Raw genomic sequence first — 57,671 nt, 5'->3', positions numbered from 1 at the left:
GTGGCAGCTGCCGCTGTTGCTGGCCGTGTAGCCGTAGACGAACCCGTTGTGGACGCGGGCCTCGAGGCTGGGCGAGCCGGGGTTCTCGCAGGGCTGGCTGACGCGGACGGCCTGGTAGGCGGCCTCGGCGAGCACTTCTTCCTGGCCCTCGAAGTCGCGCAGGGAGTGGACGCGGTCCGCGGTGAAGGTGCCAATCGCGGTGGCCTGATCGCTGGCGCTCTGCGTGAGGAAGGCCTGCAGGTGGGCGAGGGTAGCGGCCTCGGAGGTGAGCGAGCCGGTGAGGCGGTGAACGGCGCCGTCATTGTCGGAGAGCGCGGCGCGGATGGCGGTGATGCCGGACGCGCCCTGGTAGACGGAGCTGTCACCCCAGGTGAAGCTGAAGGCGCTGCCGGCGGTGTAGGCGCTCAGCGCGCAGGAGCCTCCGACGCCAGCGGGCTCGACGAGGATGATCTTCCGGAGGCGGTGCTCGGGGTTCAGCAGGGCGATGCACTCGTTGCCAGCGACGCCGTCATGGTTGGCGGCCGGGAGCACGGCCTCGACGACGTTGTAGACGCGGAACGTGGGATCCGTGGCCGACTGCTCGGTGGCCTGGAGGGTGTCCATGTCCGCCTCCGCGCCGAGACAGCCGGCGGCGAGGGAGGCAGCGAAGAGGAGGGAAGACAGTCGGAGGGAGGTGCGCATGGCCGTGAAGGGTATCACGCCTGCTTTGCCAGGTTTCCGATCATTTCCATGTGACACCGGCTGTGACTTCGCGCCGCCTGTGGGCGCTGTCCGCTCCCTGCGTCGGCTCGGCGAAGGAGGCATGGAGCGCGTCCATGCCACCTATGATTCGGAACCGAGAACGAAACCTCGAATGACCCCTGGCCCTGGACCCACGCCTTCGCGGTCAAGAACGGCGTCCTCTACACGCAGGATCTGACCTGGGGCGGGCCCATTGTCGCCTGGTGCAAGGTGGAGTCGCTGTGTGAGGAGAGTGCCTCGCTCAAGTGCATGGTGAGCAATTGCGCCTGCGAGTTCACGAAGAACAAGCCTCTCATGGGACCGAAAAGCTGCTTCTGGGCCAGGACGCCGCAGGCCTTGGATGAAGGTGGCGCCGCTGGAGGAGGGCTGGGCGATTGTCCAGTTCGCACAGCCCGTCAATGCATGCGCCCATCGCCACGCCTTGCTTTCGAGATGTTGCGGATGACCGTGGGCTCCACCGTCAACCTATCCTCCGGACCGGGCAGGGACTGGAGGTGAATTTCACTCAGAGTGGACTGGCGGCTGTCCATCTGCGAGAGTTCAGTGACCGGACACCGGGCGCTGTTGGCGACGCATCTTGGGAGCCGCTCAATGCTTCTCGTGATTCAGGCGCTTGGGATGGCAAGCCCTCTCGGAACGTTGATCCAAGGCTGCGCCGCGCTTCGGGCAGGCATCTCCCAAACCCGCCCTTCGCCCTATCTGACCCATGCCTGCGAAGGTCAGAGCCTCGGGCAACCCGTCATGACCTGCGAAGTGCCTGTCATCACACTGGGGTTCTCGAATGTCGGGAGGTTGGCAGCCCTGGCCGCCGTAGCTCTCGAGGACCTCGGCACCCGGGCCCCCCTGTCCCGCCTGCCTCGGGACACCCTCATCGTCCTGGCATTGCCAGATCCCTTGGAGCGCGGGTTTCCCCTCACCCCCGAGATCAAAGAGGATGAACCCCGGCGACATGAGGCCCTCGGCCGACGTGTGTTGGAGTGTGCGTTCGAGGCGGCAGGAATCTCCTGGAACGCCAAGACCTGGCACATTGCAAGTGGGGGCCACGCGGCTTTTTCCAAGGCATTGAAAGCTGCAATGGAAGCACTCGTCGAACGTCGACATGCGCACTGCCTCGTCATCGCGGTCGACAGCCTCTGTGGCCCCGATGTGCTCCCAAGGCTCCTCGAACAGCGCAGGCTCAAAATGGACGACACGCCCACAGGCTTCATTCCGGGTGAAGGCAGTGTCGCTCTCTGGCTGTCGTTAGCGCAGGAGGCGCCCCTGGTCCCGCGGGGAAAAGAGCCTCGTGTCGCCCTCCGGGCCGTCGTTCTGGGCGACGATGAGAGATTCCGGGGAGGTGATCTGCCTCCAGACGGGCGAGTGCTTGCGAAATGCGTGACCTCCGCACTCCACGCAGCCGAAGCGGATGGCGCGCGTCTCGTGCTCATCGGAGACCACAACGGTGAAGAACTTCGAGCCCGTGAGTGGGGCATGCTGATGCTCCACCTTCGAGCAGCAGGGCTGGGCCACGAACAACTCGTATCCTGGCTCCCAGCGCTCAGCTTCGGAGACACGGGCGCGGCCTCGGGCGCGCTCGGATTGTGCGCGGCTGTCAGAAGTCTGCAGCGCGGCTACAGCCCGGCCCCAACGCCAGTTGTTCTCTCCTGCTCCGACGAGGGGGCGCGCGCAGCCATTGTGGTCTCCCCGCTCCCATAAAACCCAGGAGGAACGCCCATGCCGACCAGCAACAAGAGTGCAATCAAGCAAGAGCGAAAGGCAAGAGTCGGGGCAAGCAACCCACCCAAGGACAGCAAGTTCCCGGAGCTGAAGAAAGGCTATCCCGAATCCTACATCCAGGAGTTGGCTGACTCCGATTCGTTCCACACGGATCCGAGTCAGCCGGAGACCTCGCTGCTCACGAGCGGCGACTACTATTCATATCGAGGACCCCGATTCATCTTCCAGGACGGGCCACGGATGAAGGTCTACAACGACTTCAGTCGCTCGATTTTCAGCACGGCGAGTGTCCTCTTCTATTACAAGAAAGGCCATCGCGTCGCGAATGAACCGCCCCTCTATGTCACCGCCAGCCGGGAGAGATGGCTGCGTGTGGCTGCATTTCCCGAGAAAGATGGGGCATTTCCGGGAGGACTCGGAAACTTCTACTATCTCTCTCCCAATGGCCAGAGGCATCCCTATCCATGGCAGGCGCACCACCTCATCCCTCAGTCGGTGTTTTTCGAGAAGAACTCGCCATTCGACGCCGACATGATGATGGTGTTGAAGCGCTCCTTCTACAACATCAACAATGGGCATAACATCATCATGCTGCCCGCTGATCCGAAGTACAGCCCTGTCCATCGGCTCATTGCCCATATTTCCGATCACCCCGCCTATACCCTCCAGCTCAAAGCCCGAATGCAGGAGGTCGCCACGGAGCTCAAGAAGATCTTCAACGAGGCCAAACGTACCAAGAAACATCTTGCGCTTTTCAAGGCCATCCTGAAGGCGCTCCACACGCTCGAAGATGAGTTCTGGTCCCTCGTCATCCTTCTGAGCAATGCTGCTGCGGCCACGGCTCTTGGCGTGATCAAGGAAGAAGACATTCATGCCTACGATGGAATGATCAAGTTCTGGACGACCGACGCCAAGAGCACGAAAACCCGGCACCTCTTCGGTGTCATTGGCTGAAAGCCATCTTACATGAGCTACTGGGTCTTGACTCCTGCCAGCGTGAACGACGGGGCCGTGCTCGAAAAGCTGCCCATCGACAGTCCTGACAGCCCCGACTTCTTCGAAGCCATTCCGCTGGGAGACCGCTTCCCCCGGAATGGCGCCATGCGCTTTTCCAGCGACTACCCTGACTTCATCCAAGTCTTCGACTTCGTCACCAACACCCTGGGGCTGCCCATCGTCTCGGGCAGGATGGTGGATGTGCTCATCCAGTTCGGAGCGAAGCGCTTTGAGTCCCTCCCTGTCACGCTGCTGGACCACAAGGGGCGCGTCGCCTCCAAGGAGCACTCCATCCTCAACGTCCTGGACATCCAGGACATCATCGACATGGAGCGGACGGACTACGTCCCCAGTCCATTCGACCCGAGTCAGATTTTCCGTATCAACCGGCTGTCGGTGAAGACGGAGGGAGTCGAGCCGGGGGCACTTCTCTTCCGTGCCCGGACTCGCATGCGCGAAATCTTCCTCCACGCATCGCTCCATGAGGCACTCCTCTCTGCCGGAGTGACGGGGCTCAAAGCCGTCCCAGCAGAGGGCTGGAATGGGTTCGCCTTGTGATGCGAATCGACCTGCTCTCTCTTTGTCAGCGCTCGGAGGAAGCCGTCCCCTGGCTGCTCTCCCGCCTGGACCTGACGGGCAGCAGGGAGGAGACCCTCCGGGGTTTCGAAGAGGTGTCTCTGCATTTCCATACCCTGGCTGCGGGGGCCTTGTTGGTCGAGGGAAGTCCAATAAGGTTCCGTGAGGAACTCCACAGCGCCGCCAGTCACTGGCTCCGGTTCCTGAAGCATCAGAGAGCTCAAGAGTGGGCCCCTCCTGCTGCTTGTCGAAACAAGCCACTGCTCGGAGCCATCCTCGCTGGCCATTGGGAGCTCGCGCACCACCTGGCAGAGGCTTCACCGGACCACTGGCAAGAGAAAGAGGAGTATGAGGACGATGCGTGCTGGGCCTTGCTCCTCCAGCAACTCGTCCTCTCCCGCGACGGTAGGGGCCCTCGACTTGACACCCTGCTTGAGCGACTCGGGGCTCTGGGGGGCGAGCTGAACGAGCATCGACAAGCATGGGTTCGCGGCCTCCTTTCGCGAGGGAGTCTCGCAGTAAGCGTTCAGGTGGGATGGGCGGTTGAAGAAGGAGCAGGCCAGCAGCCGACGGTAGGCCTGGCGCTCGCTGACGCGGCGTGGGGCATGGGACACGGCGTGTCGTGGCCGAGGTCGACCCCAAGGATGCGGTGAGCGTCAAGGTAGATGTCGCGTGAGAGGGTTCCCCCATGCGTCAGGGAAGACGTCGTCTCGGCAGACGGGCCGAGCTGACGATGTCCTCCGCGCGCCTCGCTCGCTCGCATTGACGCAATGCCCATGGTGGCCTTGAAGCACCCATGACGCAGCGACCGAATTCTGGGTACGCACACGGGGCAGGCGCCTGCGCGTCTTTCGGTGCGCCGCGCTCGAAGCACGCGGCGCACCGATTCTCCTACCGAGACCGCGCTGAAATCAGGGCACACCGTCCCAGCGCGGTATCGCGGACAGCGACTTAGAGTCCGTTGGGGACCACGGTCACGGTGCCGGAGCCCCTGTTGGTCAGGATGAGATCGGCGTACCCATCCGCGTCCATGTCCGCGGTGGCGATGGCGTTGAGGCCAGGCGAGGCGCCGGTCGTGACGACGGTGCCCGCGGTGAAGCCTCCGTTGCCGTTGCCGGTCATCGGGCGGACGCCGCCCGAGGCCGCTGTCACGAGGATGTAGGCGTCGAGCTTGCCATCGCCGTTGAAGTCACCGGCCACGACGCCCAGCGCCGAGTTGGCGGCCGTATTGGTCGCGGCGGTTGACTGAGCGCCGCTCGCGAAGGTGCCGTTGCCGTTCCCTCTGAAGTAGAAGAGGAACCGGCCGGCCGCGCCGTTCGAGAGGATGTCGAGCGTGCCGTCGCCGTTGGCGTCGCCGAAGGCGATGCCCGCCGTCTGGCCGCTGGCGGAATTGCTGTAGGCGACGGGTGCGGCGAACGTGCCGTCTCCCTGGTTGATGAGGACCGACAGGCGTGCGCTGGCGGGGCTCGTCACCACGATATCGGAGAAGCCATCGCTGTTCAGGTCACGGCACGCGATGCTCGACTGAGCGCCGCCGGTGCTTTGGATGCCGATGAACGTGGGTGCGCCGAAGCTGCCCGCGCCGTTGCCGAGCAGCACGCTCACCAGGTTCTGGGTCACGCTGGTCGTGGCGATGTCAGCCGCCCCGTCGTTGTCGAAGTCCCCGGTGCAGAGGTGGACGGAGCCTGGGGTGCCCGTGGTGAAGCTCGTCGGCGCGCCGAAGGTCCCGGGCGCGCTCGAGCCCAGGTTCTTGTAGACGCTGATGTCTCCGTTGATGAGGGGCAGGTTGGTCTGGCCGTCGACGGTGACGGCGTCGAGCCACCCGTCGCCGTCCACGTCCACGGCCACGACCGCGTTGCTGGAGAGCGAGGCGCTCCCATAGTTGACCTCCGACTGGACGCTGGCGTCGCCATTCCCCAGGAAGACGGAGAGCGAGCCAGAGGGAGTCTGGGTCGACCCGGATTCGGCATTGGCCACCAGGATGTCGAGCTTGCCGTCGCCATTCACATCGGCGACCGCCGGGGCCAGCGGGCTGTGGTTGGCGGGGGAGCTGACCGGCGTGCCGGGGACCTGGCCGGTGGGGGCGGTCTGGCAGGTGGCGTTCGAGCATATCTGTCCCGTCGAGCACACGATGCCGCAGGCGCCGCAACTGGCGGCGTCGCTCTGAAGGTTCACCTCGCAGCCGTCGGACGAGTTCGCGTTGCAGTCCGCGAGGGTGCCGGAGCAAGACTGGCAGATGTTCCCCTCGTAGGTGGGCGCGCACTTGCAGGTGTAGCTACCCACGCCGTCGATGCAGGTGCCACCGTTCAGGCAGGGGTTTGCGGCGCACTCGTCGATGTTGGTGCAGGTCACGCCGTCGCCCTCGTACCCCGCATCGCAGGCGCAGGTGAAGGAGCCCCCGGTGTTGGTGCAGGAGGCGTTTTCGTTGCAGTTGTCGGTACCGGCGGCGCACTCGTCGATGTCGGTGCAGGTCACGCCGTCGCCCTCGTACCCCGCCGTGCAGGCGCAGGTGAATGAGCCCGCGATGTTGGTGCAGGAGGCGTTTTCGTTGCAGTTGTCGGTACCGGCGGCGCACTCGTCGATGTCGGTGCAGGTCACGCCGTCGCCCTCGTACCCGGCATTGCAGGCGCAGGTGAAGGAGCCCGCGATGTTGGTGCAGGAGGCGTTTTCGTTGCAGTTGTCGGTACCGGCGGCGCACTCGTCGATGTCGGTACACACTGTCGGCTGTCCCGTGCAGGTGTAGCCCGGCTCCACCTGGCAGACACTGTTACAGCCGTCTCCGGAGAGCTGGTTGTCGTCGTCACAGGTTTCGGCTCCACCAATCACCCCGTCACCACAGAAGGCTCGGATGGACGTCTCCACCGCGTCCACCTGGTAGGCCCCGAACAACGCGCCCCGCAGGCGCACGTAGCGATAGGGGTAGTTCCCGGGGTAGCTCGCCACCGCGACATGGGTCCCCAGGCCCATGTGCAGCAGGCTGGAGCCGACCTGGGTCCCATCCGCCTTCAGGAAGTCCACCTGGGCCACCAGGAACACCGACAGGCCATGGTAATAGACGCGCAGGTCGCCGGTGCCCTCCTCGCCCTGCCCCAGGTCCAGCACCAGCGCCGAGAGCAGGGTCGGTATCGTCGCCCGCTGCCCGTCCGGTGCGCCCAGCGCCCTGTTCGGGTGGAGAACCGCCGGCGTGGTGCCCGGCGCCACCGCGTCCGCATACAAGTCCCACGGCGGCGCGAGCTCCTGGCTCACCTGCGTCAACGCCTCATCACTTCCAGGCTCTGCCCCTTCGTCGAGGGGCTCCACACCACAAGCGCCCAGTGACAAGGCCAGTGTCACGCCCAGCCCCCACGACCACAGCACACCTTGACGGCTTCGCATCTTGTTTCTCCCCCAAGGAGCAGGATGGAACCCGGAATGGACCAGCCCCCCTATGGAACGAAAGACACTATTCCTCTCACCCTCCCGTTCGGCCAGCAACATGCAAATGGCCAGCGTCCTCTGGCGACCAGCCAGAAAGCACTTGAGAACCATGGACGCAGAGTCCATGACATGCATTTGAGCGCCTCCGCGAATCAGGGGGACGATGGGGGGGCACAGCGCACCTCCGACTGCGCCGGTGAGCCCCAGGAGCGTGGGTGCTTGGAGCCCCAAAGGCGCTGAAATGCCTTCCACGCCTTCTGCTGGAGTCCTTGCGCCGGGGCATGTCACGAATTGATGAGGGTTCTCCATTTCAAACGACAAATGTCAGAGTGGTATGGTTGTCTCCTGCTCCCCGGAATGCCTTCCGGAAAGGAGGCACCATGCTTCGACGCACATGGAAGTCCGCGCTGGTTGCTCTGTTCATCCCCAGTCTGCTGCTCACCGCCTGTGGTGAGGGACTGGAGTCGCGTCCCGCCCTGGACCCGGAGATGGCCCGAGTGCCGGCTGGCGCCCCGGTTCGCGAGGGCTACGCCTGGAACGCCGCGAGAGGGAAGCTGGTGCCAGTGAAGTACGCCGAGGTGGATGGACTGGCCATCCTCGATGGAGACATGGTTCTCGGCACGGTGGAGGAGATGGAGGCGCGCGTGCGCGAGGTGAAGGCCCGGGGAGGTCTCGACGCCCCGGGAGTCCACGCCCAGGGCGTGGCCATCACCGGAGCAAACTATCGCTGGCCCAACTTCGAGGTGCCCTACAGCATCGACGCGGCCACACCAAACCAGGGGAGGATCACGGACGCCATCAATCACTGGCAACAGCGTACACACCTCCGCTTCGTACAACGCACCGTGCTCAACGCGGTGCTGTACCCGGACTACGTCCACTTCCAGTCTGGCACCGGGTGCAGTGCCAACACGGGGCGAATTGGTGGCAAGCAAGGGGTGTGGATGGATGGCACCTGCAGCACGGGCAACATCATCCATGAAATCGGACATGCGCTGGGCCTCTGGCATGAGCAGGCGCGCGAGGACCGCAATACCTACGTGCGGATACGGTACGAGAACATCCTCGCGGGCCAGGAGCACAACTTCGACCAGCAGATCGCCGACGGCGACGACCTCTTCGCCTATGACTACGGCTCCATCATGCACTACCCCCGGACGGCGTTCACGAGGAACGGGCAGACCACCGTCGAGACCCTGGGAGGGCAGGCCATCGGGCAGCGCGACGCGCTGAGCATCAGGGACGCGGCAACCGTGGCGCGTCTCTACTCGAAAACGATCTCCCTGCGCACCTCGGGCGGCTACTACCTGTGGGCCGAGGACGGCGGCGGCGGCGATTTGTATTCCACCTTCACCGAAGACCATTATTCCTGGGCGAAGTTCCGACTGGTGGACCGCAACGGCTTCGGGCTGCAATCTGGCGACCTCGTCCACCTGCAGACGCACGAAGGCAACTATGTCATGGCCGTGAACGGTTACCCTGCGAGGCCCATCCCTACTGTCCGCCCATGGCATGGCTTCCCCTGGAGGAACGATAGCCAGTGACTGCTGAATGCCCAGGCATGTCAAGAGTCGGGTGAACGGACCACATCCGGGTCAGCCAAACGGATCGCGACTTCTGAACGCTCAGGACTGGCCGCTTGCCGTCTGCCTCAGGGGAGGTGACACCGCAGTCGCCGACCGGTGTTCCTTGCGCATGAACCTTCACTCCCGGCGTTTTGAAGTCAGCCACGGTGATCCACCCGGGCAGGGGGCCTCACGAGCGTCGCCGATGCGTTCGCCCGTGGAGGACCACGGCGGAATGTCCCGTGCACGGTCGAGGCTTGCCTCGCTCTCCTTCGCCCTGTGCCTCGGTCTGGCGGCCGGAGTTGTCACGGGGGGCGACGACGATGATGCGTCTTCGACGCTGCATGTGGATCTCCAGGCCATCATTGAGGACGCCGTCTCCAAGGGTGTGACTCCGGGCGTCTCGCTGGCCGTTGCCTCCGACGAAGGCCCGACGTGGCTGGGCGCAGCCGGTGTCGGGGACGTGGAGCGGAACCGTGCGCCGGAGGGGGGCCGGCCCGCTCCTCATCAATCTCCCGGCGACGTGAATGAAACTCCCGGGTCCCCGTCATGAAGGACACAGTGCAAGGGGGCGGTGAGAACTGCCCCTCCGCTGGAGACCTCAAAGAAAAGGGGAAGTCCCATGTTCGCGGTTCGCAGTGGCTCCGAGGCTGGTCGTGCGCGTGAAAACCGTTCGTCCGCGAAGGGCAGGGGATGGGCGGCGCTCGCGCTACTGCTCCTGCCGCTGACGGCGGTGGCGGGACCGGGCCCGAACTACCGCTGGGACGAGTCGCGCAACCGCCCCGGGCCCAACCGCTGCCACGATGCCTCGCAGTGCGATGGTGCGCGCACATGCAGCCCCGCAGGCTGGTGTCAGGGCGAGGCGCGTCCCACGCTGCCCGCTCCGCCTCCTGGGTGGTCGGAGCCGAACCCTGGCCGGGGAGAGACGCGTCCCCAGCGCAGCACCTTCATCCGCAGCAAGCTCGCGGGGCTCGTCATCGACATCGAGGGGGCCAACCGCTCGCCCGGCGCGGGGCTCGTGGCCTTCCGGGCCAAGTCCAACCGCGAGGGCAATGCCAACCAGATGTGGGAGCTGGTGCCCACGAAAGGCGGCTACCTCATCCGCAGCCGGCTCAACGGGCTCGTGCTCGACGTGGAGGGGGCCAACGAGGCCGCGGGGACCCGCGTGATCACCTGGGAGGCCCACGGCGGAGCCAATCAGGTGTGGCAGCTCGTGCCCGGGCGCGTTCACGGCACCTACTTCATCCAGAGTCGGCTCAACGGCCTGGTGCTGGACATCGAGGGCGGCAGGACGGATGGCTCGGGGCGGCTCATCACCTTCCCCATGCATCGCAAGGGGAAGGCGGACAACCAGCTCTGGCGGCTGGACGTCTGAGCCCATCACCCCGGGGCGCAGGAAGGGCCGCGAGCCCGCGGCTGCGTGCCCATGGGGCGTTACGATGATTGGGGACTTGTAGCCTGGGTAGACAAAGGGGGCCGACGAACAGTTACGCTCATGGCTGTCTGTCGAAGGCGCAAGCCTCGGTTTTTCTATCATTCGGACGAGGTCACCCATGCATCGGGGTTCCTGCTTGTGCGGCGCGGTCCGCTTCACCGTGGAGGGCGAGTTGCCTGTCCCTGACGCCTGCCACTGCAGTCAGTGTCGCAAGCACTCGGGCCATTATTTCGTCTCGGCCGACGTGCCGCGCTCGGCGGTCACGATCAATGGCGAGGACAAGATCGGCTGGTTCCAGTCATCCGAGAAGGCGCGTCGCGGCTTCTGCTCTGTCTGCGGTTCGTCGCTGTTCTGGGATCCGCTCCAACGCGATTGGATTGGAATCGCGATGGGTGCCTTCGACACGCCGACCCACACCCGTATCGCGGTCCACGTCTACATGGCCGACAAGGGCGACTATTACGACGTCGCGGACGGGATGCCTCAGTTCGCGACGATCCCGCCCAAACAGCATTGAGGAGAATGAAGTCCTGCGCGGACTTCACTCCTCGTGGGCCCAGATATCCTGCTTATGACGCAGCGGCCGGATTCTGGGGAGGCACAGGCCCGAACCATCGGGTCAGGGCCTCACGCAGACCCTGGTTCGTGCCCTCCCCGATCCACGCGACGTGTCCGTCCGGTCGAATCAGCACCGCGACGGGCGCGCTGACGGCGCCGAGCACCGGCAACTCCCACGCCCCCGTGTAGCGAGCAGCGATCCTCCGAACCCGGTCCGCCCAGGGCGTGATGTCGAGCGTGCCGGGCCCGCCCAGGTCGAGCAGCACTGGCCGCGCGTCGTGCAACAGGTGGAACACGCGCCGGGGGCCGTCGGCTGTGACCAGGTCGAGGTCCGGCATTCGGCGCCCGAGCAGCGGGTGTCCGTTGCCCAGGTCGTAGTGGACGTCCAGCCCCGACATCATCGCCGCGTACTGCTTGCGTGGCCCGTCCATCCGCAGCAGCTCCGCCAGCGTCTCGCGCACGGCGTCCATCCGCGCGTCACCGCGGCTCAGCGCGGTCTGCGCCAGGGTCTTCCGCAGCGCACGGGCCGCGACGGGGTGTCGCTCGGCCTGGTACGTGTCGAGCAGGTCCTCCGGCGAGACGCCGCGCACGACCTGGGCCAGCTTCCACCCCAGGTTCACGGCATCCTGCACGCCGAGGTTGAGCCCCTGTCCTCCCATTGGCGAGTGCACGTGGGCCGCGTCCCCGGCCAGGAGCACCCGCCGGTCGCGGTAGGACGCCGCCTGCCGCGTCATGTCGGTGAACCTTGAGAGGTACGTGGCGCTGCGCAGGCCGTGGTCCGTCCCGTAGAGCGCGACGAGCCCCTCGCGCAGAGCCTCCAGGGTCGGCGCGTCGCCCGTGCCGACCTGCTCCTCTCTCAGCACGACGCCCACGCGTCCGTCCTCCAGCGGGCCCATGGCGTAGGTGCCCTTCTCGTCCCGGCGGATGCCGAACGTCGGCGCTCCGGTCATCTCGACCTCGGCGATGAGGTAGCTGATCGACGCGTCCCACCCCGGGAACTCGATGCCCGCCGCCTTGCGGATGAGGCTGCGCCCCCCGTCGCACCCGACGAGGTACTTCGCCCGCAGCGCACGGCCGTCGGACAGCGCGACGTCGACGCCGGTGTCGTCCTGCGCGAAGCCCGTCACCTCACATCCACGGTAGATGGGCACCGCCAGCTCGCCCACCCACTGCGCCAGGATGCGCTCGAAGCGCTCCTGCAAGAGCGCGAGCCCATGGTTGTGACGCGTCGGGAAGTCGCTGAGGTCCAGAGGCGCCTGACCGAACGCGACGTTCTGGACCGCCTTCCCTTGCGAGACGAAGCGCTCGACGACCCCGCGTTGATCGAGCACCTCCAGGCTGCGCGCGTGCAGGCCGCGCGAGCGTGAGCCGGCGACCTCCTGACTGGCGCGCCGTTCGACGATGGCCACGTCCACCCGCGCCAACGCCAGCTCCGCCGCCAGCATCAGCCCGGTCGGGCCCCCTCCCGCAATCACCACCGCGTGCTGTGTCACCTCGTCCGTGTGCATCTCTCAGCCCTCCCGCTCCTGTGGGCGAAACGGACGATGGTGGAGCACGACCGGGGGGGCTTGCGGCAACACCCGGGGTCTGGCATCTGCTGACTGTGGAGAGAGCGGGGAGGGCTGCCATGGCTCCTCCAGCGACCCGTCGCGGACCCGGAAGGCGCACTCGCCTGCCCCCGCGCGTGGCGAGCCCAGGCGCTCGCCTCCGTGACCTCCCCGAAGCCCCTCCCTGGCCGTTCGCCCCATGATGCGGGTCAGGCCAAGGTGGAGCGTGAGGTGGAGCGGGACCTCGTCTATACACTCCGCTGGCTCTACGACCCTTCTCGGGTCGGAAAGGACGAAGTGAGGACGATGAAGAACAAGCTTCTCGGCTGTATGGCCTCCGCGCTCATGACCCTGACGGCGATGCCCGCGATGGCTCAGCTCCAACTGCCGGCGCCGAGCCCCGCGGCGAAGGTGTCGCAGGGGGTGGGTGTCTCCGAAATCTCCGTCGAATATTCCAGCCCCGCCGTGAAGGGCCGGAAGGTCTGGGGCGAGCTGGTCCCCAACGACAAGGCGTGGCGCAGCGGCGCCAACTCGGCGACGAAGATCACCTTCAGCCATCCCGTCACCTTCGGTGACAAGGCCGTCCCGGCCGGCTCCTACGCCATCGTCAGCCTGCCCTCGCAGAAGGGCTGGAAGGTGATGCTGAACACGGACCTGGGCCTGTGGCGGGGCGGCGCGCCCTATGACGCCTCCAAGGACGTGGCCTCGGTGAGCGCCACCACCACGGCGATCCCGGCGCGCGAGCGCCTGACGTACCTCTTCACCGACACCACGGACACCGGCACGCGGCTGGACCTGGAGTGGGAGAAGCTGCGCGTCTCCGTGCCCATCACGGTGGACACCGCCGCCCTCGCGAAGGTCAACATCGAGCAGGCGGAGAAGGACGCGGCCAACATGCACACGAGCGCGGCCGCCTACCTGGCGGGCACCTCCAAGGACCATGCCGCCGCGCTGAAGCACGCCGACGCGGCCGTGGCCGCCAACCCCACCTGGTACACCCACTGGATTCGCGCGAGCGTCCTGTCGCAGGCGGGCAAGTACGCCGAGGCCCGCAAGGCCGCGCAGACCTCGTGGGACCTGGGGCAGAAGGACAAGAACTTCTTCTACCGTGACCAGATCGCCAAGGCGCTGGCGGAGTGGAAGAACAAGAAGTAGCCCGCTGCGCTCCCGGGGCTCCTCAACGACGGAGGGGCCCCGTCAGGAGCCGGCGGTAGAGCGCCTCGTAGCGGTCGATGGCGGGTTCCTTCTGGAAGCGCTCCAGGACCCGCGCCCGCGCGCGGCGTGAGAAGCCCTGCCAGCGCCCCGCGTCCTCGACCAGCGTGAGCACGTGCCGGGCCATGGCGGGGACATCCCCCAGCGGCGCCAGGAAGCCCGTCTCTCCGTGCGTGACCAGCTCCGGGATTCCGCCCAGGTCGCTGGCCACCACGGGAATGCCGCAGCTCAGCGCCTCCAGCGCGGCGAGCCCGAAGCTCTCCTGCTCGCTGGGCAGCAGGAAGACGTCGGAGGCGGCGACCAGCTCCTCGAAGCGGTCCTGCTTGCCGAGGAACGCGACGCGGTCCTCCAGGCCCTTCTCCCGCAGCATCCGCTCCGCGTGCGAGCGCTCCGGGCCGTCTCCCACCATCACCAACCGGCAGGGACGGTGGCGGTGGACCTCGGTGAAGATGGCGACCACGTCGACGATGCGCTTCACCGGCCGGAAGTTGGAGACGTGGATGAGCACCGGCTCGTCGTCCTGCAGGGCCGGGAAGAGCGCGCGCAGGCAGGCGCGGTCGCGCACCGGGGCGTAGCGTTCGGTGTCCGCGAAGTTGGTGATGACGTCGATGGGGACGCTCTCCGGGATGTCGAAGCCCTGCCACGTCGCGCGGCGCAGGTAGGCCGACGGCACCGTCACCGCGTCGCTGCGCAGGATGGAGAAGCGCGTGATGGGCAGGTAGCTGGGGTCGATTCCCACCAGCGTCGTGTCCGTCCCGTGCAGCGTGGTGACGACGCGCGGCGCCCGGGGGCCCAGCACCTCGCGCGCCATCCACGCGGCGGTGGCGTGCGGCACCGCGTAGTGGACGTGCAGGATGTCCAGGCGCTCGTAGCTGGCGACCTCGATCATCTTGGAGGCCAGCGCGATGGGGTAGGTGCTGGACTGCTGGAGCGCCGGGTAGTCGCTCTCCGTCACCTCGTGGAAGACGACCTTCCGGTTCGCGCCGTGGAGGCGGACCGGCAGGTCCCGGGCGATGAAGTGGACGCGGTGGCCCCGGTCCGCCATCGCGAGGCCAATCTCCGTGGCGACCATGCCGCTGCCACCGAAGGTCGGAAAGCAGGTGATGGCCACGTTGAGCGGGGCGTTCATGTGCGTGCCGGGAAGAACAGGGGTCGGGCGAAGCTATTCCTGCGGAAGTGGTCGAGCGGGTCGGCCAGTCCCAGCGCCTCGCGCAGGACGTAGGGCTCGCCGTGGGTGACGCCAATCTGCGCGCCATAGAAGCGGTCCCGGGCCTCCAGCGAGGACAGCGACAGCGGTGAGCCCACCAGCGTGGGCGGGGCGTCCGGGCGGGGAATCACCTGGCTGGCGTAGCAGTGCACCGCGGCCAGCTTGCGCTCGTAGACGGCGGAGACGTCCACGACGACGCCAGGCTCGGCCAGGTGCCGCAGCGGGTAGTAGAGGACCTGCCGCGGCGTGAAGGGCTCCGCGGCGGGCTCCGCGTCGAACCTGCGCACGCCCGCGAAGAAGAGGGCGCGCGTCACCAGCGCGCTGGCCGCCTCGTGGTCCGGGTGTCGCTCCTGCTCCCAGGGCACGACGACCAGCTCCGGGCGCAGGCGGCGCAGCGCCTCCACCACGCGGGCCACGGCGGCGGTGCGGGTGCGCTCGGGTTCGGGTGTGTCGAAGCCCGCCCACGGATTGAGCCAGCCGTCGGGCAGCTCCAGGTTCTCCCGGTGGGCCAGCCCCAGCGCGCGGGTGGCGGCCTGCGTCTCCTCCGCGCGGGATTGCAGCGTGCCGCGCGAGCTCTTCTCGCCGCGCGTCAGGTCCACGATGCCGGTGCCGTAGCCGAGGGCGGCCATGCTCGCCAGGAGCCCGCCGCAGAACAGCTCCACGTCATCCGGGTGGGGCCCAAAGGCGAGGACGTCGATGCCGTAGGCGGTGCCGGTCGCGCTCATGGCGTCAGGTCCTTCGAGTCACCGGAGAAGGGGACACACGCGTCCAGCACCGTCTTCGTGAAGGCGCGCGTCCCGATGCGGCAGGCGAAGTAGGGCAGCCCCAGGACACGCTCCTGGGGCGCGTCCTCCGGGAAGAGGAACGTGCGCAGGCGGTCCACCTGTTCGGCCGCCGTGGCGTCGCGCCGGGCGAGCGCGCGGCGGTAGCGGCCCGTCAGCCGGGACACCGCGACCCGCACCGTGCCCTGGGTGCGGCGCAGCGCGTCCTGGAGGTTCGCGTCCACCGCCGACACCTGTCCGGTGACGCGCTCCAGCTCGGAGGAGAAGGCGCCGAAGAGGCGGGCCTCCAGGGCCTCGGGCGTCTCCAGCGACTCCGGGGCATCCCGCGTGGCCAGCCGCGTGAGCAGCGCGTCGCGCGGCACGCTCACCTCGTCCGGCTGGAGCCCCACCTTGCCCAGCCACCGGCGCGCGCGGTCATCGAGCACGCGGAAGCGGGCCCGGGGGATGGCGAGCGGCATCGGCTGGCCCGCGTGGGCGTAGAGCGGCGCCAGTTGCGCGAAGTACGCCAGTTCGCCCGGGCCGCCGACATACGCCGCCGTGGGGAGCAGGGTGTCCTGGAGGAGGGGGCGCAGCAGCGCGGACGTGGTGAAGCGCAGCGGTTCGCGCTCCAGGGCGGCGTGCAGCGCGTCCCGGGTGATGACGCCGCTGTCCGGGTGGCCCACCAGCCCCCAGGCGCCCGCCTCCGTCGGATCCAGCCGGTAGCGCGGGCCATTGAGCGCATCCGGTGAGAAGAAGCTGAGCGGCGAGCCTGGGCGGACATGGACCTGCACCGTGTAGCCCGCGCGGGTGAGCGCCTCCGCGCGGGCCGCGAGCACCGCGGAGAGTGTCCCCGCTTCCTGGAGGGCGAAGCGATGCACGGGCGCGGCCAGCGGCGCCAGCCGTGCGTCTCTCGGGTCGAGGAAGACAAGGCCCTCGTCGGCGAAGAGGGACGACAGCACGTCGGTGAAGGCTTGCGCGAGCGTGGCCTCGGGACGGTAGGCCTGCTCCAGCAGACAGAGGAACTCCTCCGCGTGGGGCTCTGCCTTCAGCTCGGCGCGGAGGGTGGCCAGGGCGGGGAGGACGCTCGGGCCCAGGTGGCGGTGGGCGATGGGCGCTCTGGACGTTGCCGCATCCGGAAGCTCGAGCGCCAGGCGACAGGGCCCTCCGCCCGGACGTGGGATGACACAGTGGTCGATCTCCGGAAGGTCGTGGTCCTCCGTCTGGAGCCAGAAGACGGGGACGCAGGGCCGGCCGGTCTCTTCCTGAAGCGCGCGCGCCGTGACGATGGCGGACGCGGCTTTGTAGAGCGTGTACAGCGGGCCCAGGAAGAGGCCCATCTGCTGCCCCGTCACCACCGCCACGGTGCCGGGCCGCGCGAGCAGCGCGAGGTTTCGCTCCCGGGCGGGACTGGGCGCGAGGCGCGCGTTCTGCGCGGCAAGCACGTCCAGCAGCGCGGGCGACACCGTGCGAGACGCGGCGGCGGCCACGGCCCGGGCACGCGCTTCACGGTGCCGATAGTCGTCGGAGAGGAAGGAGAGCGCGGACGCATCTCCGCGAAGCCACGCGGCCGAGAACGAGGACGTCACGGCATGCCGTACTAACAGGTCGCGGCGGGCGTGCCACCGGAAGTGCATGCGCGCACGTCGCGCGCGGCCATGGCGGAGGGCGTCATCCCGGAAGGAATGCGGGCCGCGCGCAGGGAAGGGGCATGTTGTAGGGTCCGCCCGAATGCGGAACCTGCTCCTCGGAATGACGCTGGCCATGAGCCTTGGAATCGGGTCGACGGCGGTGGCGCGGCCTGCCCGGCAGCCCCACGCGGGTGAAATCGCGGCGGGCCTGAAGCGGCTCGGTGTGACGGGCAGTGTGCTCTATGTCGCGGCCCACCCGGACGACGAGAACACGCGCTTGCTCGCCTGGCTGGTGGGAGAGCGCGGCCTGCGCGCGGGCTACCTGTCCGTGACGCGCGGTGATGGCGGGCAGAACCTCATCGGCACCGAACAGGACGCCCTGCTCGGGCTCATCCGCACGCATGAATTGCTCGCCGCGCGGAGCGTGGACGGCGCGGAGCAGTTCTTCACGCGGGCGCGGGACTTCGGTTATTCGAAGAGCGCGGAAGAGGCGCTGCGCATCTGGGGACATGACGCGGTGCTGGCGGACGTGGTGCTCGCCATCCGGCGCTTCCAGCCGGACGTCATCATCACCCGCTTCACCACGACGCCGCCCAACCACGGCCACCACACGGCCTCCGCGCTGCTGGCGGCGGAGGCCTTCATCGCCGCCGCCGACCCGCGGCGCTTCCCCGAGCAGTTGTCGGAGGTGAAGCCGTGGAAGGCGGACCGCCTGCTGCAGAACGCCTCCTCGTGGTGGTTCAAGCCCGATGAGGACCTGTCCCGCTACGTGAAGCTGGAGGTGGGCGGCTACGACGCGCTGCTGGGGCGTTCGTGGGGCGAGGTGGCCGCGGAGAGCCGCAGCCAGCACAAGAGCCAGGGCTTCGGCCAGGCCGCGGACCGGGGCCCCAGCGCCGAGTACTTCACGCCGCTGGCGGGGACGCTCCCGAAGCGCGACGTGTTCGAGGGGCTCGACCTCTCCTGGAAGCGTTGGAAGGGCTCGGAGGCCGTGTCCCGCGCGGTGGCCGCCGCGACGAAGGCGTTCGATGCGCGCGCCCCCCACCGCTCCCTGCCCGCGCTCGTCCGCGTCCACGAGGCGCTGAGCGCGCTGCCGGACAGCCACCCGTGGAAGGCGCCCAAGCTGCGGGAGACGGAGGCGCTCATCGCCGCCTGCGCGGGGCTGTTCCTGGAGGTGCGTGCCGCCGCGCCCGCGGGCATCCCGGGGCTGCCCGTGGCGTTGGACGTGGTGGCGCTGAACCGCTCGCCCGCTGCCGTCGAGTGGGTGGGGCTGACGCTGCCAGGCGAGAAGCCCGAGGCCGTGGGGAAGGCGCTGGGCGCGAACGTGCCCCTGAAGCTGTCGCGCACGGTGACGCTGCCGGCGACGGCGCCCATCTCCACGCCCTACTGGCTCCGGGAGCCTGTCACCGGAGGGCTCTACACGCTCAAGGGCGAGGACCGCGTGCTCACCGGCCAGCCGGAGGGCCCTGCCGCGCTGTCGGTGGCGTTCGAGTACGCGGTCGCGGGCCGGCGCTTCCGCGCGGTGCGTCCGGTGCTCTACGCCTGGACGGACCCGGTGCGCGGCGAGCTCTACCGTGACTTCGAGGTCGTCCCGCCCGTCACCGCCACGCTGGCGCAGGACGTGCTCATGTTCCCCAACGGCGAGCCCCGTGCCGTGCCGGTGGTGCTGGCCGCGGAGATGGACCAGGTGCCGGGCACGGTGCGGATGGTGGCGCCGCCCGGCTGGCGCGTGGAGCCCGCGTCGGTCGAGTTCAAGCTCGCGGCGCGCGGGGACGAGCGCACCGTCACCTTCCAGGTCACGCCGCCCCAGGGCTCGACGCAGGAGGGCGTCCTCTCCGTGGACGTCGACGTGGGGGACCGCGCCTGGTCGTGGCGTGCACGTTCCGTGTCCCATCCCCACATCCCGCCGTTGACGGTGCGCCAGCCCTCCACGGCCACGGTGGTGCCGTTCTCCCTGGCCACGAAGGGCAAGCGCATCGGCTACATCCCCGGTCCGGGCGACCGCGTGGCGGAGAGCCTGAGCGCGGTGGGCTACGACGTGACGCTGCTCCCCGAGGAGCGGCTGGCCCGGGAGAAGCTGGAGCGCTTCGACGCCATCCTCGTGGGCGTGCGCGCCTTCAACGCCAACACGCACCTGACCGTCCACCGGGAGCGGCTGCTCCAGTACGTGGAGGGCGGCGGGCGGCTGGTGGTGCAGTACAACACCAACAGCCGCGTGGGGCCGCTCACGTCCTTCGTCGGGCCCTATCCGATGGAGATTGGCCGCGACCGGGTGACGGATGAGACGGCGGTGATGACGCCGCTGCGCGCCAATGAACCGCTGCTGCGCGCGCCCAACGCGCTGACGGCCGCGGACTTCGAGGGCTGGGTGCAGGAGCGTGGCCTCTACTTCGCGTCGTCGTGGGACGCTCACTATCAGCCCGTGTTCGCCATGCACGATGCCGGCGAGGCGCCGCTCCAGGGCGCGCTGCTGGTCGCCCGTCATGGCAAGGGCACCTTCGTCTACACGGGCCTCTCTTTCTTCCGTCAGCTCCCCGCCGGGGTTCCCGGCGCCTACCGCCTTTTGGCCAACATCCTCTCTCCATGAGCACCGCTCCCAACCTGACCCCCCGTGAGCCCGCCGCCGGCGCCCCCGCGCACCGGCCCGAGATGGATGACGCGCCGCCGCTGCTGGGCTCCTGGCGCAACATCTACCTCCTGGTGCTGGGCATCTTCGTGCTGTTCGTCGCCCTGTTCTGGGCGCTCACCGAGGCGTACGCGTGACGGGGCTCGACTGGCTGGTCCTGGGAGCGACGATTGCGTCCATCGTGGTGTGGGGCCTCTGGAAGTCCCGAGGAACGGCCACCAGCGACGAGTACCTGCGGGGAGGCCGTGAGCTGAAGTGGCCCACCATTGGCCTGGGCGTCATGGCCACGCAGGCCAGCGCCGTCACCTTCCTCTCCGTCCCCGGGCAGGCCTACGAGGACGGGATGCGCTTCGTGCAGTTCTACTTCGGACTGCCGATAGCGATGGTCATCATCAGCGCTGTCTTCGTGCCCATCTACTACCGGCTGAACGTCATCACCGCGTACGAATACCTGGAGTCGCGATTCGACCTGAAGACGCGGCTGCTGGGCGCCTTCCTCTTCCTCATCCAGCGCGGCCTGGCCGCGGGCATCACCATCTACGCGCCGGCCATCATCCTCTCCACCATCCTCGGTTGGCCGCTGGAGCCCACGGTCATCGTCATGGGCGCGCTCGTCATCCTCTACACGGTGACGGGAGGCTCCAGGGCGGTGAGCCAGACGCAGAAGCAGCAGATGGTGGTGATGATGGGCGGCATGGTGGTGGCCGCCGTGGTCATCCTCTGGCGCCTGCCCGCGAACGTGTCGTTCGGCAAGGCAGTGGACGTCGCTGGCGTGTTCGGCCGGATGAACGTGGTGAGCTTCGACTTCAACATGCAGGACCGCTACAACTTCTGGTCTGGCATCACAGGCGGGCTGTTCCTGTCCCTGTCGTACTTCGGCACGGACCAGTCCCAGGTGGGCCGCTACCTGACGGGCCGCTCCATCTCCGAGAGCCGGCTGGGGCTGCTCTTCAACGGCGTGCTGAAGATCCCGATGCAGTTCTTCATCCTCTTCGTCGGCATCCTGGTCTTCGTCTTCTACCAGTTCAGCACGCCGCCGCTGCTCTTCAACGAGGCGCTGCGCACCCGCGTGCAGGGCACGCCGCAGGCGACCGAATACGCAGGGCTGGAAGCGAAGTGGGAGCAGGTCCAGTCCGGCAAGCGCGCGGAGGTGGAGCGCTACCTGTCGGCCGTCGAGTCGGGCGACGTGGCGGCCGGCGAGGCGTCACGGGCGCTGCTCCAGGGTGCGCAGCAGCAGGCGAGCGCTGTCCGCAAGGAGGCCAAGGAGATGGTGGCGCGCGCGCTTCCGGGCGCGGAGACGAAGGACTCGGACTACATCTTCATCGCCTTCGTGAAGCGCTGGTTGCCAAGCGGGCTGTTCGGGTTGCTCATCGCCGTCATCCTGTCCGCGGCCATGAGCTCCATCTCCAGCGAGCTGGCGGCGTTGGGGACCACCACGACGGTGGACTTCTACCGGCGGGTGTTCAAGCCCGGCGCCTCGGACCGGCATGTGCTGGTGGCGTCCAAGCTGTTCACCGTGTTCTGGGGGTTGGTCGCGGTGGCCTTCGCGACCTTCGCTTCGCTGTTGGACAACCTCATCCAGGCCATCAACATCCTGGGCTCCATCTTCTACGGCACGGTGCTGGGCATCTTCCTGGTGGCCTTCTTCGTGAAACGCGTGCGAGGCCATGCCGTGTTCGCGGCGGCCGTCATCTCCCAGGCGACGGTGATTGCCCTCTTCTTCCTCTCCGACGTGGGCTACCTCTGGTTCAACGTCATCGGCTGTGCGCTGGTGATGGTGCTGAGCCTGGTGATGCAGGGCGTCCTGCCGCGCGGTGAGACGCCGGCCCCGGCGACGGGGGCCTGAGCTGCCCGGCTGAACAACCGCTGCACGTATCAGCCGCCCTCCGGGTTCTGCTTCAGCTTCGACACATGCCTCAGGACCCATCGACCTTGCCATCCCCCCCGCTGTCCGTGCCAATCTGGCTGGATGAACCGCGTCCTCCTGCTGGCCGGACTGTTGAGCCTCGTTGCGTGCAAGGGCATCATCGAGCCAAACACCAACGACGGAGGCCCCAACAACCCCGCTGACGCCGGTCACCCCGGTGACGCCGGTGACCCCGGCGGGAACCTGGGCGCCGCGTGCGTGGTGCAGTCGGTGCTCACCCATCGCTGCGCCAGCTGTCACGGCGCGCTGCCGACCCAGGGGGCGACGCTGCCGCTGCGCACCCTGCACGACATGCGGGTGAGCTCGGCGATGGATGGGAGGCTCAGCAACGCCCAGCGCGCGCTCATCCGCATGCGAGACGATGCGTCTCCGATGCCGCCGGCCCCGCATGAGCGCGCGAGCGCAGCCGAGCTCGCCGCGCTCGATGCCTGGATCGGGCAGGGGATGCCCCTCTGCAGCGGCACGGACGGCCCGCCCGTGACCGTGGTGTCCGAGCCCAACCTGCTCGATCAGTCCGCGCTCTTCAGCTGCACCGAAGGCGTGCGCTCGGATGCGCCGACGCGCATCCGCCGCATGAACCGGCGCGAGTTCACCCGCAACGTCGGTGGCTCGGTCGAGCGCAGCTGGACCGGGTTCAGCTTCTACGACAACCCGCTCGATCCCAGCGCCATCGAGCAGTACAGCTCCTGGGCCACGGACGAGACGCTGGACGAGGCCACGGTGGAGCTCTTCCTGCCGGTGGTCGGCGCGGCCGCCGCGCCGTGGACGATGAACTACCCGGACGGCAACCGGATGGAGCGCGTCTACACCAACAGCCGCTTCAGCTGCATGTTCAACGACGCGAACCCGAGCGACGCCTGCAAGCGCTTCCACCTCGGCCAGATGCTCGAGTTCGGCGTCTTCTTCCGCCCGCCCACCGAGGATGAGCTCACCCGCATCACCGCCTTCGCGACTGCGGTCATCGCGCAGGAGCCGAGCAACTCCCCGCGAAACCGCGCGGACTCCATCACGCGGATCTCCAACGCCGCGTGGATGATGACCGGCGCCATGTTCCGCCGCGAGATGGGCGGTGAGCCGGCCGGCGGTCGCGTGGAACTGACCAGCCTGGAACTGGGCTCGCAGCTGGCCTACGCGCTCGGGGGGCGCGCGCCCTCGGCCACGCCGAGCTTCGTGTGGCCCTACTACTCCGCGCCCCTCGAGGGGCATCTGGCGGACGTGGCCATCGCCGCGAAGGATGGCTCGCTCACGCAGGATGCGACGACCACCGCCCTGATCAAGAAGCACCTGGGCGGCGTCGACGCCAACCAGAACGGGACACCGCGCTTCGATCTGGTGCAGGACTACAACGAGGACCAGCGCTCCAAGCGCGGGCAATACTGGCTGGGTGACGGCGTCGCGGGCTTCTTCCGCGAGTGGCTCGGCTACGGGCACGTGTCCGCGGTGTTCAAGGAGTCCCCGGCGGCGACCTCGCGCTTCGAACTCGAGGGGCTGGGCTACATCAGCTCGGCCTCGTATGACAACCTGCTCACCAACTACCATCCGCTGGAGCCGACCTTCATCCAGCAGTTCGACGATCTGATCGCGCGGGTGGTCGTCGAGGATCGGGACGTGCTGGCGAACCTGCTCACCACGCGCACCTTCTACGTGCCCTCCATGCAGCACGCGGCGTACGACTCGCAGAAGGGCCTCTCGTTCCCCTACAACGTCAGCGAGATCCTCCCGGCGACCGTCGCGGGCCGCTGGAAGAAGCTGCCTGACGCTGAGCGCGCGGGCGTGCTGACCCACCCGGTGTGGCTGGCCGCGCACGGCGGCAACTTCGAGGACGATCCGTCCATCGTCCACCGCGGCAAGTGGGTGCGCGAGAACCTCCTGTGCGGCTTCGTCCCGCCGCTCAGCAGCGTGCAGGTGGCAGCCCAGGTCGGCGATCACGCCGCCGACAAGAACGCGCGCCGCCGCCTGCAGGAGGCGACCGCCGGAGCGCAGTGCCAGGGCTGTCACCGCCTGATGGAGCCGCTCGGCCTGCCCTTTGAAATCTACAACCACGCGGGCTTCCTGCGCGCGCGGGATCACTCGACCAGCGGAGGCTGGACCACGCCGGACGGAAGCTCGACGCTCACGTCGATGCCGGACCCCGCGCTGGACGGCCCGGTGCGCGACGCGGTGGAGTTGAGCGAGCGCCTGGCGACGTCGCGGCACGTGAAACGCTGCTTCGTGCGACAGACCTTCCGCTACTTCATGGGCCGCCCGGAGAACCCGAGCGACGCCTGCGCGCTGACGCAGATGGAGCAGGCCTATGACCAGAACAACGGCTCGTTCTCCAAGATGCTGACCACGCTGATGACCAGCGACACCTGGAAGACGCGGCGTCTGCCGCAGGCTGGAGAGTGACTGTCATGTTCTCGCGACGAACCGTCCTGAAGGGCATGGCCGCCGGCCTCTTCGCGCCCTACTTCCACGACGTCTACGCCCAGTCGTCAGCGTTGCCGGCGCGCCTGGTGCTGGTCCTCGAGTGCAATGGCGTCTACCCCCGCGCGCTCCTGAGCACGGGCACCCGCGCGGCGCTGGGTGGACGCGCCAACACCTCCGACCGCCTCTTCTGGGACGCGTACAAGGCCACGCCGCTGGTGCGTGAGGGCGACGATCTCGCCAGCGCGATCAGCCTCGGGCCGCTGGCGGCGTCTTCCGGCAAGCTCGACCTGGTGAACCGCTCCGCCGTGCTGCTGGGGCTCTCGAGCCTCATCGCGGGCGGCGGGCACTCCAGCGGGACGGGCGCGCTGAGCTGCGCGGTGAACGGCGCGGGCGCGACCTTCGACGCGGTGATCGCACCTCGCCTGCGTCGGGGTGCACCGTTCGACGTGCTGCGCCTGGGCACCAGCTCCGCGCGTGTGTCGATCGTGTACGAGACCTGCGCGCTCGGACCCCGCAAGCCCGCGGGCATCATCGTCAACCCGTCGCTCGCGTTCGACAGCACCTTCGGCTCGCTGCTCGGCGGCTCGACGAACGGGCGCGATCGCAAGATGCTCTTCGACTTCGCGCTGGCCGACTCGCGCAAGGCGCTGGCGGAGTTCAGCGGCAACTCCAACGAGCGGCTGAAACTGGAGCGCTACCTCTCCTCGCTCGAGTCGCTGCGCACGCGGGAGGATCAGCTCGCGGGCATGGCGAACCGCGTGCGGCCCTACCTGCCGCTGGCGCCGAAGGACAACCCGCTCATCACCGGCGCGGGCTCACCGCCCGACTCGCTGAAGTGGTTCGAGGCGCAGTTCCAGATCGCCACGGCGTCCCTCCTGGGCGGGCTGACGAACACGGTGGTGCTGGCGACAGGCACCTCGGGCTTCGACGTGGCCTACGGCCCGGACGTGGCCGACGTCCCGCGACACAGCCTGCAGCACGGCCTGGATGCGGGGCAGAACTGGGACCGGGTCGCCGAGGTCACCCGCCGCCACGTGCAGCTGGTGGCGAACCTGGCGAGGACGCTGGCCGCCACGCCCGAGGTCGGCGCGAGCGGCTCGATGTTGGATCACACCGCGATCGTCTTCATGTCCGACAACGGTGAGCAGCACCACTCGACCGCGCGCGAGTGGCCGAAGCTCGTGGTGGGCGGCAACGCGCTGGGCCTGAAGACCGACGGGCGCACGGTCGTGTACCCGAAGTACGACGCGGCCCGGAACCGGCAGGTCTCCAATCTCTTCAACACGCTCGGCCACGCGTTCGGAGATGCGGACTTCAACACCTTCGGACAGGAGGGCAGCACGCGCATCGCGCCGGGACCGCTGAGCGAGCTGTATGGCTGAGCCGCGAGAGCGGGCTGGGCGGCTGTGACGCCGCCGCAGGCGCCCAACAGGAAGCGGCGCGGGGCCCTCCCCCCGTGTGTCAGGGAAGCTGTCGCCTCGGCGGACTCGCCGAGCTGAAGCTCTGGGGCGGCGCAGCCTCGGCATGCGTAGCGCGGCGCCGTCCCACGCGCGCTCCGGCGACGCCGCGAGACGTTGGGCGACCGGCACCCCACGCGCCGCGCGGGCCACCGCATCCTCCTTGGGGTAGCCCCTCTCTCGGAGGAACGTCCATGCGTGCCGTGCTCCTGCCCTGCCTCATCCTTCCGCTGTCCCTCGCACAGGCCCAGAGCCTCCAGGTGCAGCCCCACATCTTCCAGGCGCGCGACGGTCGCGGCGTTCAGGCCGAGCCAGGCACCCTCACCGTGCCCGCCGCTGCGCTACCGCCGTTCGCCCAGGTCATCGAGCGCGAAGTGCCGGCCCTCATGAAAGAAGCCCGTATCCAAGGCGCGGCCGTGGGGCTGATTGTCGGAGGCAAGCTGGTCTACGCCAAGGGCTTCGGCTTCGCGGACCACGCGGGCAAGGTGCCAGTGACGCCCGACACGGTGTTCGTCGCTGCCTCGCTGGCCAAGCCGATCGCCAGCTGGGTGACGATGCGTTTGGCCGAGCAGGGGCGCGTGCAGTTGGATAAGCCGGTGGCCGATGTGCTGTCGCCGTGGCCGCTGGCGCAGAGCCCGTTCGACCCTCGCCTGATCACAATCCGCCGCCTGCTGTCGCACACCGCAGGCACGACCTTGGGCGGGTATCAGGGCTGGCTCGACTTCAAGGAGCTGCCGAGCGCAACTGGCCCAGATGTACACACCTGCGGAACTGAGCACGCCGCGCGCGCCCGATGAGGGGGGCTACGGCCTGGGCCACTACATCGAACGCCTCGGCGATGGCAGCACCGCCGTCGGTCACGACGGACGCAATCGGGCCGGCTTCCGCGCCCATTTCTTGATGCGTCCGCTATCCGGCGACGGCATCGTCTTCTTCAGCAACTCCCGCAGCGGCCTGGCTTTGGACCGCGTCGTCTGCCTGTGGGGCGCCGACGTGGCCAAGGTCGATCCGGTGACGACCTGCAAGAAATAGCGTTGCGTTCTACCTGTGCCCGAATGCGCGGCGCTCACCGCGCCCGGACCCACCATCCGCTTCACCCTCTGGGACTTGAATCCATCCGTGTACGGCACTGCCTCCTGCCTGCTCTCGCCCCCGGGGCGTGGTCATCCCGGCCGCTCAGCAGAGGCGACAACTTCCCTGACACAGGGGGCTAGCGACCCTGCATGGATTCGACCCTGTCAAAGAGGGGCGCCAGCGCGCGTTCCATGGCGTTGGCGGTCGCATCGCCGCTCTGGTTGGTGATGATGAACACCCCCAACTGATACTTCGGCACGAGGTAGAGATAGCATTGCGCGCGAGGCACGCCGCCGTGATGCACGTAGTGGGTGCCCAACTGGCTGCTCTGGCCGATGTTCCAGAAATAGCCAATGCTGAAGTCCTCCGCGAAGCGCACCAGCGGCTTGTGTGACTCTGTCACCGCGGGATGGTTGCTCAACTGCAAGCGCAAGTACTTCACCATCTCCGGCATCGTCGCCTTCAATGCTCCCGCCGCGCCCCAGGGCAGGAGTGGCATCGGCGTGGTGCCGACCGGGTTGTCGCTGTGGTAGCCAGGAGCCAAGCGGTTGGCGTCCTGGGCACGCAGGCGCAGCCACGTGTCGTGCATACCGGCTTCCCGCGCCAGGAACTCCGCGAGCAACGACTCGTAGGGAGCCCCGTGGATCTTCTCGAGGGTGTGCGCGACCAACTCGGTGCCGGCGCTCGAGTAAGCATAGTCCTTGCCAAGCGGGCCCTTGATGCTGACGGTGTGCAGGTCCTGCCAGAACTGCGGCTGCCCGTAGTCCGCATAGGCGGCATTGAGCTTTGCCGGGGTGGCATGCGCGGTGAAGTCCCTCAACACCTCATTCACTTGCAGTGGCAACATCCCCGGCATGCCGCTGGTGTGTGTGACCAGGTGGCGCAGACGGACCGGCCCGCCGTCTGACTGAAGGTTCGGATAGGCGGACGGCAGATACTTTTGTATCGGGTCGTCGAGGGTCGCCTTGCCTTCGAGGACAGCGTTTGCCAACAGCAGGCCGACGAAGGTCTTGCTGACCGACCCTATCTCATAGAGGGTCGAATCATCGGGCGGATTGGACCTGCCGGTCTCCAGCTCACCCCGGTGCAGGATGAACTCCTCGCCGCGATAGACCACTGCGATCGACGTTGCGTGCAGCAGTCGTGATTGCAGCAGGGTCGTCGCGGCTTGGTTCATGGCCGTGGGGATATCGCGGGCGGGTGCAGGGCCCGTCGTCTTGCAAGCGGCGAGCACCAGCATCATTCCAGCAATGGTTACGGAGCGTTTTTTCATCAGGCGCATAAAGGGGATGGGCACTCTCGCAGGCCCCCCAGGCCGGAGCCAGGCCGAAACGGCCGTAACGGAGGATGGCACGAAACGGTTCGATTGCATTCGCGTGGCACCCGTTCGGATGCAGGCGGAGTGAGACGGACGGTCCAGGAGGGGGGATGTCCGCGGATTTGGCCACGAGCTTCTGCGGTCCATCTTGCAGGGGTCGTGGTGCGTGCCGACGCCTCCTACGACGCGCCCACCATCGCGCGACGGATGCCCTTCAGCTTGTCGGGGTTGCGCGTGACGTAAATGGCGACGATTCGGCCGTCCTCGATGGCGAAAGCCGTGGTCTGCAGCATTCCATCCGGATCCATCGTGACGTACGCGGGCAGGCCGTCGATGGTGCCTTTGTGCACGAGCTGCGCCGAGCCGACGGCTGGAATGCGCCACACCCGCTCGAAGAAGCGCACCAGCTTCTCTCGCCCGTAGATGGGATTGGGGACCGCCTTCGCCTTGCCTCCGCCATCGGCGTACAGAATGGCGTCCTGGGCCAGGAGTGCCTGGAGCGCCTGCGTGTCACCGCTTCGCGACGCGGCATGGAACGCCGACGCCAGCTCGTGGCCCTTCTCTTCCGTCACGGGGAAGCGGGGCCGGGCCTCCTGCACGTGGGCTCGCGCCCGGCTGGCGAGTTGGCGGCAGGCCGCAGGGGCCCGGTCGATGGTCTTCGCCACGGCCTCGAAGTCCTTGCCGAACACGTCGTGCAGGAGGAACGCGGCCCGCTCCAGCGGAGACAGGCGCTCGAGGGCCATCATCAGGGTCAGCGTCAAGTCGTCGCCCTCCACTGTCTCGATGATGGGCTCCGGGAGCCAGGTGCCCACGTACTCCTCGCGGCGGACGCGCGCGGACTTGAGGACGTCCAGGCACAGGCGCGTCACTGTGCGGACGAGTACGGCCTCGGCGTCCCGCACGGCGTCGCGGTCCGTTTGGTGCCAACGGAGGTACGCCTCCTGCACCACGTCCTCCGCCTCCGCGACGATGCCCAGCATCCGGTACGCGATGCGGAGCAGGCGGGGGCGGAGCGGGTCGAAGACGTCCGCGGGATTTGAACTAGGCGGCTTCACTGCGAGGGTTCACCGGGTGCACGGCTCGGAAGCCGAGGACGAGCCGATTCGCGGTGTTGATGACACCAATCATGAGGGACAGCTTCACGATCTCCTCTTCGGTGAAGTGCGGTTTGAGCGCAGCATAATCCTCATCCGGGGCATGGGTTGTGGCGATGAGCGTCAGGGCCTCGGTCCAGCCCAGGGCAGCGCGCTCGCGCTCGGTGTACAGCGGGGACTCACGCCACCCGTCCAGAAGGTAGATGCGCTCCTCGGTTTCTCCATGGGCGCGGGCGTCGCGGGTGTGCAGGTGGATGCAGAAGGCGCAGCCGTTGATTTGGGATGAACGGATTTTGACGAGTTCGCAGAGGCTCGGCTCCAGTCCGAGCGCCTCCACCTTCTTGCTGAAATCCAGCATGAGGTTGAGGGCGTCAGGCGCGACCGCGAAGGCATTCATCCTGGGCTTCATTTGTAGGTCCTCGTTTTGGGGGGCAAAGCGCCCTTCCATCCCCAGGACGACGCAGCCGATGCCGCGTGTGACATGGCCATTTAAAATGCCAAAAAGAACCCGGGATGCGCCCCGGACAAGGACCGTGAACGACGTACGGAATTGCCTGCCTTCGACTTCTCCACCTCAAGGAGGTCGAGCGGTTTGTCGCGGATGCCGAGCCCGGCCGACAACAAGTGCTGTGCCAGTCGAGAGGCGTAGCTGAGACAGTGGAGTTGCCCCCGTCAAATCGGACAGCTCAAGGTTGAGAGTTGGCAGTACGGAACTCGCGGGGTGACTTCATCTTGAGGCCCCGGTGAGGGTGGCAGCGGTTGTAGTCGTCGAACCAGGCGGGCAACTGCGCCAGGACATGGGCTGCCGAGCGCGAGCTCCCAGCTCGGAACAGCAAGGCCGGCCATGGGGACGTGCCCCACGACCGGCCTTGCTCCTCGGCGTGCCGACGCGGTCCTACCGCAGGGGCACGCGCTTGAGCCTGAAGGGCGAGGGGCTCTCGCTCATCGTGAAGTAGCTCGCGCCGTTGGCCTCGTACTCGATCGCCTCACCCTGGCCCTCGGTGGTGTCGGTCAGCGTGACGGGCGTCGCGAAGACGGCCGACTCGAAGCCAAGTCCCGGCGTCGCACGGAACTCGTAGACAGTGCGGTAGGTGCGAAGGAGGAAGCGATCCGCGCATGGGTGGATCGCCGCCGCGGTCGCGGCCGAGAAGTTGGCGTCTCCGTTCAGCGGCAGCTGGATCGTGTGGAGGTGGATCAGCGTGGCCTGCACGCCCGGCGTCAGCGGCTGGGGGAACTTGTACACGCCGCTCTGCCCCGTGCCCCCGTTCTTGGTGACGACGTAGATGTCCCCGGTGGTGGGGTGCACCATCAGCGACTCCGCGTCCTTCGCGCCGTCCGGATAGACGAACGGGAAGGCCTCGGCGACGAGCCCCCCCGAGGTCTGGCCGTTGGCGAGATCCGGCTCGGGCACGCGGTAGATCGTGAACGACGTGGGGCTGCCACCCGGAGGGAAGTTGGCGCTCCACTTCCCGATGTCACCGATGAAGATGCACGAGCCGCTCGGGCAGGGCCCGGTTGCGAGGTCCTCCCAGTCGGCCGGCGTCACGTTGGTCACGTTGAACGTGCCGATCGTGCTCGCGTTGAGGGTGTTGATCGCGACGATCGCGGTGGTGTCCTCGTTGTGCACGTAGAGCGCGTTGCCGACCACGCGGCTCGCGGCCAGGCCCGACGGCTCCACGATTTCCGGCGCGGTCACGGTGCCCTGGAGCGTGAAGGTGCTCGCGTACGTGTCGCCGACCATGCAACTGGGGGCGTTGGCGGCGCGCAGGACGATCACGTGCGCGGTGTTGGTCTGCACGAACGCGGAGCTGCCGGAGAGGCCCGTCTGGAGGCCCGGCGCGGTGAGCGACCGGTAGGCCGCATTGAAGAGCAGTCCATTGGTGTGACCCAGGCACGCGTCGAAGGCCTCGGTGAAGCCGAGCGGCGGCTCGATGCCGGTGGCAGGGCAGGTGGCGTCCGGCCAGACCTGTGAGCCGTACCAGACGGCGAGGCCACCCGCGCTGCCGGTCACCACGTCGGGCACGGTGAACGACGCGGAGTCGCCGTTCTTCTGGCCTGCGTGCACGTCGATTGGCTGGATCGGATCGACGCCGCTGAAGGCCTCCACGCTCCCCGCCATGTGGGTGGTCGCGTCCAGTCCGAACGCGTAGCTCGCGGGCTCGGAGGCGCCCGCGACGCGGTAGAAGATCCAGGTGCGGATGGCCCAGGCGCTCTGCTCCGAGCGCAGGAACGTCCAGCCGGCGGGCGGCGTGACGGTCGCGGAGATGTTGTTGCGCACGGTCACCCGCGCGATGAGCGCGTCGTTGGCCTCGGTCCCCGACGGCTTGGGGATCGACAGCGAAGCGATCGACAGGCCGCTGTGGCGCGAGCTCCCACGCAACGCGACCCCCGAGGACGGTGCGACCTCGGCGCGGCGAAGGGCGACGACCTGCGCGACGTTGGTCTCGGCGAACGTCGAGCTCCCGTTGAACGGTCCCTGGAGGCCGGCACCGGCGAGGGGCATGAAGGCGGCGTTGAAGACGAGGCCCTGGGACGAGGACACCAAGCAGGTGTCGTAGGTCTCGGCGAAGCCCACGGGGGGCTCGATCGCCGGGGTCGGACACGCGGCGCCGGTCCACGCCTGCGCGCCGAACCAGACGGCAGCCCCGCCCGCGGTCGAGGTGCTCAGTTGCGGCGTCGTGAAGGCCGTCGAGCCGCTGTTGCTCTTGCCGGCGTGCGTGTCGATCGGGTTGGCCGGATTGACGCCGGCATACGCCACGAGGTTGCCGACGAGGTTGCTCGCGATGGAACTCTGGAACGTGTGGCTCGCGGGCTCGCTGGCGGTGGCGACGCGGACGAAGACCCAGCTGCGGATGCTCCAGGTGCTCATGTCGGTGCGCACCAGCGTCCAACCCGCAGGCGGGGTGAGCTCGGCGCCGATCTGGTTCCGGTTCGCAAGGTGCGCCAGCAGCACGTTACCGGCGGCGACGCCCGTAGGGGTCGAGAGGGTCAGGCTGGTGACCGTCGTGCCGCTCGCGTGCGTGGTGCCGACGAGGGTGATCTCCCCGGTGGCCGGCGGCTGGAGGGGACGCAGCACCACCGCGTGCGTGATGTTGGTGTTGGGGAGCGTGGAGCTGCCGGTGAAGGCGGGCTGGGCACCTGCGGCCCCGAGCTCCGAGGTGGCGGCGCTGTGCAGCACGCCGCGCGACGACGAGACGAGGCAGGTGTCGAGCTGCTCGGTGAAGCCCGTCGGAGGGGTGTGGACCGCGGGGCACGCGGCGCCTCCCCAGACCTGGGCCGAGAACCACACTGCGAGGCCGTTCGCGGACGACGTGGTGGCGACGGGCAGCGCGAGGCTCGCGCTGTTGCCATTCTTCTGGCCCACGTGCACGTCGATCGGCTGGAGCGGATCCGCGCCCGACACCGCGACCAGGGTGGCCGCCATGGAGCTGGCGAGGTCGAGGGTGAAGGTGTGACTGCTCGGCTCGGCCGCGCTGGCCACGCGGAGGAAGAGCCAGGACTTGATGGCCGAGGCGCTCTGCTCGGAGCGCAGCAGCGTCCAGCCAGCGGGTGGGGTGGCGACGGCGGCGACGGCCTCGCGATTGCTCAGCTGCATCACCAGCACATCTCCGGCGGCCGTACCGACGGGGGTGGGGATGGAGAGGGTGGTGGTGGCCAGGCCGCTCGCGCTGGTGGTTCCTCGCACGGAGAGCGTGGAGAGGCCCTGGGCCGTCGTCGCATCCAGTACGTCGTCGGGCTCCGCGAGCTCAGTCGTTCCACAGGCGGCCATCAGTAGGGCGGCCGTGAGCCACAGACTTCGGAATGGGGTCATGGGGTTTCGATCGGGTGTCGACTCACCGGACTGGAGGACCGGGAATCGGCCATGTGAATGACCCCGAAGTGCGAAGCGCAATCGACTGTCATGACACGGGAAAGCTGCCGTGAAACGGTCGGGATTGTCGGGTGTCATCGAAAGAAGGTGGCAGTCCTGTCCATGCGGTCACGCGGAGTACTTGGAGAACGCGAAGCCCCAAGATATCTGCGCACGGTGCAAGGGCCGAAGGGCGGTCGGCACCCCGAGGGGTGGGCCTCCAGGCAAGCCTCGTGACCGTGGCTGTGACCGGCTCGTGACGTCAGCAGAACGGTGCTGACATCTGCGGAGTCTTGGCGCTCTCGGAGGCTCTTGGGGCGCTCCGGACCGGAGTGCCGTCCACCTCGCGTGGCAGGCAAACACCCTCCGTGAAACGGTGGCGGAGGCGGCTGATCCGAGGCTTCCGACGGGGGTGGCTACCGGAAATTCGCGTCCAGTGCTGCGTCAACGAACGCGTCAGTGTATGCACGGTACTGCGAATGGGACCCGAAGAGTGTAGGGACTCCAGAACATGCGGGTGCTGGAAGGGGGGCGGTGGGGGGCGTGACTGTCTCTAAGGTGCCAGGTGGCGCGTGCCAGGGCGTGGCAGAATTCTGGCCTGCCAGCTACGGTCGGCAAGAATGGCAAGATGCGGGTCTTCGTGAAGGCGCTGGTCGAGACGATGCGCTCGGCCCTGCGGAGCCGTTCGGAACTGGCGCTGGAGAACCTGGCTCTTCGCCAGCAACTCGCAGTCTTCCGTGAGAAGCGCCCATCCCCGAGGCTTGCCCGGGGCGACCGCCTCTTCTGGGTCGTTCTCCAACGCCTCTGGCAGGGGTGGCGGAGGTCACTGTTCCTGGTGCAGCCGGCGACAGTGGTGAAGTGGCATTGGATGGGCTTTCGGCTCTTCTGGCGCTGGAAGTCTCGGCGTCGGGTGGGACGTCCTCGGGCAACCCTGGAACTGAGGGCGTTGATTCGGCGCATGGCCGAAACCAACCCGATCTGGGGTGCCCCGCGCATTCACGGGGAGTTGCTGAAGTTGGGGATGGAGGTAAGCCAGACAACGGTCGCCCGGTACATGCCCAGACCGGGAAGGGGAGCGCCGAAACCGTCATCATCATGGCGGAACTTCTTGCGCTTGCATCTGTCGGAGTCTGCGGGGATGGACTTCTTTGTCATTCCGACTGCGACGTTTGGAGTGCTGTCGGGATTTGTGGTTGTGAGTCACCGAGACAGGCGAATCCTCTACCTCAATGTGACAGCGCACCCGACGGAAGAATGGATGAAGCAGCAGTTGCGAGAGGCCTTTCCCTGGACCAGTGCTCCGAGGTACTTGCACCGAGATAGGGACAAGCTCTACTCGGAGGGCGTTCGCGCCACGCTTACCCATTTTGGGATTCGCGAGGTGCCGAGTGCAACACGGTGTCCGTGGCAGAATCCCTATGCGGAGAGAGTCATCGGCTCGATACGTAGGGAGCTGCTGGACCATGTCGTCGTCCTGAACGAAGCCCACGCCCGGCGCCTGCTGCGCGAGTACCGGCGCTACTACAATGCGAGCCGGACGCACCTGTCGCTCGGGAAAGATGCGCCCGAGACGCGTGCGGTGCAGGGCCCAGAGCATGGAGCCAAGGTGATAGAGCTACGGGAAGTCTTCGGGCTCCACCACAGGTACGAGCGCCGCGTAGAGTCTCGGTCTTTCCAACAACATCCTCGTAGACCCGCGCGTGCTGCGCCAGCCTACCTGTGTTCGCAGGAAGGGCGGGGAGTGTCCACACGCAGGCAGAGAGGTGTTGAGGCGTCTGGGCTGGGCGTAGCTCCGACCTCTATCAAACGGAAGGGAGGACCAGCGGCTCGTCATGCGCATCGCTCACTTCATGACGCGCGTTTTGACGCAGCCTTGACGTACTCATGACGCAGCGACTGAATTTTGGGTAGGCACAAGTACTAGAACTCCTTTCAAAATCCGCTGGGGCTCTGTCAACCCGAGGGGCGCTCCCGCTCTGTTGCGGTTTCTAAAGGAAATCTAAGCTAGGAAGGGAATTGCTTGCGGTATATTTGGTGGCCAATCCCTCGAAAGGGCTCTCTCGTGACGAGTGAAGAAATGGCAAAGCTGATCATATCGACGGGAGCCTATGAGCCCGTGAAGGTTCTACCGTGCCCGAAACACCTGCATGATTTGGCGGCACATGGGGGCGTCGTCGTGCTCGGGCCCAACAGTTGCCAGGACAATGCTTCGGCCATGGCTACCGAGCTATGGAGGCGGGGCGAACGGGAATGGAGTATCGTTGCTGGCCTATCATTGGTGCCGCTCCATCCCAGAGTCAATCGTCCAGAGTTGCCGCGAGTTCATGTCTGGCTCTCTGATGGAGCAGGCGGGTACTTCGACCCAACTTATGAGCTTACATGGGAGGAGCTGTCGCTGGATCGCGTTCGATACTTCCTTGGTAGTGGGCTTCGGCACCCCGCTGCGGAACTCCCGCAGGGTGTCCTGACGAAGATGGCGCAGCGTGCGCATGCAGATTCGCTCCTGACACAGGCCACCAAGTTTGCTGCGGATCACGGTTTACCCTACTTGGAGGGCTTCGGAGGGGATCCACCTTTCTTTGAGGTTTGCTTCACTCTCAAGAGCCGGGACGGCAAGCTCGTACGCAAGTATGAGAACTGCACGTCCAGTCTCTTCGAAATAAAGAGTGCCCTGGGCCGGCTTGATGGCGGCGTGTGCACAGAGCTCTTCGTCCATGGAGACGATTACTGTCATCAGCCGTCAGTCTGGATTTGGGGTGGGAACGAGGGACGTTACGTTGTTGAAGTTCAGGACGAGGAATACAGCCGGGTGCCGACTCTGCATCCCCTATTGAAGGGGCAGGCGCGTGTGGTGCGGAGCGACGGTGCCGAGGAGGTTGAGGCTTCTAACATCCTCACCGTTCATGAGGTGTTCTCGTATTTGGAGCGCTATTGCCTAAGCCGTGGGAAAGCCCACGCAACCGATCCTGTCGCACAGGATGAGTGACGGATCAGCGAGTATTCGACGGGGGGTAAGGAGAGGGTTATGCGCAAATCACTGGGAGGGACGTCGGGGAAAGCCTCTGGCGCGTCAAGGCGTACCTGGGAGCTGCCGGAGACGAGGGCCTGTGGCGGCGCCTCGCCGGGGACGCCCCAAAAGGCTCGCTCCCAATTGTGGCTCGACCCGGCTGGAAAATAGACTTTCTGAAGTGAGTCGTGCAGTGCGTGAGTGGGCAGGTGAGCTATGTCGTTCGGCGAAGGAGGCGCATCGGTGGCTGGTCTGCGGTTTAGTCGCAATGAGGTGGTGCTCTGCACCTATGCCGCTCGCTTCAACGGCGACGACTTCGGTGGCGTCGAGGCAATCCACTCACTTGAGGGACGTAGCCGTGACTCCATCCACCTCAAGGTCCTGAACATTGCAGCCATGCTGGACGAGAAGGGGATCGCCCGGGAGAGTGACGTCAGTCCCCTCAGTGGCCTACCGAAAGGCCAGCAAGGGCGAAAAACGAACTGGGATATTGTGGCGGAGTTGGTTGGTCTCTCGCGAACCGAGCACTTGGTCGAGTGCCGCCGAGTCTTGGAGCGACAGGCTGCTCTTCCCGGCGAGTTGCCCGTCGGCGAACCGTTCATCGAGGGCACGGCGCGACAAGTGCTCGTCAACCGCTATGAGCGTGACCCTGCGGCCCGGCGAGCATGTATTGCCCACTATGGCCCGGCGTGCGTGGTGTGCGGGTTTAGCTTCGCTGCTGCGTATGGCCCGCTCGCCGAGGGGTTCATCCATGTTCATCACCTGAAGCCACTGGCGGAGATTTGGGCAGCGTACATTGTTGATCCGGTCGCGGACCTGCGGCCGGTTTGTCCGAACTGTCATGCGGTGATCCATCTGGGCGGGGAAACGCGGAAGGTAGAGGATGTGAAGCGTTTGCTCGATCAGAGGCGTCGCGCCTAATACGAACTGGTCACTTCGGGTCTTCCACAAGGAAAATTTTCCGCAGAGAAACGCCGGGAGACAGGGGAAAGTGACCGGGTAGTATTAGTGGGGTGGCGGCATTGGGCGTCGCGCTAGAGTCTACCGGGCCGGCTATCAACAGAGCCGCTCAGGGCTCTGTTCCGGAGGAAATAGGTGAGAAATCTCGAGCAAGAAGAGGCAGAGGCCAAGGAGAGGATGCGGCGAGAACTCCTGCCTGTGGTGCTTGAAGAGATTGGTTTGACTGGATTGTATATGACGGATGGCCTTGCTCGGCCGATGGCTGGAGTGTTGGCCGGTCTGATTGCGCAGGGTGGCGTGGAGGTGATTCACCTTAATGTTAACCATTGGGTTGGTGTTCATGCCTATTTGACGCATGCGAAGTATGATTTGGTGAAAGGTAAGTTGGAGAGTATGGCGATGGCTAGGTTTGGTGACGGAAGCATCTCGAGGTAACCGGTAGAGTCCAAGGTGGACTCATCGAAAATGGCGCCTGGGGTCCAGGTGGGCCGCCACGAGGGAACCAGCCTTCAGCCTCCTTTCGGCCGGGTGCGGTGGAGGCTCGGCGCGACAAGGGACGAGTCCATGTGAGTGGCCCTTTGCGCGCCAGAGAGTGTCGACTGGCGCGCCGGTTTCGGTGAGGCAGGTTGGGGTGGCTACGCTGCTTCCTAGAAGGTGATGGCGTGTAGGTGGACGAGGACCTCGTTGCCCGGCCAGCCGAGAAGAAGGTCAAACGGCCCGACGGCGAGCAGCGGTAGGTGCAGCACCATTCCGTCACGAAGCACGAGGACGAGCGGCTTTCCGATGGAGGAAAGGGCGTGGATCCGCGACGGGCCTGTGTGCAGGTGCGGCCTTCGCTCGCTGTCCTCCCATGGCGAGTTCAGGGAGATGGACATGCGCCATCCCCATGGTGCGCCTCACCTCCGTGGATCAGCGGGCCGGTGTGGGGCGGGTTGCGGCGGGCTTCTGCGCGGGGCCTCTGGACGGCTCAGCACAGGCGTTGGCGACCGCGGGCGCATCCTCGGGCCGTCATTCCTTGCCCAGCAGGAGCCACGACGGCGCGCGGGCAAGAGCAGCGAGGCGGGGCAGGGGGCCGGGCCGAGAACTCGGCCAAGAGCTTCTGAGAGTCTTCTCGGAGAGTCTGCGCGCGACGAAATCACGAGTACCCAGTAAGGACTGGGGGCGTTTCGCTCTCTCGGTTAACAGATACGAGGGGGCGCGGTAGCCTCAAAAGGCTCCGAGCCGTCTTGGAAACAGGGAAGAGAAGCAACCCTGGAAGGTACGACATCGAAAGCCCTGGATTATTAGAATCGGTCGCCCGAAGTGGTTAACAAAGCTGTTAACCACTCTCGGCCTCTCTCTCCCCAAAAACGGGTGAAAGAGCGATCCAGAGAGCCCAATCAGTGGCGGAGGAGAGGGGGCGTCTCGCTCTGCGGGGTAGAGGGACGAGAGCGCCCTCTTCAGCACCGCGAGCCAGAATCCCTTGGGATTCAGGAGCTTAAGCACGAAGGCCCCGCGATGTCATCGCGAGGCCCTTGTTAAACAAAAAGGGCCTTACCGGTTGGTAGGGCCCTTCAAGTAGCTCCCCGAGTGAAGCCCTGCGCGAACTCGTTCTCGGCTTCTCTCCGAGAGGACTCAAACTCTCTGATGGGCCGAAAACCAAGTAGTATTCAGCGGTTTCAAGGAGGGGGCTGGTGGCGCACTTCAATCGGGGCCGATTGAACCTCCGCGAACTTTACTCCCTGTGTGCCCAAATATCATTAGTAAAGGGCCGCTGTCAGCTTTCCACCCACAGTCGGTGAGATGGGTGGAAGTCGCATGGCTTCGCGGTGCGCGTGGGCTCGAGGGCGAAGCACTGAGGTGGGGGAATGTCGTATGCTTTCAAGGCGCGCGCAGGCTCTAGGCCGAGGCGCGCTGTCCAGGTGGCCTCGTGGCCCATCTCGGCCGGTCCGGCCAGCGTCCACAGCCTCCGCAGGCGGTGTCGAGCCGACCGCGCCAAGTTGCCGCTGCCCCAACTCGCGGCTGCATGTTGCGTGGCCCGGCCCCCTCTGCTGGGCAAGGAGGGCTTTTCGTTGGGCGCCACGTACTCCGAGAGGTTCTCCTGGCAGACGCTGCTCCCGAGGGGCCCCTGGAAGGACGCTCGTAGCCGCGCCCATCCGGGAGGCGTATTGGGCACTCCGGCAGCAGCCGATATTATGACGGGGCACCGGCATTCCGTAAGTGTTCGCCGCCCCCCGTTGTGACAGGGTGTCCACTGAAGCCGGGCAAGCTCACTCCAGCTCCAACTGGAAGCGGTGGACGGTGTGGAGCTGCTCAGCGAACGCGCCCTCCGAATTGTGGCCCATGCCGGGAACTGGGCGGCGCCGCGGGCAGCTTGGCGGGGGCTGTTGGGGTAGGTTGATCTCTTACCTTTGTTGTTTTTCGACTCTAGTCGAGCCTTTGGGGCATAGCTTGGTCCGGCTACCCTGCCCCAATGCGCAAGGGGCTTCACCCGACCGGAGCGAGTCGATGACGACAGGCCCTTGGGCCTCGGTTGAGGACGTCGCGAGGCACCTTGGGGTAGCGAGGGACTCGGGTTACCGATCAATCGAGACGCGCAGCTTGCCTACCCACAGGATAGGCTCCCTCTGGGAGTTCAATCTGTCCGAGGTCAACGAGTGGGTCCGTGCTAGTGGGGCCGACGCTCACAATGACGGTGCGGACAAGGGGGAATCTCGATGACAGCGCCTGCGATCGACCTCGACCGTCTCTTGAAGCTTCGCCTTCTGGTCGCGCGATTCGGCGAGATGGATCTCGCCAAGTGGTGGAATTCCAAGGGCCAACTCGGTCGCCTCGGCGCCGCCGCGCTTCGGCGAGGCTTCCCGCGCACTTACCGCTTCGCCCAGGCCCGCTCCGTCTTCGCTGTCGCCGCGCATCGCTGCGCAGAGGTGTTCGATCCCCCTGGCTGCGTGACCCTGTGGCGACTGCCAGAGGCTACAGAGGAGGAGTTCGACGCACGCTGGGAGTACTGGCTCGACAACGCAGCGGACTGGGCTGCGTTTTTCGAGAAGCTCGAAAGCATCCAGGGCAATGATCTCACCGCGATCCTGCGCGCGTTCGAGGTCGTGAGTGACCGCGACGTCGATGCCTACGCACGCCTTCGCCGCTCGGCGGAAGGCCGCGCAGTGCCGCTGCCCGGGCTATTCTCCGGAATCGACGACGACGTGGCGCTCCTCGCCCTTGGTTTCGCCCGTGGCGAGCCTAGTGCGCCGGCCGTCCCCTACGCACGGAGGGCGGAAGCGTGACGTCGTCCTTGCGCGCGAACGTCGCGTCGTCCTTCACCGTGGTGAAGGGCGCGATGATCGAAGAGACCTACGCCGTCTTCGCGGCGTGGGACTTTGAGCGCTCAAAGCGCGCGAACCTCGATCGCCTTCGCCACGAGAATTTCATCGGCGCGAGCAGCGCGACCTGGCTGCGTGACGTCGCCAAGGTACTGAACCGCCGCTTCGATCCCGCTGGACACGACAAGCCTCTTGTGCTCCTTGCGAAGCATGGCTTCCCGCTCGACGAATGGAAGCCCCTCTTGCTCTGGCACATGACGCGCGACGAGTTCCTCGTTCGCGACTTTATCGAGACCTGGCTCTTCTCCGCCTACGACGGCGGCACGTTCCGCGTTCGCACCGAAGATGTCGAGGGCTACCTCGGAAGCATCGCCAATCGCGGAGCGACCACCGAGCATGCGTGGTCGGTGCAGACGACGAAGCGCGTCGCGGCGGGCCTGCTCAAGATCGCCGTGGACTTCGGCCTCTTGCGCGGCTCCATCACCAAGGAGTTCGTCTCATTCCACCTGCCGGAGAAGAGCTTTCTCTACCTCCTGCACGCGATGCGCGACGAGAAGCTGGCCCCCAGCAAGGTCGTCGCGTCGCCCGAGTGGCGCTTGTTCCTCATGCGCCCGGCCGACGTCGAGCACGAACTTCTACGTCTGCACCAATACCGCAAGCTCGAATACCAGGTCGCCGGCAGCCTCGTGCAGCTCTCTCTGCCCTGCACGAGCACCTGCGAGTACGCCGAGAGGATGGTTGCGTGAGCGACCTCGAACACCGCATCAAGCAAAGCCTCGAGCCGGTTCTCAAGCTGCCCGATCCCCGGCAGCGCATCAGCGCGTACCACGACATGCCGTACGCTCTGTTCCGCTATGACCCGGACGACGAGTTCGACCTGCGCAAGCAGGTGACGCTGCTGGAGACGCGTCTGTCCCAGCAGGGCAAGCGCGTGAAGCGCATCTCGCTCGCCGAATGCCTCGACGATGCGATGCGCTCGCAGCGTTCACTCGACGAGTGGTTCGCTGCCGAGAGCGAACAGGGCGTCGAGACCATCGTCGAGACGGTTCACTCCGTCCTATCGGAGTACGCGCCACTCGTCGAGCTCGTCGCTGCACGCATGCCCGAGGACCCTGACCCACTGCGCGACATCGTGTTCATCTTGCGCACCGGGGCGCTCTTCCCCATGTACCGGACCTTCTCGCTGCTCGAGCAGCTCAAGGGCCGCGTTCATGTTCCGAGTGTTCTCTTCTACCCGGGCGACCTCGATGGCGTGGCAGGCCTCCGTTTCATGGGCGTGCTCGACGCGGAGCACAACTACCGCCCGAAGATCTTCTGAGGACTACCGACGATGACGACGTCCATACCCATCAAGACGCTCTTCGCCAACGACATCCACCGTCGCATCGAAGAAGTCATCAAGGTCGACCAGACCAACGAAGAGATCATCCGCGACGAGATCAACGAGTACGTCGTCACGGACGCGATTCGCTCGCACTACACCAGCATCTTCGACGTGTACCGCGAGACACCAAACAAGCCGCACGATGGCATCGCCATCTGGGTCTCGGGCTTCTTCGGCTCCGGTAAGTCGAGCTTCGCCAAGATGCTTGGCCTCTCGATCGAGAACCGCACCGTCGCGGGTGAGTCCGCGGCCGAGCGTTTCGCCGAGCGCGCGGGCGACAAGAAGCTGTCCGTTCTACTGAAGGCCATCAACGAGAAGATCCCGACCCACGCGGTCATCTTCGACGTCTCGACCGACCGCGGTATCCGCAGCGGCAACCAGACGCTCACCGAGATCATGTACGGGCTCTTTCTCCAGAGCCTCAGCTACGCGAAGGATCTCGACCTCTCGGAACTGGAGATCGAACTCGAAGCGCGCGGCGAACTCGAGCGGTTCAAGCAGAGCTACGCAAAAAAGTTCCCCGGGCGAGAGTGGGACAAAGAGAAGGGCCGGCTGGCGTTTGCCTTCAACGAAGCGAGCGTCGTGCTCCACGAAATCGACAACAACCGCTTTCCATCCCCCGACTCCTGGTGGAAGGCTGCGAAAGGAAAGAACGACATCACGCCGGGCAAGTTGGCCGAGCGCGCGGGCGAGCTGATGAAGCGCAGGAAACCTGGCCACGCGCTCATGTTCGTGGTCGACGAGGTGGGCCAGTTCGTTGCGCGCGACGTCCAGAAGATGCTCGATCTCCAGGCCGTCGTGCAGAACCTCGGTGTGAAGGGCCGCGGCAAGCACTGGGTCGTCGTCACGTCGCAGGAGAAGCTCGGCGAACTCGTCTCCGGCCTCGACGACAAAAGGATCGAGCTGGCACGCCTGATGGACCGCTTCCCGCTGCAGGTCCACCTTGAGCCGTCGGATATCTCCGAGGTCACGAGCCGCCGCGTGCTCTCGAAGAACTCCGGCGCGCAGGCAGCACTCGGGAAGCTCTTCGACGAGCACCGAGGTCGGCTCACCGAGCACACCCGTCTCACAGCCGACATCAAGCTTCCCGAGCTGTCGCGCGAGGCCTTCATCGACCTCTACCCGCTGCTGCCCTATCAGATCGATCTCATCATCCAGGTCGTCTCAGGCCTCCGCACGCAGGGCGGCGCGAGCAAGCACGTTGGCGGCGCGAACCGCACCATCATCAAGCTCGCGCAGCAGCTCCTCATCAACCCGGCAGTGAACCTCGCCGACGGAAAGCTCGGGGACCTCGTGCGGCTCGATCAGGTCTACGACCTCGTCGAGGGCAACATCGGCTCGGAAGTACGTGCGAAGATCGCCGCGATCTCGAAGGAGCTGAATCACCCGCTCGCGCAGCCCGTCGCCAAGGTCATCTGCCTCCTTCAGTACGTGAAGAGCGTCCACCGCAGCGCGGAGAACATCGCGGCCGCTCTCCACCGGAGCGTGAGCGGCGACTCGCAGCTCGCCTCGGTGAAGGAGGCGCTCCGCGAGCTCGAGGCGGCCCACAAGGTCCGCCACGGCGACGACGGCTACCGCATCCCGACGCCCGCCGAGGACGACTGGGAGCGCCTGCGCAACGGCATCAGCCCGAAGCCCGGCGACTCGCACCGCCTCTACTCCGAGGTGCTGTCGGGGTTCTGGCAGCCGCAGCCGTCGCACACGCTCTTCGACACCAAGACCTTCAAGGCAGGTCTCGCCATCCACGGCCGCGAAGTGACGAGCGGCGACATGATGTTCCAGGTCCACCTCGCCGAGGACGGCAAGGAGCTGGAGTCGCTCGCCGCCGAGCTGCGCACACGCAGCCAGCAGGAACGCAAACACGTCTTTTGGGCCATCGGCCTCACCGACGCGATCGACCGCGAGACCGTCGAGCTGTTCCGCGGCAAGGAGATGCTCGCGAGGAAGGAGCGAGACGTAAAGGGCGAGGACACGCCCGCCCTCATCGCCGAGGAGCGTGTTCGCCTGCGCCGCCATGAGGGTGAGCTTCGCCGCCTCCTGCGCGCGGCGTGCCTCTCGGGCCACATCTACTTCCGAGGCAACGACCGCAGTCCCACCGACCGCGCCGTCGACGCGGGCAAGACCGCCGCCGAAGTGCTCGGACAGGTGCTGCCCGAGGTGTTCGACCGTTTCAAGGAAGCCGCCGCCAAGGCGACGGACGTGAAGAAGGGCACCGACGCGCTCTTCACGGCCGAGAACCTCCAGGGCCTGCCGAGCGTGTTCGGCGGCCTCGGTCTCCTTCGAGACGAGAAAGGCAAGACCGTCTTCCGCACTGAGAGTGGCCCGCTGAAGGAAGTGCTCGACCGCATCGAGGCGCGCGCCAACTACGGAGACACCGCGAGCGGCCGCTACCTCACCGACGAGTTCGCCAAGGAGCCGTTCGGCTGGGACTTCGAGGTCGTGCGCCTGGTGGTGCTCTCGCTGCTTCGCGCCGGCAAGATCGAGGCGACCAGCAAGGGCCAGACACTCGATACCGTCACCGGTGTCGAGGCGCGCGACACCTTCTCGAACAACAACCTGTTCCGGCAGGCGTCGTTCCGCCCGAAGAAGGGTATCGAGTTCGAGGAGCTGGTGAAAGCCTCCGAGGCCTTCCGCGACACCTTCGGCAGCGAGGTGAAGGAGCTGAATGCCGGAGCCATCGTAGCCGAGCTTCGCAAGGAGGTCGCGCGCAACGAGGACACCGTGTCGTCCGCTCTCGCGACGCTCACTACGCATCGCCTGCCGGGCGGCGCGGTTCTCGAGGGAGCCATTGGCCAGATGAAGGCCATCCTCCGGGGCTCCGAGGACAACGCCATCGCGACGTTCAACACGAGCCACCGAGCCGTCAAGGACGCCATCAAGCGTGCCGTCGAGCTCGAGCAGGTGCTTAACGATCCTCGCCTCCATGACCTCGAGAGCGCGCGCAAGGCGCAGGCGAGTCTCTGGAACTTCCTGAGCCAGGAGTCAGACATCTCCGATGCCCTGCGCACCCGCGCGGCGGCGCTCGAAGACCTGCTCGCCCGCGAAACGTTCTTCAAGGAGCTTCCGACCATCGAGCAGCACTCTAAGGCTATCGAGGCCGAGTACACTCGCCGCTTCGACGATGCACTGGAGGCACGCGCCACCGCCTATGAGGACGCATTTGATCGGTTCGCCAAGGCGTCGGCCTGGCTAAGTCTCACCAAGGAAGACCGGGAACGCCTCCAGCCAGCGCGAGATCGCCTCGTCGCATCATTCGAGCTGCTCCGTAAACGGGATGTGGAGCCGGTCCCAATCCCTCAGCTGCGGTCGGATCGCGACGCCTGTGAGGGTCGCCTCCGGGCCGCGCTCGCGGAGCTCAACCGGCTCATCGACGGCGAGCGCGTCGTTACTATGAGCGTCGCGAGCTACTTCGCCGGCGGCATTGAGTCCGAGGATCAGCTCGATGCGGCGCTCGACGGTATCCGCGAGGAGTGCGCCCGCCTCATCGGTGCTGGCAAGAAGGTCTTCATTCAGTAGCGCGCCATGACGATCTCAGACGATACCATCAAGAAGGCTGTGCAGCGGTACCACCGCGAGTACGACCGTTACCTGAAGCTCGCTGCGCGCGTGGCCGAAATCTGCCGTTCGGAGATCGTCGAAGGCAACGCCATCCGCGCTCAGGTGACGTCACGGGCGAAGAGCCCGAAGAGTCTGGAGGGCAAGCTGCGTCGCTTCGCGGCGACCGGCAAGAAGTCGATCTCCGACGTCGATGCGGTCTTCGACCAAATCCGCGACCTCGCCGCCGTCCGGGTCGCCACGTACGAACAGCGTCATGAGGACCAGGTCGTCCAGCTCGTTTGCAAGCGCTTTAACGACGCCAGTGGCCAGCGTCCAATCCACGAGCGCAAAGACAAGAACCGCGACGATCCCAACAACTTCTACCGAGCCAGCCACGTCGAGGCCTTTCTCACGACAGCGGACGGAGTGGGCACCTACGCGAACGTGATGGACGTGCCGTGCGAGGTGCAGGTGTGCAGCATGATGGCGCACGTCTGGAACGAGATCGAACACGATCTCGGCTACAAGCCGGCCGCCGGAGTGCTTTCAGACCAGGAGCGGAACTTTCTTGGGATGCTCGGTCAATCAGTCCGGATGGGTGACGGCACCATCTCGAGTCTCTTCGCCGAAACCGAGCGTCGGCAGCGCGAGCAAGGTGGTGCGTTTACGGACGTCTACGACTTCGTGGCTCGTCTCCGTGGCTGGTTCCCGGGCGTCGACTTCGGCCGCAATGCAGGTGCTCTCTTTGAGGCTCTGCAACCGATTCGTCTCGTAAGTCCTGACAGCATCCGTCGGCTCCTCGTGTTGCCCGAGCCGCTGACTGACGCCGGCCGAGCCGCCCTCGATGCGTTCTCGCGTCGACTCGAGGATCGAGGAGACTCGCGCTTCACTCTAGACCCGAATTCTTCGGACCTTCTTCTAGTGCTGCTCCTTCCGAAGATCGGCCGGCATCTCCACGCCCCCACCACCGATTCGCCAACAGACGGCGTGGCGCGGGTGCCGTGGTTCGCAGAGCGGTATCCGGAGGCGCCTGCACCAATGAACCCATTGGCCCAAGCGGGAAAGACCTGATGGACAAGGACACACGCAACGCCATCGAACGCGCCACTCAGCGAGCGCGGAAGCTCCTTGAGGAGGACTTCGCCGTGCAGCTCGATGGTGACTTCGACGTGCACCAGGGAGGCGCGGTGGCCGCGAAGCCTGGGGTTCACCTCTCGGCCCGCCAGGCGTTCCAGCGTGAACGCATCGTCGCTGCCATCGAGCACAAGCGCGCCGCCGGGATGAGCGCCGCTGACTCGGTCGCCGACTACCTGCGCGACGCCGCGTTCACCACGCTCAACCGCTTCGTCGCCTTGAAGATGCTCGAGGCCCGCGAGTTGGTGCAGGAGTGCATCACCAAGGGCGAACAGTCGGCGGGCTACCGCGAGTTCTGCGGTATGGCTCGCGGCCTGCCGCTCCTGCCCGACAGCGCGGGCTATCGGCTCTACATCGAGTCGCTCTTCGACGAGCTGTCGACCGAGGTGAAGGTGCTCTTCGACCGGCGCGATCCGTCGAGCGTGCTCTGGCCGAAGCGCACGACCTTCGAGCAACTCCTCGAGATCCTGAGCGCCACCGAACTCGCCCGCGTGTGGGGCGAGGACGAGACGATCGGCTGGGTCTACCAGTTCTTTAATGGCCAGGACGAGCGCCGGAAGATGCGCGAGGAGAGCCAGGCGCCGCGCAACAGTCGTGAACTCGCCGTGCGCAATCAGTTCTTCACGCCGCGCTACGTTGTCCAGTTTCTGACGGACAACACGCTCGGCCGCATCTGGTACGAGATGCGCAGCACGAACACGGTGCTCACCGAGAAGTGCGAGTACATGGTCCGCAATCCCGGTGAGGAACTCGCGCCGCGCGCGAAGAAGGATCCGCGCGACCTGCGCGTGCTCGACCCGGCGTGTGGCAGCGGCCACTTCCTACTCTACGCCTTCGACCTGCTCCTCACGATCTACGAGGAGGCCTACTCCGACCCGGAGAGCCCGAAGAGCGAAGCCACGGGCAAGACGCTCGCCGAGGACTACCCGAGCCGCGATGCGCTTCGAAAGGCCGTCCCTGGGCTCGTGCTCGCGCACAACCTCCACGGCGTCGATATCGACCCGCGCTGCGCGCAGATCGCCCAGCTCGCACTATGGATGCGCGCGCAGAAGGCGTTCCGCGACTACGGCATCGGCCGCGCCGAGCGCGCACAGATCCGTCGCTCGAACATCGTCGTGGCCGAGCCGCTCGTCGCCGACGAGCAGATCGCCAAGGAGTTCGTTGCGAAGCTGGGTGACGCCGAGCTCGGGCGCGTGTTTACTGGCCTCATCGATGCTTTGAAGCTTGCGGGTGACCTTGGGCTGCTCCTGCGCATTGAGACCCGCGTCGCGCGCCAGCCGATGCGGGGCCAAACGGGAGATCTCTTTGCGCCGCCGGAGGAGCGGATTCGGTCGGCACTCGCGCGCTTCGCAGCCGAGGGTGGCGCTCGAAGGAGCACGAGGCATCGAATCTTTGCTGATGAAATGGCACACGGAGTTGGACTTCTCACCGTCGCAGAAGAACAGTTCGACGTGGTAGTAATGAACCCGCCATTCGGCCTGCCTGTGGACGGGACCTTCGACAAGCTATCGACCGAATATCCCGGCGCCCATCACGACATTTTCGCGGCCTTCGTTCAGCGCGCGGTAGAACTCGCGCCCCACGGACTAGTCGGTTGTATCTCATCTCGATCGTTCCTTGTAACGACTCGTCTTGAGGATTTTCGTCGCAAGAGCGTGCTGCCATCCATCACGCTTCTTGCGGACCTCGGTCCAAGCGTCATGGACAATGCTTCGGTGGAGTCAGCCGCCTACACGCTCCAGGCGCCCGCTGCGAGCGCGGAGACTTTCGCGGTCCTATCTCGCGACGACCTGCATTCGCTCGCATCGCGAGAGCCCAGAGGACGCTATCTGGCGCGTGCGGCCTTTCAAGACCTTCCCTCCGCGAAGATCCTGCACAGTCTCCCAACGGAGTTCCTCGAACTGCTTCGCGCACCTACGGTCTTCGAGGGGGCTTCGGGAACAGCGCGAGAAGGGATGAAGTCTTTTGATAATTTTCGCTTCGTACGAACTTGGTGGGAGGTCGAGCTAGATTCCATTGGCGCGAACCGCCAGTCTGGCTGGACTTGGTTCGCCAAAGGAGGCGGCCATGTTGAATGGTTTGTGCCTTCTGACTTGGTCCTTAATTGGGGAACTGATGGTCGTGAGTTGCAAGAGATCAACCTTCAGCTGAACGGATCGACCGCTCAAGTAAGACAAGCCTCCACTTATTGGCTCAGACGAGGCGCCACCTACTCCCGCCGATCAATCCAGTTCGCTGTCCGCGTTCTCCCCGAGGGTCATATCTTCTCGACCGAGGGGCCAGCGGTTCTTTTGGAGCCTCGTGCAGGACCGACCGTAAGCGACGAGTACCTGCTGGGGTGGCTGAATGCACGGCTGTGTCGGTTGCTGGTCGAGATGCAGGCGAACAAGCAAAAATATCTTACGGGAATAATCAAACGCCTGCCCTGGCGAGTCCCGCCGAAGGCTGTTGCAGCGGACGTCAGCAACTCGGTAGCACAGACGCTGCGAGCCCTCGTCGCCGCGCACTCGCTTTCGGAAACGGCTCCGCACTTCGTGGGATTGCCGCGAGGCGAAGGCTTTGACTCGTCCTACGAGAACGCCCTGCGCCTAGTTGAGGAAGCGAAGGCTAAGATTCGCGAGTGCCAAAATCTCTGTAACGATCGCATCGACGCTCTCTATGGGGTGGATTCTTCCAAGGTCAGGGAGGTCTTGGAGGCGACTCGGGTCGAGGGCGTTAGGGAGGAAGGAGACAGTCGTGCGTCTGATGGAGAGGGGGAGGACGGAGTTGATCAGGAGCCGAACGAACCGCAGCTCTCCCTGAGTCGCAATGACTACGCGCGGCGCGTCGTCGGATGGGCGATTGGACATGCTCTCGGTCGCTGGCAGAGGCGGGAACCTTTTGACCCTGCGCCGATGGATCCATTCGCTGAGCCAGTACCAACGGCGTCCCAATTAGAGTCCTTGCAGGGATCCCGGAAGCTCGCGGCTGCCTCTGAGGACTGGGGCGCTCCAGATAGCCTCCTGTCGCGTGTTCGAGAGGCGGTCGGGTGGCAACTTCGCCAAGACGAACAAACTGTAGAAGCGGCCTTGTGCCGGGAACTTGGTGTGCGCGACCTAGGCGAATACCTCTCGTCGAACAGCAGTAACGGGGCTTGGGCGAATCATCTGGCGACGCACACGAGCGGACGGCGTCGAGCCCCCGTATATTGGCGGTTGACGGCCGGAGCCGTAGTCGGGGTGTGGATAAACTACCTCTGCGCCACGCAGGACACTCTGCCGTTCGTAGTCAAAGAGGTTGTCGAGCCGTGGATCGCTTATTTGGGCCGTGCGGCGGCTGCTTCTTTGAGCGTGGCTGAGAAGCGTGCGCTCATGGCGCGCGCCGATGGTCTGAACTCGCTCCTCTCGGAGTTGAGGCTCGTAGCTCCTCTCTGGAATCCACACCTCGACGACGGCGTCATCATCAACTTCGCGCCGCTCTGGCGGCTCGTCCCGCAGAACAAGGCATGGCAGAGGGAGCTGAAGTCTACCTGGGACGCTCTCTGCGAGGGCAAATACGACTGGGCCCACCTGGCGATGCACCTCTGGCCCGAGCGCGTGGTCCCGAAGTGCGCGAGGGACCGGAGCCTCGCCATTGCCCACGGCCTCGAGGACGTGTTCTGGGTCGAGAGAACCGACGGCAAGTGGACCGCCCAGAAAACGCCCACGCGCAGCGTCGACGAACTCGTGCGCGAGCGAACCTCGACCGCCGTGAAGTCCGCGCTCCAGAGCCTGCTCGAAGCGTCCGCTGCGACCGGCAACGCCAAGAAGATGAAGAAAGGCAAAGCCAATGCTTGAGTCCCTCCAACTCCAGAACGTCGGCCCCGCGCCCGAGATGAAGTTGGAGCTCGCGCCCCGGCTGAACCTCATCACGGGAGACAACGGCCTCGGCAAGAGCTTCCTGCTCGACGTGGCCTGGTGGGCGCTCACGCGGAAGTGGCCGCAAGACCTCAACGCGAACCTGACGTCGGGCTACGCCGCGCGCCCCACCGACGTCACGAAGAGGGCCACCATAGCGTTCGAGGTCGAGAGCAAGACAGGATGCGTGAAGTACGAGAGCCCTTACGTGGCCGACGAGCAGGCGTGGAAGGGCAAGGCCGGGCGTCCGTGGAATCCGGGGCTCGTCGTCTATGCGCTCGCCGATGGCGGCTTCGCAGTCTGGGACCCGGCCCGGAACTACTGGAAGAAGCAAGGAAACATCGACGTTCAGGATCGACTGCCCGCCTACATCTTCAGCTCGAAGGAGGTGTGGGACGGGTTGCGGCTCTCGGTCGATGGGAAGCCTACGCAGGTGAGCAATGGCCTCGTCGCCGACTGGGCATCTTGGATTCGCGAAGGCAGGGACGACGCGAAGCGCATGGCGGCGGTGCTCGCCCTTCTCGCTCCGACCGTGGGGGATAACAGCCTGAAACTAGGTGACAGCTTTGCGCGGCTGTCGGTCAACGACGCGCGTGACATTCCCACGGTCCGCATGGGCTACGGGCAGGACGTCCCCATTCTCTACGCTTCGCTCGGCGTCCGCCGCATCGCCGCGCTCGCGTACATGCTCTCGTGGGCCTGGCGCGAGCACCTCATTGCGTCAAGGCAGCTCGGGCAGCAGCCGTCCTCCCGCGTCGTGATGCTATTCGACGAGATCGAGGCGCACCTCCACCCACGCTGGCAGCGCGCTGTGGTGCCTGCGCTGCTGAAGGTCGTGCAGACGCTGACCGAGGATGAAGGGGCGTCGGTCCAACTCATCGCCGCGACGCACTCGCCGCTGGTGCTCGCATCGTTAGAGCCGCTCTTCGACGTCGAGAAGGACGCGTGGTTCGACCTCGATCTCGAAGGCGGGCAGGTCGAGCTTCGCAAGCGAGAGTATGTCCGTCTCGGTGAGGTCGGGAACTGGCTGGTCAGCGACGCCTTCGACCTGAAGGAACCACGGTCGCTCGAAGGCGAGCGTGCTGTGCGTGCCGCCCGTGACGTCCTGAGCGCAAAGCCCCCCTCGCTCGAGGAGATCGAAGCTGCCGACAATCAGCTCCGCGAAGCCGGGCTGCCGGACATCGATCCCTTCTGGGTTCGATGGACCTACTTCGTCGAGCAGGCCAAGAAGGCCGCCGCTCCGGAGAAGAAGTCATGATCCCGGTCGCGCTCGCCCACGAGCCTCCCGAGTTCGACGCGAAGGTCCGGCAGCCCGGCCTGTCTGCCATCGACGAGCTGGTCGGACGCCAGCCGCGTCTGAAGCGGCCGGGCCGGAAGCGGGAGAAGCTCGCCGACAAGGAACAGGACATCCCTGCCGACGCGTTCCCACCGTGCTGGCGCGAGGCGCTCCCCGAGATGCTCGTCGCGTACGAGCGGAGGTGCGCATACCTCGCGATGTACATCCATCACGCGACCGGCAATCCGACGGTCGATCACGTGCTGCCGAAATCCTACACGTGGAACCAAGTCTACGAGTGGGCGAACTACCGGCTGTGCGCGGCGATCATCAACTCCAAGAAGGGCGCGCTGCTCACGCTGGTCGATCCGTTCTCCATCGGGCCGGGCTGGTTCGTGCTCAACTTGAACACTCTGCACGTTGAACGTGGCGACGTGGCTCCAGAGGCCGAGTGGAACCGCATCGACGCGACGCTCCCGATGCTGAACCACCGGCTCTGCGTACAGGAGCGTGAGGAGTACGTCCGCTGCTACCGCCTCGGTCCGGGGGCGGGTGGTTTCGACCTCGCGTACCTCGAGTACCGCGCCCCGTTCATCGCGTCCGAGCTTCGGCGGCAGGGACGGCTCGTGCGAGGAGACACCTGATGCACCCGCTTCACGACTATGTGGCGAAGCAGCTTGCCGACAAGATTAAGTCCCGTCGGGTGGTCGTCTGGTACGACGAGCGCGGCGAGTTTCGGACCTTCGTCGACGAGCTGCGCGGCGGCGCACGTTCCGGAAGCGCCCCCGTGTCGGTCGCTGTCGTCGGCACGAACGCGCACCTGGCCGAGTACTCGGGCTCGATGTTCGAGCTGCGCGCGGTCGTCGAGCCGCACGTCAGCGGCGACGCGCCGTCTGCCGTGGTCGTCTACATCCCTGGCGTCGGGCGCGACCGCCGTGCCTCCGTCCTGATGGAGCTGGAGAAGGCCGGCACGACGTGGGAGCCGCAGCTTGTGCAGCTTGCGAAGAACGTGCTCCTCCAGAAGTACACGCTCGGCGTCGTCGACGAGATGCTACCCGGGGGCCGCAAGGTCTCCTACGAGGACCTCGCGCGCGCGGCCGCGGGCAACTCGGGCGCCGAGCCGCCGTCGATCTTGAAGATTATCTACCAGGAGGCCAGCGGCAACGACGGGCTGCTCACGGCGTGGCTCGTGAGCGACGCGCGCGACGCGCAGATCGTGGAGAAGGAGGCGACGCGGGAGCTGACGAAGCTCGTGAAGGCACGCCTCGGGCTCGACCTCGCCCCTGACTCGCCGCCCTCGAAAATGCGCGCCATCACACTGCGCTACGTGCTCGCAGGCGAGTTTCGCCTCGACCTCTCGTGCGATGCGCCCGCGTCACTCGATGGCATCCCTGCGCCCAGGTCGAAGGACGAAGAGTCGGCCGTGCGAGAGCTCGCGCGTCGCCTCCGCACTGGCCATGCGGACGCTTACGCGGCGCTCGCCGATCACGTCGAGGAAGAGCTGGGGCTCAAGAACGCGAAGCTCCTGCCCGGCGCACTGGGAGCGATCGACACGTTCCGTTTCGAAGAGCGCGCGCTGCTCCGTTACGCAGGTGACCTCATCGCGAACGGCGAGTTCGAGTCCGCGATCGCCCTCGTCGCCGAGCGAGAGCAGAGCTTCTGGCTTGACCGCGACGTGAGTCGGAAGGCCCAGTGGGAAGCCACTCGGCGCATGGCCGAGCTGGGCAACGTGGCGGTCCAAGTGGAAGCGGCAGTCAGCAAGACCTCGGGAGGTCCGGCCACATGGCTCGACGCCTATGTGTCGCCGGGAAAGGATGGGACCGGCTGGTTCCGTCTCGACCAGGCGCAACGTCGGCTCGAGGCCTGGGTCGCGAACCTCGATGAGGAGCCCGAGGAGCGCCCGCTGGGCGTGGTCCGGCGCGCCTACGAGGACGCGTGCCATGTAATGGCCGAGGGCTTCACCAAGGCGCTCGCCAAGGCCGGGTGGGCCGTGTCCGGCGCGCTCCACCAGACACGCATCTGGAGCGAGGTCGTCGCCGACAAGCCCAAGCCCGTCGCCTACTTCCTCGTCGATGCGATGCGCTATGAGATGGGCGTCGAGCTCGCCGAGCGCCTGCCGAAGACCTCCGAGGTTTCGGTGCGTGCGGCGGTCGGTGCGCTGCCGAGCATCACGCCCATCGGCATGGGGGCGCTCCAGCCCGGAGCGTCGGCGAGCTTCTCGGTCGCCGAGCAGAACGGCAAGCTCGGTGCCCGCATCGACGACTCCTTCCTGCCGGACCTCGCGAGCCGAAAGAAGTTCGCCTCCGCGCGCGTGCCGAAGCTGGTCGACGTGGCGCTCGACGAGCTGCTGAGCCTCCAGCCCTCGAAGCTGACGAAGAAGCTCGACGGAGCGCAGGTCGTCGTCGTCCGCTCGCAGGAGATCGACCATGCTGGCGAAACGGGCTTCACGTTCCAGGCACGGCAGGTGCTGGACACCGTCATAGACAACCTCGCGCGCGCAATCCGCAAGCTCGCGGCGGCGGGCATCGAGCACGCTGTCGTCAGTGCCGACCACGGCCACCTGTTCTTCGCAAACGACCGTGACGAATCGATGCGCACCGACGCGCCCGGTGGCGACACGGTGGAGTTGCACCGGCGCTGCTGGATTGGGCGCGGTGGGGCGACGCCTCCCGGCTGCGTGCGCGTGCAGGCCTCGGCGCTCGGCTACGCGTCCGACCTCGAGCTCGTTTTCCCGGCGTCGTCGGGTGTATTCAAGGCAGGCGGCGACCTCGCGTTCCATCACGGCGGACCGTCGCTGCAGGAGATGGTGATCCCCGTTCTGACCGTGCGCACGAAGGCGCGCGAGTCGGTGCGTCCTTCGGTGGGCCCGATCGAAGTGACCGGCCTGCCCTCGGCGGTGACCAACCGTATCTTCAGCGTCACGTTCACCTACGGAGCGAAGCAGATGATGCTCGGCGCGACGGGGATCCAAGTGCGGCCGCTCTTGATGGCGGCCGGCAAACAGGTCGGCGCCGTCGGCATGGCGGTCGACGCGCAGTTCGACCGGTCCACCGGCGCCGTAAATCTCGAGCCGAACAAGCCGGCGACCGTTGCCTTCTTGCTGAGCGACGAGAGTGTCGCCTCGTTGCGTGTCGTTGTGCAGGACCCGACGACCGACGCGGAGCTATACCGATCGCCCACTGACATCTCGGTTCGACTTGGAGTGTAAGCCATGAGCAACGGAGCAACCCCGACACGAGATGCGCTCGACGACAAGGTCAACCGCCTGTTCGCTGGGAAGGTGGTGCGCAAGGACCTCGTCCGAAAGGTGAAGGTCGGCGCCAACGTGCCGGTCTTCGTCCTCGAGTTCCTCCTCGGGAAGTACTGCGCGTCGAGCGACGAAGTCTCGATCCAGATGGGACTCCAGGTCGTCAACGACACACTTGCGAACAACTACATCCGCTCCGACGAGTCGATGAAGGCGCAGGCGATGGTGAAGGACCGCGGGCGCCACACCTTCATCGACAAGGTGAAGGTGCGCCTCGTCGACTCAGACTACTGGGCCGAGGTCACGAACTTCGGCCAAAAGAACGTCCACGTGCCCGAGCACTACGTGCGCGACTACGAGCGCCTCGTCATGGGCGGCGTCTGGGCCCAGATCGACATGCGCTTCGAGTACGACGAGGAGTCGAAGGGCAAGAACCCGTTCTGGATCGACAAGCTCACACCCATCCAGATCGCGACCTTCGATCTCGAGGAGTACCGCCGCGTCCGACGCGAGTTCACGACCGATGAGTGGCTCGACCTCATGATGCGCAGCATGGGCTACGAGCCCGGCGAGATGACGCGACGGCTGAAGCTGCTCTTCCTCGTGCGCCTCATCCCGCTGGTCGAGCGCAACTACAACCTCATTGAACTCGGCCCGCGCGGCACGGGCAAGAGCTACGTGGTGCAGGAGGTCTCTCCGTACTCGGCGCTGCTCACCGGTGGCACCACCGTCGCCAACCTCTTCGGCCACATGAACGGCCGCCAGAAGGGCATGGTGCAGATCTGGGACGTCGTCGGGTTCGACGAGGTCGCCGACCTTCAGAAGATGCCGAAGGAGGTCATTACGACGATGAAGACCTACTGCGAGTCCGGCACCTTCCAGCGCGGGCAGGAGGCGGTCTCTGGCGACGCGAGCATCGCGATGTTCGGCAACACCAATCAGCCCATCGACGTGATGGTGCAGACCGGCCACCTGTTCGCGCCGATGCCCGACATGATCCGCGACGACATGGCCTTCATCGACCGCATGCACTTCTACCTCCCTGGCTGGGAGATCCCGAAGATGCGGAACGAGATGTTCACGATCCACTACGGCTTCGTCGTGGACTACCTCGCCGAAGCGCTCCGCGAGATGCGGAAGCACAACTTCACCGAGATCATCGACCGCCACTTCTCGCTCGGCGCCCACCTCAACGCCCGCGACCGCAAGGCGGTGCGCAAGACCGTCTCCGGCTTGATGAAAATCCTCTTCCCGCACGGCGAAGTCACGCAGGAGGAGCTCGGCGAGATCCTCGAGCTCGCCATCGAAGGCCGCCGCCGCGTGAAGGAGCAGCTCAAGAAGATGGGCTCCTTCGAGTACTACCACACGTCATTCAGCTACACGCTGCAGGACACCGGCGAGGAGAAGTTCGTCGGCGTGCCCGAGCAAGGTGGCCGCGACCTCATCTCCACCGATCCGCTGGCCCCTGGCACCGTCTACAGCGCGGGTGTCACCTCCGACGGCACCGTCGGTCTCTACCGCGTCGAGGTCTCCGTCTCGACAGGCACGGGCAAGTTGAAGCTTGCGGGCGGCGTGTCTGGCGCGATGAAGGAGTCCGTCCAGCGCGCTTTCAGCTTTCTGCAAGCGAAGAAATCGGAGCTGGGCATTGCACGCGACCTCGACGTCTCCGACCTCCATGTCGAGGTCATCGACCTACTCGCCAATCGCGTCGAGGCCGAGCTCGGCGTCGCCCTCTTCGTCGCCGCCTACTCAGCGCTGCGTAAGGCGCCCGTGAGCCCCGCGCTCCTCATCCTCGGGGACATGAGCGTCCAAGGGAACATCAAGCCCTTGCGCTCGCTCACCGAGCCGCTCCAGGTCGCGAAGGACAACGGCGCGAAGCGCGCTCTCATCCCCATCGAGAACAAGCGGAACTTCCTCGACGTGAGCGCCGACATCATGGAGCATGTCGACCCGATCTTCTTTGGCGATGCCAAAGCCGCCGCGATGAAGGTCCTGGGGAGCTGAGTCGCGGAGGAGGATCTTCGAGGCGCGGTTCGATGGTTGTGATTACCGGATATTTGGGGCCGGTGAGAAGCGAGCGTCGGCGAACGCGTTATTGCATGCATAGTCCTACGGATGGGGCCGAAGGATGCTGGGCTTGACGGAGCGAAAGTGGGTGAGTGTGCACAGATGCCTCTGTGATGCCATGCGGTCCGTTACGGGGCGCGGCAGAATTCTGGCGTGCTGGCTATGGCCGGCAAGAATGGCAGGATGAGGGCCTTCGTAAATGCGCTGGCTCAGACGTTGCGCTCGGTCTTGCGGAGCCGTTCGGAACTGGCTCTGGAGAATTTGGCTCTTCGCCAGCAACTCGCGGTCTTTCGCGAGAAGCGCCCATCACCGAGGCTTGCACGGGGCGATCGCCTCTTCTGGGTATTTCTCCAGCGCTTCTGGCAGGGCTGGCGGCGTCCACTGTGCCTGGTGCAGCCGGCGACGGTGGTGAAGTGGCATCGGATGGGCTTTCGGCTCTTCTGGCGCTGGAAGTCCCGAAGCCGGGTGGGACGTCCTCGGGCAGCCCTGGAGCTGAGGGCGTTGATTCGGCGCATGGCCGAAGCCAACCCGACATGGGGGGCCCCGCGCATTCACGGGGAGTTGCTGAAGTTGGGGATGGAGGTAGGCCAGACAACGGTCGCTCGTTACATGCCCAGACCGAGAAGGGGAGCGCCGAAACCATCACCAACATGGCGGAACTTCTTGCGCTTGCATCTGGCGGAGTCCGCGGGGATGGACTTCTTTGTCATTCCGACTGCGGCGCTTGGCGTGCTGTTCGGACTTGTGGTTGTGAGTCACCGGGACAGGCGAATC

The 57,671-nt window shown here is 66.2% G+C and carries 41 protein-coding genes and 2 pseudogenes (2 of these 43 running past the window's edge); 31 read left to right on the top strand and 12 right to left on the bottom strand.

What is annotated here, in order from left to right:
- Window positions 1-603, bottom strand: partial view of a hypothetical protein gene (locus OV207_RS17865; RefSeq protein ID WP_267556371.1) — the 5' portion only. Its footprint begins 75 nt before the window's first position; 603 of the gene's 678 nt are visible here — the first part of the coding sequence; the start codon lies at window positions 601-603; the stop codon falls past the left edge of the window.
- An 879-nt stretch (window positions 604-1,482) separates the two neighbouring features.
- On the opposite strand from OV207_RS17865, the gene OV207_RS17860 reads away from it, so the two are divergent.
- The 3 genes from OV207_RS17860 to OV207_RS17850 are packed head-to-tail and all read left to right on the top strand — an operon-like array spanning window position 1,483 to window position 4,011.
- Window positions 1,483-2,436 (top strand): hypothetical protein, encoded by a 954-nt coding sequence (locus tag OV207_RS17860; RefSeq protein WP_267556370.1) that lies wholly within the window; start codon window positions 1,483-1,485, stop codon window positions 2,434-2,436.
- An 18-nt stretch (window positions 2,437-2,454) separates the two neighbouring features.
- On the top strand, window positions 2,455-3,411 hold the full coding sequence (locus OV207_RS17855; protein ID WP_267556369.1) for an AHH domain-containing protein: 957 nt from the start codon (window positions 2,455-2,457) through the stop codon (window positions 3,409-3,411).
- Between the two features lie 12 nt (window positions 3,412-3,423).
- Window positions 3,424-4,011 carry an imm11 family protein gene (locus OV207_RS17850; RefSeq protein ID WP_267556368.1) on the top strand — a complete coding sequence of 196 codons (588 nt, stop codon included), beginning with the start codon at window positions 3,424-3,426 and terminating at the stop codon, window positions 4,009-4,011.
- A gap of 969 nt (window positions 4,012-4,980) precedes the next feature.
- On the opposite strand, the gene OV207_RS17845 is transcribed toward OV207_RS17850, so the two are convergent.
- Window positions 4,981-7,404 carry an FG-GAP-like repeat-containing protein gene (locus OV207_RS17845; RefSeq protein WP_193347653.1) on the bottom strand — a complete coding sequence of 808 codons (2,424 nt, stop codon included), beginning with the start codon at window positions 7,402-7,404 and terminating at the stop codon, window positions 4,981-4,983.
- 422 nt (window positions 7,405-7,826) lie between these two features.
- On the opposite strand from OV207_RS17845, the gene OV207_RS17840 reads away from it, so the two are divergent.
- The 3 genes from OV207_RS17840 (at window position 7,827) to OV207_RS17830 (ending at window position 10,963) form a co-directional block, all read left to right on the top strand.
- Entirely contained in the window at window positions 7,827-8,990 is a 1,164-nt protein-coding gene (locus tag OV207_RS17840; protein WP_227026991.1) for a M12 family metallopeptidase, read from the top strand.
- A gap of 643 nt (window positions 8,991-9,633) precedes the next feature.
- Complete coding sequence (locus OV207_RS17835) at window positions 9,634-10,386, top strand: RICIN domain-containing protein (RefSeq protein WP_267556367.1); 753 nt, start codon at window positions 9,634-9,636, stop codon at window positions 10,384-10,386.
- A gap of 178 nt (window positions 10,387-10,564) precedes the next feature.
- Window positions 10,565-10,963 (top strand): GFA family protein, encoded by a 399-nt coding sequence (locus tag OV207_RS17830; RefSeq protein ID WP_267556366.1) that lies wholly within the window; start codon window positions 10,565-10,567, stop codon window positions 10,961-10,963.
- Window positions 10,964-11,015: 52 nt separating this feature from the next.
- On the opposite strand, the gene OV207_RS17825 is transcribed toward OV207_RS17830, so the two are convergent.
- Window positions 11,016-12,512, bottom strand: coding sequence for an FAD-dependent monooxygenase (locus OV207_RS17825; RefSeq protein ID WP_267556365.1), 1,497 nt, complete (start codon window positions 12,510-12,512; stop codon window positions 11,016-11,018).
- Between the two features lie 336 nt (window positions 12,513-12,848).
- Between OV207_RS17825 and OV207_RS17820 the strand changes: the two genes are divergently transcribed.
- Window positions 12,849-13,706 (top strand): DUF2911 domain-containing protein, encoded by an 858-nt coding sequence (locus OV207_RS17820; protein ID WP_324291542.1) that lies wholly within the window; start codon window positions 12,849-12,851, stop codon window positions 13,704-13,706.
- 22 nt (window positions 13,707-13,728) lie between these two features.
- On the opposite strand, the gene bshA is transcribed toward OV207_RS17820, so the two are convergent.
- From bshA to bshC, 3 genes are read right to left on the bottom strand one after another with little or no spacing between them, the layout of a single operon-like run.
- The gene (bshA, locus tag OV207_RS17815; RefSeq protein ID WP_267556363.1) at window positions 13,729-14,892 is read right to left on the bottom strand and encodes an N-acetyl-alpha-D-glucosaminyl L-malate synthase BshA; all 1,164 of its coding nucleotides are present in this window, start codon (window positions 14,890-14,892) and stop codon (window positions 13,729-13,731) included.
- On the bottom strand, window positions 14,889-15,695 hold the full coding sequence (gene bshB1, locus OV207_RS17810; RefSeq protein WP_267556362.1) for a bacillithiol biosynthesis deacetylase BshB1: 807 nt from the start codon (window positions 15,693-15,695) through the stop codon (window positions 14,889-14,891). Before bshB1 ends, bshA begins: the two co-directional genes overlap by 4 nt.
- Window positions 15,692-17,365 carry a bacillithiol biosynthesis cysteine-adding enzyme BshC gene (bshC, locus tag OV207_RS17805; RefSeq protein ID WP_267556361.1) on the bottom strand — a complete coding sequence of 558 codons (1,674 nt, stop codon included), beginning with the start codon at window positions 17,363-17,365 and terminating at the stop codon, window positions 15,692-15,694. The genes bshB1 and bshC overlap by 4 nt, the downstream gene beginning before the upstream one ends.
- 94 nt (window positions 17,366-17,459) lie before the next feature.
- On the opposite strand from bshC, the gene OV207_RS17800 reads away from it, so the two are divergent.
- The 7 genes from OV207_RS17800 to OV207_RS17770 all read left to right on the top strand — a co-directional run bounded on the left by OV207_RS17800 (window position 17,460) and on the right by OV207_RS17770 (window position 26,807).
- Complete coding sequence (locus OV207_RS17800) at window positions 17,460-19,943, top strand: PIG-L family deacetylase (protein ID WP_324291541.1); 2,484 nt, start codon at window positions 17,460-17,462, stop codon at window positions 19,941-19,943.
- A complete protein-coding gene (locus tag OV207_RS17795; RefSeq protein WP_193347664.1) occupies window positions 19,940-20,119 on the top strand; it encodes a hypothetical protein in 180 nt (59 codons plus the stop codon). Before OV207_RS17800 ends, OV207_RS17795 begins: the two co-directional genes overlap by 4 nt.
- Window positions 20,116-21,828, top strand: coding sequence for a sodium:solute symporter (locus tag OV207_RS17790; protein WP_267556359.1), 1,713 nt, complete (start codon window positions 20,116-20,118; stop codon window positions 21,826-21,828). Before OV207_RS17795 ends, OV207_RS17790 begins: the two co-directional genes overlap by 4 nt.
- A 123-nt stretch (window positions 21,829-21,951) precedes the next feature.
- Window positions 21,952-24,297 carry a DUF1588 domain-containing protein gene (locus OV207_RS17785; protein WP_267556358.1) on the top strand — a complete coding sequence of 782 codons (2,346 nt, stop codon included), beginning with the start codon at window positions 21,952-21,954 and terminating at the stop codon, window positions 24,295-24,297.
- A 5-nt stretch (window positions 24,298-24,302) separates the two neighbouring features.
- The gene (locus tag OV207_RS17780) at window positions 24,303-25,700 is read left to right on the top strand and encodes a DUF1552 domain-containing protein (protein WP_267556357.1); all 1,398 of its coding nucleotides are present in this window, start codon (window positions 24,303-24,305) and stop codon (window positions 25,698-25,700) included.
- A 269-nt stretch (window positions 25,701-25,969) separates the two neighbouring features.
- Window positions 25,970-26,572 carry a serine hydrolase domain-containing protein gene (locus OV207_RS17775; protein ID WP_267556356.1) on the top strand — a complete coding sequence of 201 codons (603 nt, stop codon included), beginning with the start codon at window positions 25,970-25,972 and terminating at the stop codon, window positions 26,570-26,572.
- Window positions 26,529-26,807 (top strand): serine hydrolase, encoded by a 279-nt coding sequence (locus OV207_RS17770; protein WP_267556355.1) that lies wholly within the window; start codon window positions 26,529-26,531, stop codon window positions 26,805-26,807. The genes OV207_RS17775 and OV207_RS17770 overlap by 44 nt, the downstream gene beginning before the upstream one ends.
- A 178-nt stretch (window positions 26,808-26,985) precedes the next feature.
- Here the strand turns inward: OV207_RS17770 and OV207_RS17765 are convergent, their stop codons facing one another.
- From OV207_RS17765 to OV207_RS17745, 5 genes and pseudogenes are all read right to left on the bottom strand, one after another.
- Window positions 26,986-28,146: a serine hydrolase domain-containing protein gene (locus OV207_RS17765; RefSeq protein WP_267556354.1), complete on the bottom strand. Its 1,161-nt coding sequence runs from the start codon at window positions 28,144-28,146 to the stop codon at window positions 26,986-26,988.
- Between the two features lie 200 nt (window positions 28,147-28,346).
- On the bottom strand, window positions 28,347-29,222 hold the full coding sequence (locus tag OV207_RS17760; RefSeq protein WP_267556353.1) for a sigma-70 family RNA polymerase sigma factor: 876 nt from the start codon (window positions 29,220-29,222) through the stop codon (window positions 28,347-28,349).
- On the bottom strand, window positions 29,209-29,670 hold the full coding sequence (locus OV207_RS17755) for a carboxymuconolactone decarboxylase family protein (protein ID WP_193347670.1): 462 nt from the start codon (window positions 29,668-29,670) through the stop codon (window positions 29,209-29,211). The genes OV207_RS17760 and OV207_RS17755 overlap by 14 nt, the downstream gene beginning before the upstream one ends.
- A 277-nt stretch (window positions 29,671-29,947) precedes the next feature.
- Window positions 29,948-30,067, bottom strand: a pseudogene (locus OV207_RS17750) (integrase core domain-containing protein); the annotation flags it as partial.
- 89 nt (window positions 30,068-30,156) lie between these two features.
- Window positions 30,157-33,072 (bottom strand): cell wall anchor protein, encoded by a 2,916-nt coding sequence (locus OV207_RS17745; protein WP_267556352.1) that lies wholly within the window; start codon window positions 33,070-33,072, stop codon window positions 30,157-30,159.
- Window positions 33,073-33,739: 667 nt separating this feature from the next.
- On the opposite strand from OV207_RS17745, the gene OV207_RS37665 reads away from it, so the two are divergent.
- From OV207_RS37665 to OV207_RS17725, 4 genes are all read left to right on the top strand, one after another.
- Window positions 33,740-34,999 carry an integrase core domain-containing protein gene (locus OV207_RS37665; protein ID WP_324291540.1) on the top strand — a complete coding sequence of 420 codons (1,260 nt, stop codon included), beginning with the start codon at window positions 33,740-33,742 and terminating at the stop codon, window positions 34,997-34,999.
- A gap of 189 nt (window positions 35,000-35,188) precedes the next feature.
- On the top strand, window positions 35,189-36,097 hold the full coding sequence (locus OV207_RS17735) for a hypothetical protein (protein ID WP_267556351.1): 909 nt from the start codon (window positions 35,189-35,191) through the stop codon (window positions 36,095-36,097).
- Window positions 36,098-36,361: 264 nt separating this feature from the next.
- A complete protein-coding gene (locus tag OV207_RS17730; protein ID WP_267556350.1) occupies window positions 36,362-37,039 on the top strand; it encodes an HNH endonuclease in 678 nt (225 codons plus the stop codon).
- Window positions 37,040-37,213: 174 nt separating this feature from the next.
- Complete coding sequence (locus OV207_RS17725; protein WP_267556349.1) at window positions 37,214-37,513, top strand: hypothetical protein; 300 nt, start codon at window positions 37,214-37,216, stop codon at window positions 37,511-37,513.
- Between the two features lie 212 nt (window positions 37,514-37,725).
- Here OV207_RS17725 and OV207_RS17720 read toward each other — a convergent pair whose 3' ends face one another.
- Window positions 37,726-37,953 (bottom strand): hypothetical protein, encoded by a 228-nt coding sequence (locus tag OV207_RS17720; RefSeq protein ID WP_267556348.1) that lies wholly within the window; start codon window positions 37,951-37,953, stop codon window positions 37,726-37,728.
- Between the two features lie 1,447 nt (window positions 37,954-39,400).
- Between OV207_RS17720 and OV207_RS37660 the strand changes: the two genes are divergently transcribed.
- The 13 genes and pseudogenes from OV207_RS37660 to OV207_RS17660 all read left to right on the top strand — a co-directional run.
- Complete coding sequence (locus OV207_RS37660) at window positions 39,401-39,778, top strand: excisionase family DNA-binding protein (protein ID WP_324291539.1); 378 nt, start codon at window positions 39,401-39,403, stop codon at window positions 39,776-39,778.
- Window positions 39,775-40,341 carry a BrxE family protein gene (locus tag OV207_RS17710; RefSeq protein WP_267556346.1) on the top strand — a complete coding sequence of 189 codons (567 nt, stop codon included), beginning with the start codon at window positions 39,775-39,777 and terminating at the stop codon, window positions 40,339-40,341. Before OV207_RS37660 ends, OV207_RS17710 begins: the two co-directional genes overlap by 4 nt.
- Window positions 40,338-41,123, top strand: a complete 786-nt coding sequence (locus OV207_RS17705) for a BrxA family protein (protein WP_267556345.1) — start codon at window positions 40,338-40,340, stop codon at window positions 41,121-41,123. The genes OV207_RS17710 and OV207_RS17705 overlap by 4 nt, the downstream gene beginning before the upstream one ends.
- Window positions 41,120-41,695, top strand: a complete 576-nt coding sequence (locus OV207_RS17700; protein ID WP_267556344.1) for a BREX protein BrxB domain-containing protein — start codon at window positions 41,120-41,122, stop codon at window positions 41,693-41,695. Before OV207_RS17705 ends, OV207_RS17700 begins: the two co-directional genes overlap by 4 nt.
- A 12-nt stretch (window positions 41,696-41,707) precedes the next feature.
- Window positions 41,708-45,277, top strand: coding sequence for a BREX system P-loop protein BrxC (gene brxC / locus OV207_RS17695; protein ID WP_267556343.1), 3,570 nt, complete (start codon window positions 41,708-41,710; stop codon window positions 45,275-45,277).
- Window positions 45,278-45,283: 6 nt separating this feature from the next.
- Window positions 45,284-46,369, top strand: a complete 1,086-nt coding sequence (locus OV207_RS17690) for a GTP pyrophosphokinase (RefSeq protein ID WP_267556342.1) — start codon at window positions 45,284-45,286, stop codon at window positions 46,367-46,369.
- Window positions 46,369-50,247 (top strand): BREX-1 system adenine-specific DNA-methyltransferase PglX, encoded by a 3,879-nt coding sequence (gene pglX, locus OV207_RS17685; RefSeq protein ID WP_267556341.1) that lies wholly within the window; start codon window positions 46,369-46,371, stop codon window positions 50,245-50,247. Before OV207_RS17690 ends, pglX begins: the two co-directional genes overlap by 1 nt.
- Window positions 50,240-51,565, top strand: coding sequence for an AAA family ATPase (locus tag OV207_RS17680; RefSeq protein ID WP_267556340.1), 1,326 nt, complete (start codon window positions 50,240-50,242; stop codon window positions 51,563-51,565). Before pglX ends, OV207_RS17680 begins: the two co-directional genes overlap by 8 nt.
- Window positions 51,562-52,227 (top strand): hypothetical protein, encoded by a 666-nt coding sequence (locus tag OV207_RS17675; protein WP_267556339.1) that lies wholly within the window; start codon window positions 51,562-51,564, stop codon window positions 52,225-52,227. The genes OV207_RS17680 and OV207_RS17675 overlap by 4 nt, the downstream gene beginning before the upstream one ends.
- Window positions 52,227-54,791 carry a PglZ domain-containing protein gene (locus OV207_RS17670; RefSeq protein ID WP_267556338.1) on the top strand — a complete coding sequence of 855 codons (2,565 nt, stop codon included), beginning with the start codon at window positions 52,227-52,229 and terminating at the stop codon, window positions 54,789-54,791. The genes OV207_RS17675 and OV207_RS17670 overlap by 1 nt, the downstream gene beginning before the upstream one ends.
- Window positions 54,792-54,794: 3 nt before the next feature.
- Entirely contained in the window at window positions 54,795-56,834 is a 2,040-nt protein-coding gene (brxL, locus tag OV207_RS17665) for a protease Lon-related BREX system protein BrxL (RefSeq protein ID WP_267556337.1), read from the top strand.
- Window positions 56,835-57,059: 225 nt separating this feature from the next.
- A pseudogene (locus OV207_RS37790) lies at window positions 57,060-57,497 on the top strand (hypothetical protein); the annotation flags it as partial.
- Window positions 57,498-57,590: 93 nt separating this feature from the next.
- A protein-coding gene (locus OV207_RS17660) for an integrase core domain-containing protein (RefSeq protein WP_267556336.1) crosses the window boundary here: on the top strand, window positions 57,591-57,671 show its beginning. The gene runs 447 nt beyond the window's last position; 81 of the gene's 528 nt are visible here — the first part of the coding sequence; its start codon is at window positions 57,591-57,593; its stop codon lies beyond the right edge, outside the window.

Source organism: Corallococcus sp. BB11-1, assembly GCF_026626625.1.
Classification (GTDB): Bacteria; Myxococcota; Myxococcia; order Myxococcales; family Myxococcaceae; genus Corallococcus; species Corallococcus soli.
The sequence above is the reverse complement of the archived record's forward strand: the minus strand, read 5'-3'. Positions and strand labels throughout refer to the sequence as shown.

Bases quoted from the DNA above. Each gene is read 5' to 3' on its own strand.
- OV207_RS17860 (WP_267556370.1), top strand. From the start codon at position 1,483: ATGACCTGCGAAGTGCCTGTCATCACACTGGGGTTCTCGAATGTCGGG.
- OV207_RS17855 (WP_267556369.1), top strand. From the start codon at position 2,455: ATGCCGACCAGCAACAAGAGTGCAATCAAGCAAGAGCGAAAGGCAAGA.
- OV207_RS17850 (WP_267556368.1), top strand. From the start codon at position 3,424: ATGAGCTACTGGGTCTTGACTCCTGCCAGCGTGAACGACGGGGCCGTG.
- OV207_RS17845 (WP_193347653.1), bottom strand. From the start codon at position 7,404: ATGCGAAGCCGTCAAGGTGTGCTGTGGTCGTGGGGGCTGGGCGTGACA.
- OV207_RS17840 (WP_227026991.1), top strand. From the start codon at position 7,827: ATGCTTCGACGCACATGGAAGTCCGCGCTGGTTGCTCTGTTCATCCCC.
- OV207_RS17835 (WP_267556367.1), top strand. From the start codon at position 9,634: ATGTTCGCGGTTCGCAGTGGCTCCGAGGCTGGTCGTGCGCGTGAAAAC.
- OV207_RS17830 (WP_267556366.1), top strand. From the start codon at position 10,565: ATGCATCGGGGTTCCTGCTTGTGCGGCGCGGTCCGCTTCACCGTGGAG.
- OV207_RS17825 (WP_267556365.1), bottom strand. From the start codon at position 12,512: ATGCACACGGACGAGGTGACACAGCACGCGGTGGTGATTGCGGGAGGG.
- bshA (WP_267556363.1), bottom strand. From the start codon at position 14,892: ATGAACGCCCCGCTCAACGTGGCCATCACCTGCTTTCCGACCTTCGGT.
- bshB1 (WP_267556362.1), bottom strand. From the start codon at position 15,695: ATGAGCGCGACCGGCACCGCCTACGGCATCGACGTCCTCGCCTTTGGG.
- bshC (WP_267556361.1), bottom strand. From the start codon at position 17,365: ATGCACTTCCGGTGGCACGCCCGCCGCGACCTGTTAGTACGGCATGCC.
- OV207_RS17800 (WP_324291541.1), top strand. From the start codon at position 17,460: ATGCGGAACCTGCTCCTCGGAATGACGCTGGCCATGAGCCTTGGAATC.
- OV207_RS17795 (WP_193347664.1), top strand. From the start codon at position 19,940: ATGAGCACCGCTCCCAACCTGACCCCCCGTGAGCCCGCCGCCGGCGCC.
- OV207_RS17785 (WP_267556358.1), top strand. From the start codon at position 21,952: ATGAACCGCGTCCTCCTGCTGGCCGGACTGTTGAGCCTCGTTGCGTGC.
- OV207_RS17780 (WP_267556357.1), top strand. From the start codon at position 24,303: ATGTTCTCGCGACGAACCGTCCTGAAGGGCATGGCCGCCGGCCTCTTC.
- OV207_RS17775 (WP_267556356.1), top strand. From the start codon at position 25,970: ATGCGTGCCGTGCTCCTGCCCTGCCTCATCCTTCCGCTGTCCCTCGCA.
- OV207_RS17770 (WP_267556355.1), top strand. From the start codon at position 26,529: ATGTACACACCTGCGGAACTGAGCACGCCGCGCGCGCCCGATGAGGGG.
- OV207_RS17755 (WP_193347670.1), bottom strand. From the start codon at position 29,670: ATGAAGCCCAGGATGAATGCCTTCGCGGTCGCGCCTGACGCCCTCAAC.
- OV207_RS17745 (WP_267556352.1), bottom strand. From the start codon at position 33,072: ATGACCCCATTCCGAAGTCTGTGGCTCACGGCCGCCCTACTGATGGCC.
- OV207_RS37665 (WP_324291540.1), top strand. From the start codon at position 33,740: ATGCGGGTCTTCGTGAAGGCGCTGGTCGAGACGATGCGCTCGGCCCTG.
- OV207_RS17735 (WP_267556351.1), top strand. From the start codon at position 35,189: ATGGCAAAGCTGATCATATCGACGGGAGCCTATGAGCCCGTGAAGGTT.
- OV207_RS17720 (WP_267556348.1), bottom strand. From the start codon at position 37,953: ATGTCCATCTCCCTGAACTCGCCATGGGAGGACAGCGAGCGAAGGCCG.
- OV207_RS37660 (WP_324291539.1), top strand. From the start codon at position 39,401: ATGCCGGGAACTGGGCGGCGCCGCGGGCAGCTTGGCGGGGGCTGTTGG.
- OV207_RS17710 (WP_267556346.1), top strand. From the start codon at position 39,775: ATGACAGCGCCTGCGATCGACCTCGACCGTCTCTTGAAGCTTCGCCTT.
- brxC (WP_267556343.1), top strand. From the start codon at position 41,708: ATGACGACGTCCATACCCATCAAGACGCTCTTCGCCAACGACATCCAC.
- OV207_RS17690 (WP_267556342.1), top strand. From the start codon at position 45,284: ATGACGATCTCAGACGATACCATCAAGAAGGCTGTGCAGCGGTACCAC.
- pglX (WP_267556341.1), top strand. From the start codon at position 46,369: ATGGACAAGGACACACGCAACGCCATCGAACGCGCCACTCAGCGAGCG.
- OV207_RS17680 (WP_267556340.1), top strand. From the start codon at position 50,240: ATGCTTGAGTCCCTCCAACTCCAGAACGTCGGCCCCGCGCCCGAGATG.
- OV207_RS17675 (WP_267556339.1), top strand. From the start codon at position 51,562: ATGATCCCGGTCGCGCTCGCCCACGAGCCTCCCGAGTTCGACGCGAAG.
- OV207_RS17670 (WP_267556338.1), top strand. From the start codon at position 52,227: ATGCACCCGCTTCACGACTATGTGGCGAAGCAGCTTGCCGACAAGATT.
- brxL (WP_267556337.1), top strand. From the start codon at position 54,795: ATGAGCAACGGAGCAACCCCGACACGAGATGCGCTCGACGACAAGGTC.